Annotated in this window: 54 protein-coding genes; 21 read left to right on the forward strand and 33 right to left on the reverse strand. The window is 33.6% G+C overall.

Annotation, left to right across the window (positions count from 1 at the left end; all coding sequences use genetic code 11):
• Nucleotides 1–29 precede the first annotated feature (29 nt).
• From B3C18_RS13625 to B3C18_RS13660, 8 genes are all read right to left on the reverse strand, one after another.
• Nucleotides 30–1,634, reverse strand: a complete 1,605-nt coding sequence (locus tag B3C18_RS13625; protein ID WP_291147661.1) for a fumarate hydratase — start codon at nt 1,632–1,634, stop codon at nt 30–32.
• Between the two features lie 101 nt (nt 1,635–1,735).
• Nucleotides 1,736–3,175, reverse strand: coding sequence for a nucleoside recognition domain-containing protein (locus B3C18_RS13630; RefSeq protein ID WP_073485906.1), 1,440 nt, complete (start codon nt 3,173–3,175; stop codon nt 1,736–1,738).
• A gap of 110 nt (nt 3,176–3,285) precedes the next feature.
• The gene (locus B3C18_RS13635) at nt 3,286–4,359 is read right to left on the reverse strand and encodes a winged helix DNA-binding domain-containing protein (RefSeq protein ID WP_291147664.1); all 1,074 of its coding nucleotides are present in this window, start codon (nt 4,357–4,359) and stop codon (nt 3,286–3,288) included.
• A gap of 178 nt (nt 4,360–4,537) precedes the next feature.
• On the reverse strand, nt 4,538–5,251 hold the full coding sequence (locus B3C18_RS13640) for a 3'-5' exonuclease (RefSeq protein WP_291147666.1): 714 nt from the start codon (nt 5,249–5,251) through the stop codon (nt 4,538–4,540).
• Between the two features lie 188 nt (nt 5,252–5,439).
• Nucleotides 5,440–5,916, reverse strand: a complete 477-nt coding sequence (locus B3C18_RS13645) for a methylated-DNA--[protein]-cysteine S-methyltransferase (RefSeq protein ID WP_291147668.1) — start codon at nt 5,914–5,916, stop codon at nt 5,440–5,442.
• Between the two features lie 206 nt (nt 5,917–6,122).
• Nucleotides 6,123–6,956, reverse strand: a complete 834-nt coding sequence (locus tag B3C18_RS13650) for an NAD-dependent epimerase/dehydratase family protein (RefSeq protein ID WP_291147670.1) — start codon at nt 6,954–6,956, stop codon at nt 6,123–6,125.
• A 155-nt stretch (nt 6,957–7,111) separates the two neighbouring features.
• On the reverse strand, nt 7,112–7,561 hold the full coding sequence (locus B3C18_RS13655) for a GNAT family N-acetyltransferase (RefSeq protein ID WP_291147672.1): 450 nt from the start codon (nt 7,559–7,561) through the stop codon (nt 7,112–7,114).
• A complete protein-coding gene (locus tag B3C18_RS13660) occupies nt 7,546–8,448 on the reverse strand; it encodes a LysR family transcriptional regulator (RefSeq protein WP_291147674.1) in 903 nt (300 codons plus the stop codon). The genes B3C18_RS13655 and B3C18_RS13660 overlap by 16 nt, the downstream gene beginning before the upstream one ends.
• 146 nt (nt 8,449–8,594) lie before the next feature.
• Here B3C18_RS13660 and B3C18_RS13665 point away from each other — a divergent pair, with 146 nt between their 5' ends.
• Nucleotides 8,595–8,990 carry a rhodanese-like domain-containing protein gene (locus B3C18_RS13665; RefSeq protein ID WP_291147676.1) on the forward strand — a complete coding sequence of 132 codons (396 nt, stop codon included), beginning with the start codon at nt 8,595–8,597 and terminating at the stop codon, nt 8,988–8,990.
• A gap of 52 nt (nt 8,991–9,042) precedes the next feature.
• Here B3C18_RS13665 and B3C18_RS13670 read toward each other — a convergent pair whose 3' ends face one another.
• The 4 genes from B3C18_RS13670 to B3C18_RS13685 form a co-directional block, all read right to left on the reverse strand.
• Complete coding sequence (locus B3C18_RS13670; RefSeq protein ID WP_291147678.1) at nt 9,043–9,462, reverse strand: SRPBCC family protein; 420 nt, start codon at nt 9,460–9,462, stop codon at nt 9,043–9,045.
• A gap of 224 nt (nt 9,463–9,686) precedes the next feature.
• Nucleotides 9,687–12,083 (reverse strand): M28 family peptidase, encoded by a 2,397-nt coding sequence (locus B3C18_RS13675; RefSeq protein ID WP_291147680.1) that lies wholly within the window; start codon nt 12,081–12,083, stop codon nt 9,687–9,689.
• A 9-nt stretch (nt 12,084–12,092) separates the two neighbouring features.
• Complete coding sequence (locus tag B3C18_RS13680) at nt 12,093–12,440, reverse strand: hypothetical protein (protein WP_056199732.1); 348 nt, start codon at nt 12,438–12,440, stop codon at nt 12,093–12,095.
• A 3-nt stretch (nt 12,441–12,443) separates the two neighbouring features.
• Nucleotides 12,444–13,967 carry a carbon-nitrogen hydrolase family protein gene (locus B3C18_RS13685; RefSeq protein ID WP_291147684.1) on the reverse strand — a complete coding sequence of 508 codons (1,524 nt, stop codon included), beginning with the start codon at nt 13,965–13,967 and terminating at the stop codon, nt 12,444–12,446.
• Nucleotides 13,968–14,142: 175 nt separating this feature from the next.
• On the opposite strand from B3C18_RS13685, the gene B3C18_RS13690 reads away from it, so the two are divergent.
• Nucleotides 14,143–14,472, forward strand: coding sequence for a single-stranded DNA-binding protein (locus B3C18_RS13690; protein WP_291147686.1), 330 nt, complete (start codon nt 14,143–14,145; stop codon nt 14,470–14,472).
• A gap of 117 nt (nt 14,473–14,589) precedes the next feature.
• Here B3C18_RS13690 and B3C18_RS13695 read toward each other — a convergent pair whose 3' ends face one another.
• From B3C18_RS13695 to metG, 10 genes are all read right to left on the reverse strand, one after another.
• Nucleotides 14,590–15,282 (reverse strand): DUF2461 domain-containing protein, encoded by a 693-nt coding sequence (locus tag B3C18_RS13695; RefSeq protein WP_291147688.1) that lies wholly within the window; start codon nt 15,280–15,282, stop codon nt 14,590–14,592.
• Nucleotides 15,283–15,372: 90 nt separating this feature from the next.
• Nucleotides 15,373–15,552 (reverse strand): hypothetical protein, encoded by a 180-nt coding sequence (locus B3C18_RS13700; RefSeq protein WP_291147690.1) that lies wholly within the window; start codon nt 15,550–15,552, stop codon nt 15,373–15,375.
• 82 nt (nt 15,553–15,634) lie between these two features.
• On the reverse strand, nt 15,635–16,153 hold the full coding sequence (locus tag B3C18_RS13705; RefSeq protein ID WP_073485886.1) for a ferritin: 519 nt from the start codon (nt 16,151–16,153) through the stop codon (nt 15,635–15,637).
• A 94-nt stretch (nt 16,154–16,247) separates the two neighbouring features.
• A complete protein-coding gene (locus B3C18_RS13710) occupies nt 16,248–17,705 on the reverse strand; it encodes a hypothetical protein (protein ID WP_291147692.1) in 1,458 nt (485 codons plus the stop codon).
• A 156-nt stretch (nt 17,706–17,861) separates the two neighbouring features.
• Entirely contained in the window at nt 17,862–18,992 is a 1,131-nt protein-coding gene (locus tag B3C18_RS13715) for an OmpA family protein (protein WP_291147694.1), read from the reverse strand.
• Between the two features lie 108 nt (nt 18,993–19,100).
• Nucleotides 19,101–19,733, reverse strand: a complete 633-nt coding sequence (locus B3C18_RS13720) for a chloramphenicol acetyltransferase (RefSeq protein ID WP_291147696.1) — start codon at nt 19,731–19,733, stop codon at nt 19,101–19,103.
• Nucleotides 19,730–20,440 carry an HAD family hydrolase gene (locus B3C18_RS13725; protein ID WP_291147698.1) on the reverse strand — a complete coding sequence of 237 codons (711 nt, stop codon included), beginning with the start codon at nt 20,438–20,440 and terminating at the stop codon, nt 19,730–19,732. The genes B3C18_RS13720 and B3C18_RS13725 overlap by 4 nt, the downstream gene beginning before the upstream one ends.
• Nucleotides 20,441–20,604: 164 nt before the next feature.
• On the reverse strand, nt 20,605–21,489 hold the full coding sequence (locus B3C18_RS13730; RefSeq protein ID WP_291147700.1) for a DMT family transporter: 885 nt from the start codon (nt 21,487–21,489) through the stop codon (nt 20,605–20,607).
• 328 nt (nt 21,490–21,817) lie between these two features.
• Nucleotides 21,818–22,096 (reverse strand): hypothetical protein, encoded by a 279-nt coding sequence (locus B3C18_RS13735; RefSeq protein ID WP_291147702.1) that lies wholly within the window; start codon nt 22,094–22,096, stop codon nt 21,818–21,820.
• A gap of 357 nt (nt 22,097–22,453) precedes the next feature.
• On the reverse strand, nt 22,454–24,583 hold the full coding sequence (gene metG, locus B3C18_RS13740) for a methionine--tRNA ligase (RefSeq protein ID WP_291147704.1): 2,130 nt from the start codon (nt 24,581–24,583) through the stop codon (nt 22,454–22,456).
• A gap of 447 nt (nt 24,584–25,030) precedes the next feature.
• Between metG and B3C18_RS13745 the strand changes: the two genes are divergently transcribed.
• Nucleotides 25,031–25,258, forward strand: a complete 228-nt coding sequence (locus B3C18_RS13745) for a CDGSH iron-sulfur domain-containing protein (RefSeq protein WP_035632488.1) — start codon at nt 25,031–25,033, stop codon at nt 25,256–25,258.
• A gap of 57 nt (nt 25,259–25,315) precedes the next feature.
• Here the strand turns inward: B3C18_RS13745 and B3C18_RS13750 are convergent, their stop codons facing one another.
• The 5 genes from B3C18_RS13750 to B3C18_RS13770 form a co-directional block, all read right to left on the reverse strand.
• Nucleotides 25,316–26,071: a DUF2695 domain-containing protein gene (locus tag B3C18_RS13750; RefSeq protein ID WP_291147708.1), complete on the reverse strand. Its 756-nt coding sequence runs from the start codon at nt 26,069–26,071 to the stop codon at nt 25,316–25,318.
• Between the two features lie 32 nt (nt 26,072–26,103).
• Nucleotides 26,104–27,006, reverse strand: coding sequence for a PhzF family phenazine biosynthesis protein (locus B3C18_RS13755; RefSeq protein ID WP_291147710.1), 903 nt, complete (start codon nt 27,004–27,006; stop codon nt 26,104–26,106).
• Nucleotides 27,007–27,168: 162 nt separating this feature from the next.
• Nucleotides 27,169–27,726, reverse strand: coding sequence for a YdeI/OmpD-associated family protein (locus B3C18_RS13760; protein WP_291147712.1), 558 nt, complete (start codon nt 27,724–27,726; stop codon nt 27,169–27,171).
• A gap of 18 nt (nt 27,727–27,744) precedes the next feature.
• Nucleotides 27,745–28,023, reverse strand: coding sequence for a hypothetical protein (locus B3C18_RS13765; protein WP_291147714.1), 279 nt, complete (start codon nt 28,021–28,023; stop codon nt 27,745–27,747).
• Entirely contained in the window at nt 28,020–28,412 is a 393-nt protein-coding gene (locus B3C18_RS13770) for a hypothetical protein (RefSeq protein WP_291147717.1), read from the reverse strand. Before B3C18_RS13770 ends, B3C18_RS13765 begins: the two co-directional genes overlap by 4 nt.
• Before the next feature lie 231 nt (nt 28,413–28,643).
• Here B3C18_RS13770 and B3C18_RS13775 point away from each other — a divergent pair, with 231 nt between their 5' ends.
• The 12 genes from B3C18_RS13775 (at nt 28,644) to proC (ending at nt 42,215) form a co-directional block, all read left to right on the forward strand.
• Nucleotides 28,644–29,072, forward strand: a complete 429-nt coding sequence (locus B3C18_RS13775) for a hypothetical protein (RefSeq protein ID WP_291147720.1) — start codon at nt 28,644–28,646, stop codon at nt 29,070–29,072.
• Between the two features lie 79 nt (nt 29,073–29,151).
• The gene (locus tag B3C18_RS13780; protein WP_291147850.1) at nt 29,152–29,877 is read left to right on the forward strand and encodes a DMP19 family protein; all 726 of its coding nucleotides are present in this window, start codon (nt 29,152–29,154) and stop codon (nt 29,875–29,877) included.
• 272 nt (nt 29,878–30,149) lie between these two features.
• On the forward strand, nt 30,150–31,694 hold the full coding sequence (locus tag B3C18_RS13785; protein WP_291147723.1) for a patatin-like phospholipase family protein: 1,545 nt from the start codon (nt 30,150–30,152) through the stop codon (nt 31,692–31,694).
• Nucleotides 31,695–31,785: 91 nt separating this feature from the next.
• Complete coding sequence (locus B3C18_RS13790; RefSeq protein WP_291147725.1) at nt 31,786–32,679, forward strand: hypothetical protein; 894 nt, start codon at nt 31,786–31,788, stop codon at nt 32,677–32,679.
• A gap of 24 nt (nt 32,680–32,703) precedes the next feature.
• Nucleotides 32,704–34,098 (forward strand): tetratricopeptide repeat protein, encoded by a 1,395-nt coding sequence (locus tag B3C18_RS13795; protein WP_291147727.1) that lies wholly within the window; start codon nt 32,704–32,706, stop codon nt 34,096–34,098.
• Nucleotides 34,099–34,277: 179 nt separating this feature from the next.
• Nucleotides 34,278–35,549 carry a serine--tRNA ligase gene (serS, locus tag B3C18_RS13800; RefSeq protein ID WP_291147729.1) on the forward strand — a complete coding sequence of 424 codons (1,272 nt, stop codon included), beginning with the start codon at nt 34,278–34,280 and terminating at the stop codon, nt 35,547–35,549.
• Between the two features lie 93 nt (nt 35,550–35,642).
• Entirely contained in the window at nt 35,643–36,590 is a 948-nt protein-coding gene (locus tag B3C18_RS13805) for a TonB family protein (RefSeq protein WP_291147731.1), read from the forward strand.
• A 30-nt stretch (nt 36,591–36,620) separates the two neighbouring features.
• On the forward strand, nt 36,621–38,402 hold the full coding sequence (locus B3C18_RS13810) for a tetratricopeptide repeat protein (protein WP_291147733.1): 1,782 nt from the start codon (nt 36,621–36,623) through the stop codon (nt 38,400–38,402).
• Between the two features lie 240 nt (nt 38,403–38,642).
• Nucleotides 38,643–38,954: a DUF4286 family protein gene (locus tag B3C18_RS13815; RefSeq protein ID WP_291147735.1), complete on the forward strand. Its 312-nt coding sequence runs from the start codon at nt 38,643–38,645 to the stop codon at nt 38,952–38,954.
• Between the two features lie 253 nt (nt 38,955–39,207).
• Nucleotides 39,208–39,993: a 16S rRNA (adenine(1518)-N(6)/adenine(1519)-N(6))-dimethyltransferase RsmA gene (gene rsmA / locus B3C18_RS13820; RefSeq protein ID WP_053473064.1), complete on the forward strand. Its 786-nt coding sequence runs from the start codon at nt 39,208–39,210 to the stop codon at nt 39,991–39,993.
• Nucleotides 39,977–41,326 carry a magnesium transporter gene (gene mgtE / locus B3C18_RS13825; protein WP_073485840.1) on the forward strand — a complete coding sequence of 450 codons (1,350 nt, stop codon included), beginning with the start codon at nt 39,977–39,979 and terminating at the stop codon, nt 41,324–41,326. The genes rsmA and mgtE overlap by 17 nt, the downstream gene beginning before the upstream one ends.
• Nucleotides 41,327–41,438: 112 nt before the next feature.
• Nucleotides 41,439–42,215 (forward strand): pyrroline-5-carboxylate reductase, encoded by a 777-nt coding sequence (gene proC / locus B3C18_RS13830; RefSeq protein WP_291147740.1) that lies wholly within the window; start codon nt 41,439–41,441, stop codon nt 42,213–42,215.
• A gap of 206 nt (nt 42,216–42,421) precedes the next feature.
• Here proC and B3C18_RS13835 read toward each other — a convergent pair whose 3' ends face one another.
• From B3C18_RS13835 to B3C18_RS13855, 5 genes are all read right to left on the reverse strand, one after another.
• Nucleotides 42,422–42,721 (reverse strand): antibiotic biosynthesis monooxygenase, encoded by a 300-nt coding sequence (locus B3C18_RS13835; RefSeq protein ID WP_291147742.1) that lies wholly within the window; start codon nt 42,719–42,721, stop codon nt 42,422–42,424.
• Between the two features lie 19 nt (nt 42,722–42,740).
• Complete coding sequence (locus tag B3C18_RS26040) at nt 42,741–43,151, reverse strand: c-type cytochrome (RefSeq protein WP_414655350.1); 411 nt, start codon at nt 43,149–43,151, stop codon at nt 42,741–42,743.
• A gap of 24 nt (nt 43,152–43,175) precedes the next feature.
• Entirely contained in the window at nt 43,176–43,718 is a 543-nt protein-coding gene (locus tag B3C18_RS13845) for a hypothetical protein (protein ID WP_291147744.1), read from the reverse strand.
• 63 nt (nt 43,719–43,781) lie between these two features.
• The gene (nhaA, locus tag B3C18_RS13850; protein ID WP_291147746.1) at nt 43,782–44,927 is read right to left on the reverse strand and encodes a Na+/H+ antiporter NhaA; all 1,146 of its coding nucleotides are present in this window, start codon (nt 44,925–44,927) and stop codon (nt 43,782–43,784) included.
• A gap of 14 nt (nt 44,928–44,941) precedes the next feature.
• On the reverse strand, nt 44,942–45,634 hold the full coding sequence (locus B3C18_RS13855; protein WP_291147748.1) for an aspartate/glutamate racemase family protein: 693 nt from the start codon (nt 45,632–45,634) through the stop codon (nt 44,942–44,944).
• A gap of 105 nt (nt 45,635–45,739) precedes the next feature.
• On the opposite strand from B3C18_RS13855, the gene B3C18_RS13860 reads away from it, so the two are divergent.
• From B3C18_RS13860 to B3C18_RS13885, 6 genes are all read left to right on the forward strand, one after another.
• On the forward strand, nt 45,740–46,687 hold the full coding sequence (locus B3C18_RS13860) for a 2-hydroxyacid dehydrogenase (RefSeq protein ID WP_291147750.1): 948 nt from the start codon (nt 45,740–45,742) through the stop codon (nt 46,685–46,687).
• 210 nt (nt 46,688–46,897) lie between these two features.
• Nucleotides 46,898–47,269, forward strand: a complete 372-nt coding sequence (locus tag B3C18_RS13865; RefSeq protein ID WP_291147752.1) for a DUF805 domain-containing protein — start codon at nt 46,898–46,900, stop codon at nt 47,267–47,269.
• Nucleotides 47,270–47,290: 21 nt separating this feature from the next.
• On the forward strand, nt 47,291–47,569 hold the full coding sequence (locus B3C18_RS13870) for a TM2 domain-containing protein (RefSeq protein WP_291147754.1): 279 nt from the start codon (nt 47,291–47,293) through the stop codon (nt 47,567–47,569).
• A 90-nt stretch (nt 47,570–47,659) separates the two neighbouring features.
• The gene (locus B3C18_RS13875; RefSeq protein ID WP_291147756.1) at nt 47,660–47,923 is read left to right on the forward strand and encodes a TM2 domain-containing protein; all 264 of its coding nucleotides are present in this window, start codon (nt 47,660–47,662) and stop codon (nt 47,921–47,923) included.
• A 189-nt stretch (nt 47,924–48,112) separates the two neighbouring features.
• Nucleotides 48,113–48,517 (forward strand): DUF805 domain-containing protein, encoded by a 405-nt coding sequence (locus tag B3C18_RS13880; RefSeq protein WP_291147757.1) that lies wholly within the window; start codon nt 48,113–48,115, stop codon nt 48,515–48,517.
• Nucleotides 48,518–48,758: 241 nt separating this feature from the next.
• On the forward strand, nt 48,759–49,127 hold the full coding sequence (locus B3C18_RS13885; protein WP_291147759.1) for a DUF805 domain-containing protein: 369 nt from the start codon (nt 48,759–48,761) through the stop codon (nt 49,125–49,127).
• An 85-nt stretch (nt 49,128–49,212) separates the two neighbouring features.
• Here B3C18_RS13885 and B3C18_RS13890 read toward each other — a convergent pair.
• Nucleotides 49,213–50,910: lysophospholipid acyltransferase family protein (locus B3C18_RS13890; protein WP_291147762.1), on the reverse strand; the 1,698-nt coding region annotated here is incomplete at its 5' end.

A 50,910-nucleotide genomic window follows, 5' to 3' on the forward strand; every position in this document is an offset into this window, starting at 1 on the left:
TTGTGTCTTAGCGTCTTTGGGGCAAAAACTTATAAATTTTCAAAGAAATCATTTCCTTTATCATCAGTGATAATAAAAGCAGGGAAATCTTTTACGGTGATTTTACGAACGGCTTCCATTCCTAATTCTTCAAAATCAACAACTTCAACTTTTAAGATATTGTCTTGTGCCAAAATAGCAGCCGGACCTCCAATAGAACCTAAATAGAATCCGCCGTATTTGTTACAGGCATCCGTAACTTGTTTCGTACGGTTTCCTTTGGCAAGCATAATCATACTTCCGCCATGTTTTTGGAATTCATCCACATAAACATCCATACGTCCAGCAGTTGTTGGTCCAAAACTTCCTGACGCCATTCCTTCCGGAGTTTTTGCCGGACCAGCATAATATACCGGATGGTTTTTAAAGTATTCCGGCATTGATTTTCCGGCATCTAGTAATTCTTTAATTTTTGCGTGCGCAATATCACGGGCAACAATTACAGTTCCGTTTAATTTTAAACGTGTTTTGATAGGATATTGAGATAATTTAGCCAAAATATCTGCCATTGGCTGATCTAAGTCAATTTCAACCGGAGCTTCTAAATGCGGAGCTGTTTCTGGTAAAAATTGTTTTGGATTTACTTCCAATTGCTCAACGAAGATTCCGTCTTTCGTAATTTTTCCTTTGATATTTCTATCGGCAGAACAAGAAACCCCTAATCCAACCGGGCATGAAGCAGCGTGACGCGGTAAACGAATTACACGAACGTCATGTGTGAAATATTTTCCTCCAAACTGAGCTCCAATTTCACTTTCCTGACAGATTTTCTGAACTCGTGCTTCCCATTCTAAATCACGGAATGCCTGACCCGCCATATTTCCAGATGTCGGTAAGTGATCATAATATCCTGCAGATGCTTTTTTAACAGCACTTAAGTTTGCTTCCGCAGAAGTTCCGCCAATAACCAAAGCTAAGTGGTAAGGTGGACAAGCTGAAGTTCCTAAATCTTTGATTTTTGCTCTCACAAAAGCGTCCATAGATTTATCGTTTAATAGCGATTTGGTCTGTTGGTACAAGTAAGTCTTATTTGCAGAACCACCGCCTTTTGCCATAAACAGGAATTCGTATGAAGTTCCTTTTTTAGCATATATATCAATTTGTGCCGGAAGATTTGAGCCAGAGTTTTTCTCTTCAAACATCGATATCGGCACAATTTGAGAATAACGCAAATTGCGTTTTTGGTATGTATTGAAAATACCACGGCTTAACCATTCAGCATCATCAACACCCGTAAAGATGCTTTCGCCTTTTTTAGCCATTACGATCGCAGTTCCGGTATCCTGGCAGCTTGGTAACTGACCTTCGGCAGCAACCGAAGCATTTTGAAGTAAATTGTAAGCTACAAAACGATCATTGTCTGTCGCCTCAGGATCGTCAAGAATATTTCTTAGTTTTTGCAAATGTGTCGTTCTAAGCATGAACGAAACATCCGTTAAGGCTTCTTCAGCCAGTAATTCTAAACCTTTTGGATCAACGGTTAAAATTTCACGTTCTCCAAATTGTTCCACTTTTACAAAATCAGAGGTGATTTTGCGGTACTGCGTATCATCCTTTAAAATTGGGTAAGGATCTTGGTATATAAAATCAATCATTTCTTTGTTTTTTTACAAAGTTAGAAATTATTTACCTAAGAAAGAATTTGAATTAGGGGCTTGTATTTATAATTTAAACCCCATTTAATTGAAAATATTTTTTAAAAAAACCAAGTCGCCACAAAAATCGCCGTAATCACACAAATTAAATCTACCAAAAGCATAGTGCCTAAAGCATAACGGGTATTTTTGATATTAACCGAACCAAAATAAACTGCGATTACATAAAAAGTACTTTCGGCGCTGCATTGAAAAATACTGCTCAGTCTCGCCGTTAAAGAATCGGCACCAAAAGTATTCATCGAATCGATTAAGAATCCGCGGGAACCCGCAGAACTAAACGGACGAAGCATGGCAACAGGTAACGCATTCGTGATTTCTTTACTTACTCCCATATTTGAGAAAACAAAAGCAATTCCGTCGCTGATAATTTCAAATAAACCGCTGTTTCTGAATAAAGAAATAGCAACCAGCATTCCCAAAACATAAGGGAAAATAGTTACTCCGGTTTTCACTCCATTATTTGCACCAACAACAAAAGTGTCAAAAACAGTTGTGTTAGCTTCGCTGAATTTCTTTTCGTTTTTGAATGAAAATATCAAAGTAAAAGCAATAATGGCAATTAAAATTAATCCCGAAAGGTTAGAGGTAAAGTAGTTTTTTCCGATTAAGTCCAAATGATTAACATACATCAGCAAACCAACAATGGCGGCGATTAATCCCATTAAGACGATAAGAAGAGAAGCACTCTTGAAATTGATTTTTTGCTTAATCCCCACAATTAAAAACGCAGCAATAGTTCCAATGAAAGAAGTAATGATGCAAGGCAGCATAACATCGGCAGGATTACTTGCATTTGCAGCCGCGCGATATCCAATAATCGAAGTTGCAATTAGAGTTAAACCTGAAGCATGAAGACACATAAACATAATTTGCGCATCACTCGCTTTGTCTTTATCGGGATTTATTTCCTGTAAACTTTCCATCGCTTTTAATCCAAATGGCGTTGCAGCCGAATCTAATCCGAGGAAATTAGCAGCAAAGTTCAAAGTCATGTAGGATATTGAAGGGTGATTTTTAGGAATACTTGGAAACACCTTTACAAATACCGGACTCAATAGTTTTGCCAGATTTCCAGAAGCTCCGGAAACGATTAAAAGTTCCATTAATCCGCAAAAGAAAGCCAAATAAGCAATAAGTGGCAGAATTAAATCAACTAAAGTGCTTTTACAAGTTGGCAGTAAACCATCAGACTTTTGAAGACCGCTGTATATTTTTACAGTTTTGCTTTTGTAAACATAAGTTGTGTCGGCATTAAGCGTATCACGATTGATAATCATAGTTTGATCTGGCGCTTTTTTTATACTGTCTTTAATGAAAGCCGGAAGTTCATGAATGTATTTTTCAGAAACCAAAACAGGATCATCTTTCTTTCCATTTAAAACAGAATCAATCGTATAAGTATTCGCAGTAAATAAACTGACTACAATAAAAACAATCGAAGAAATAAAAATAACTAACCAAAATCTACTTAATACCATAATGCTATTTTTTTGTAAATGTAATTATTTAGGCAGAATATGCACAAAGATTTTATTCCTGAAAAGAGAAGTATTTCTAAGAAAGCTCAGACTTTTAGTGAAATTTCAAATTATTCGATAACAATTTTAGTTTTTAAGTAGTTTTCAAAAGCTTTAATTCCTTCAAATAGGATATGTTTTTTTGAGCTTTCAGTTTCATTAAAAAACTCGGTTTCGATTTTGGCGTGATCTTTTTTAAATGTTCGTTTCCATATTCCAATCACTTTTCCATTTTCAAGAATTATCGGTTTAAAGATGCCATTATTGGTAAAAACTTTATTTTGATGTTCAGATAAAAAAGAAGCTTCTCTGGTTTTATATGAAATCAAAATTTCATCAAAAGCTGGAAGAAAGTGAATGCTTTCCTTGAAGTTAACCTTTTCAATGTTTTGATTTACAAAGTAATATTTTTGATTATCAATTTCGAAAAACTCTAATTGCAACTTTATTGCATCAATGATGTTTTTGCAGACAGTAGGCGGAAAACCAGACCACCATGAAAAATCTAGCAAAGTTGCAGGGCCGTGACTTTCAAAATAGCGTTTAGCTAATTTTGCCAAACCTTCTTCTTTTGTTAATTTGGTTTTCGGTTTTTGAACACGTTCTTCAAGTAAGGCGTAGGTGATTTTTTTGCCTTTCATTCTGCCGTTGCAAACCAAACCATCTTGTTCTGCATGCATCATAATTGCAGCACTTAGAAAATCTTCTTTTGAAGTTCTTTTAATGCCAAGTTCCTGCATAATTTCATCCCGGTTCAAATGATTGTTTCCAGATAATAGTTTTTCGATAGCATTATTAGCCTGGTTTAGTTTTTTATCATCAAAACCAAATTTCTTAGCACCAGAAACAGTCATTCTTTTTACCTGAGGACCGGCAAGATCTAACATCCAGTAAATATCTTCGGCAGCAACAAAATGCCAGGTTGGTCGCAAAATATGAGTTCTGATTATTTGTGCCGAGTTTATAGCTTCTTCGATTTCTTTTTCAGAAGAATCACAACGGGAACCAATCGCCCATTTTGCCATTGCATAATCCTGAGCCTGCATCGCGCCAAAATGATGCACAATTTCTTGAGGAGAACATTTGTCTGTTTTATAAAGCTTCTGCGAAACAAGACGATGATGTGAAATTTCCGAATGTGTCATCTTTCAAATTTTTATTAAACCATATAAGTTATATAAGTTCATTTAATTTTGCGCCTCAAAATCTTTGCTCTTCAAACATAACTTTTTATTAAGTCATATAAGAAATATAAGTTCATTTAATTATAGCTTCAAAATCTTAGAATCTCAGCGCCTTAGTATCTTAGAATCTCAAAAAAAACTATACATGAATTATTTCATCATCAATCAATAAATCTTCAAGGCGTAAACGAAGGAAAATCTGCGCTACGGCGATTGTATCTTTTTCACAATACGTTATAATTCGGTCTATGTCTTTTTCGACATAATAAACGTGTGCGACCTGACTTCCGTCAATATCGCCTTTTGGCGATGGAACTCCGAGAATCTTAGTCAAAAGCTTTAAAGAAGTAAAATGCTTGTAATCGCCAAATTTCCATAATTCTAAAGTATCAAGATGTGCAATTTCCCAAGGTTTTTTGCCGAATAAATTCAGCTTATCCGGAATTGCGATTTGATTGATAATCATTCGACGCGCGATAAATGGAATATCAAATTCTTTTGCATTATGTCCGCATAAAATATGCTGCGGCTGATTGAAATGATTGTTCAGCAGATTATTAAAGTCTTTCAGGATCTTTTTTTCTTCTCCAAAAAAAGAAGTTACCCTAAAATTTCGAACATCACCTTTGATCGTAAAATAGCCAACCGAAATGCAAATTATCTTTCCGAATTCTGCCCAAATTCCGGCGCGATCATAAAATTCTTCAGGCGTAAAATCGTCTTTTCGCTGATACTGAGTTTTTAAATCCCAAAGAGACTTCATTTCTTCATCAAGAGAATTGAAGTTTTCTTCTTCCGGAACGGTTTCTATATCAAGAAAGAGAATGTTATTAAGGTTTATTTTTTCAATCATATTTTTTTGCCACGAATTTCACGAATTTTCACTAATTCTTTGTGGATATAAATGTACAATAATTTGATTTTTTTTCGGGCACGAATTTACGAATTGAATGAATTTTCTTTAAATAAAGAAATTTTTTAAATCATAATTATGAAAGAAAAAAATTAGTGAAAATTAGTGGAATTCGTGGCGAACACTTTTTAGAACAAACTCTGTTGTGCAGAAGGGCTTTCGTGTTCAAGAAGCCATTTTTTGCGGGACAGCCCACCGGCGTAACCGGTCAATGAACCATTTGTTCCAATAACTCTGTGGCAGGGAACGACAATCCAAAGCGGATTTTTACCATTTGCCGAAGCTACAGCACGAATTGCTTTTATATCGCCAAGCTTTTTGGTTTGATCCATGTAACTTACTGTTTTTCCGTATGGAATTTCCAGTAATGCTTTCCATACTTTTTGTTGGAATTCGGTGCCTTTTGGATTTAGTTTTAAATCGAAATCGGTTCTTTTTCCTTCGAAATATTCTTCGAGCTGCGAAACGGCATCTTTTAAAACTTTTGGGATTTTCTTTGAAACTTCATTTGTGCCAACATCAGAAACAGAGATTACTGCAATACCATCTTCATCTCCAACTATCTTGGTGATTCCTAAAGGCGAATTAACATAGACTGTTTCCATAGTTTTAACTGTAAAGTTTTTACCGCAAAGACGCGAAGGTTTCGCAAAGTTCGCAAAGTTTTTTTTAAACCATATAAGTTATGTAAGTAATTTAAGTTTTATTGTTTTAAAGGTTAAAAAGTTTACACTATTGTCACCCTGAGCGAAGTCGAAGGATTATGGAAACAAAAGGGCTTCGACTTCGCTCAGCCTGACATTCGGAGTTTTTAATAATTTTCCAGCTTAAATCGATAATTTAAAATGGTTTCGATTTTTTCGCTTGAAATAATCTTTTTAATGTTTGATTTTTCAGAACTGAATTTTGGTAAAACTAAGTTTTGTTCTTTTGCTTTTTGAGTGTAATATTCTTCTCTACTTGGGTGAAAAGGTGCAGCCGCGTTGAAAACTTCATTCCATTTTGATTGGTTTATGATTTCTTCAATAATTGCAATGCAGTCTTTTTGATGAATTAAATTTATTGGAGCATCGGGATTTTCTAGGTTTTCTTTTCCTGCTAAAAACTTAACTGGATGTCGTTCTTCGCCAATTAATCCGCCGAAACGCAAGATCGTGGTATCGAAATTTTGATTTTTTTGAAGAATTGCTTCTGCTAAAACCAATTGTTTTCCACTTTCTGTTTCCGGGTTTGGTGTTGTTTCTTCTGTAATCAATTCGTTTTCATCTCCATAAACCGAAGTTGAACTTACAAAAAGGACTTTTGAAATACTTGATTTCTCTATAAACGGAATTAGGTTTTCGATTTTCTGAACAAAAATCTTATTAGACTCTGATGAAACAGCTCGCAATTTTGGCGGAATGTCAATAATCAGGATTTCGCTTTCGGCTAAAAAATCAGTAATGTTTTTAGAACTATCTTCATTTTCAAGTATTCCTTCGACTTCGCTCAGGATGACAAGAAATGGATTTATTCCAGCATCTTTTAAAATAGAAAGTTTATTTTCTGAAGTCGTAGACCCTTTTACCGAATTTCCTTTTTCGATTAGTTTTTTCGCCAAAGGCAAACCTAGCCACCCACAGCCTAATATGCTTATTTGTTTCATTTCTTTTTTGAGATTCAAAGACTCAAAGGTACGAAAGATTCAAAGGTTTTTCGTTTCACGCAGATTCAACAGATTTAAAAAATCATTTTAATCCTTTTAATCTGTGGCTATAAATAAAAAACTTTCCGTTTTTTCGAGATTAAATTTTCAGATAATTACAAATCCAGAAAAAAGCAAACTTTGTCTTTTCCTTTTGCGCCAATTCTTTGATAGAATTTAATAGCTCTTTCATTAAATTGTGGCGTTCGCCATTGCATGTTGACGCAGTTTTTTTCTTTTCCGATTTGTTTTAATTTATTAATTAGAACTTCTCCAATTCCAAAATTTCGAGCTTCTTCTTCTAAAAACAAACAATCCATATAAATAAAATCACCTGCGCTCCAGGTTGAGTAAGTAAAATTATAAGAAACATAACCCACAATATCATTATCGGTCGCAACAACTAAACAAAATAATTTAGGGTTTTCACTAAATAAAGCTTCTTTTAAACCTTCTTCTTTTCCTTTTGAATCGTAATCGGCTTTCTCAAATTCAGCATGTTTTTGGCATAGAATCACCAATTTTGGTAAATCGGCTATTTCGCAACTTCTTATTGAATATTCCATTGCAGGTTAATTTCGTTTTGTAGAAAATTAATAAAATGCTGAAAATAATCCGGATACATTTCGTTTGCTCTTGTTGCGATGAAATGTTTACGTTTTAAGCCATTTTTGCCCACTTTTACCGCTTTAATTGGATTATTCTTTAAATGTGGTTGTAATGCCCATTTTGCCATCGACATAACGCCCATATCGGCTTTTACCATTTCAAGAGAAGCTTCTGTTAGCGGAAGCGGTGTTACCTTTTTCGGCGTTACTTTGGCTGGAGCCAAAACAAACTGATGAATGGTAACCGTTTCCATCGGAAGGGAATGAATAATTAAATGTTCGTTGATGAAATCTTCGGCAACGACATATTTTTTATCTGCCCACGGATGATTTTCAGAAACCGCCATTACGACTTCGTCCTGAAAAAGTTCGATATATTTTATATGATTGTCTTTTATCGTATCGCTTACAATGGCAATGTCAATCGTGTTTTCTAAAAGCTTTTGCAGCGGAATATGAGTTGCTTCGGTTACGATTTTCAGTTCAACATTGGGATATAAAAGATGAAATTGTTTTAAAACCGGCGGAAGCCAGTGGTAACTCGAGAAACATTCGGTGCTGATTCTGATTTCGCCATATTCGCCATAAACCATTTGCTTGATCTGTGTTTCTGCCTGTGAAAGTTTATCCAGAATTTCATTGGCCAATTCATAGATTTTTTCGCCAGCCTTTGTGAGAACCAGTTTTTTGTTAGTTCTTAAAAAAATAGCTGTACCTAATTGATATTCCGCTTCTTTAAGCTGATGACTCAAAGCCGATTGTGTCAAATGAAGTTTGTCTATAGCTTTTGTAATGCTTCCTTCTTCAACAATTGCTTTTATCAATTTTAGGTGGCGTATTTCCATTTTTTGAGATTTATATACAAAGGAACAAAATTTTAGACTGGCTTTTGCATGAAAAAAACTAATGCGGTTCATGAATTCTTTTCGTTTTTATGCGAGGAATTCTTGAGTTACTTTTGAAAAAACAAAAACAACAAAACAAAGAAATCATGGAGGAACAAATTAAATTTTACGAACAAAAGTTAGCCTTTGAAATGGATCCGTCGGATTTATTTGATGCTTTAAATAATGATGAAAAAGTAATTGCGCTTGACGCCAGAAAAGCTTTTGGGTTTGAGGCAGAACATATTCCGGGTGCGATTAATATTCCGCATCGTGAAATGTCTGCAGAAACAACAAAACATTTAGATAAAGATATTTTATATGTTACTTATTGTGATGGAATTGGCTGTAATGCTTCGACAAAAGGAGCATTAAATATGACAAAACTAGGCTTTAAGGTAAAAGAACTAATTGGCGGAATCGAGTGGTGGAAGTTTGACGGTTATGCCACCAAAGGAATAAAAGGAATTGAATCTGGGTTACAGATTGAATGTGCTTGTTAAATAGAAAGGCAGACTTTTGGTATGGTCTGCCTTTCAATATTTGAAAATAATTTTAAGATTCAATAATAGCTTTTAAACTCTGAAGAATTGGATTTTCTTCGCCTTGAGGTTTTTCCTGAACTGCTCCCGGACGATTGTCTTCCTGAATTATTTCGAGTTTTATTTTTTGATCTTCTTCAGATAAAACATAACTCATTATGAAATAATTTTCGGGTTTGTCTTCTAGTTCGGGTCTTGGGAAAAACAATGAATATTTTATTTTTTGATTTGGAGAAACTTCTAAAACCGTTCCCCATTGCTCAAAAACCTGACCTTCCCATTCATTTCTAAATCGGATTTCATTTCCCACTTTCCAATCTGTGATTAAATCACTTCCGTATTGCCATTGTTTAACTAGTTCTGGTTTTGTCAATGCATTCCAGACTTTTTCTATTGGCGCACTTAAAAATATTGTAGAAACATTTGTTGCCATAGTACATTTTTATTATTTGTCAGTTGTCTGATTATTTCAACAATTACTATTATAGCACCAATCAACATATAGAAAATATGATGCATTGACTGGTATTGACTAAAATAATCTTTTGTAAAAAATTTTCCGTTTTTAGAACTTAAAGATCTATACATCAAAATACATAATACAAAAAGCAGAAGAAACAATGTTGTTAAATCAAGACCTTCCAAATTATATATTTATTATTCTGGCTTTATAACCGGTTTTATTAAACTATCTTTTGCAATTACGGCACTGTCCTGCACTGGTGCAGGTTGTACTGGCGGATTTACCGGAGCTGTATATCTCTTGATTTTTTGCTGAATCATAACCGCATCATTTAAAACAAATGGCGTTGGCATCATCCAGTCACTTCTTGGATTTACTTTCAATAAAGGATTTGTCATCAAATCGAATGAACTTTCAATTAAATCCATATCAAAAATAGACGATTTATTGATGTAGAATTCCATAAGCAGCGGTTCGTTCCCTACAACATAATAACACAGTACGCGCATTCCGTCTCGTTCTAAACGATTTGTTTTTGCACCAGAAGTTGAAACGCCGTTAGCTTTAAAGTTGTAAAAGGTCATTTTTGGATTGGCGTAGATATCGTAACGGTTTACTTTTCTGTTTGGCGTTATCTGGATTTTGATATATCTGTTATTACCTACAACACTGTCTTTTAAGAAAGAAATAGTAGGTTTTGGAATATCCACAACAGGAGCAATGGCGCTGTATGTAAATGCAGAATTATATTTACTAGCAATAGGAAGACTGTTTAAGCCTACCGCTTTTTGGTTTTTCTGACCTAAATAAGATTTCGTCCAGTCGTCCAAATTTACATCATAAGTTGCCCAAAGTGCTGAGTTTGTATTGGCATTGTAAACGTAAAGTAAGCTGTTTGATTTTGCTTTTCCGTGTTCGTATCCTGAATTATATCCGGCGTAGATAAAAAAGCCAATCGATGCAGCAAAGAAAACCATAATCCATGCCCCTTTTTTAGCAAAAGTATTGAATATTGGCAATAATAATCCGAAGAGAAGAACGGTTAAAACAGCACTTCCAAAAAGTATTTTTAATCCTAAACCAATAGGAAACATGACAATAAACGGCGCAATAATCGCTAAAGCCGGAATGCTGAAAATTAAATTCATTCCCAAACTGTAATGCTGCGTAAAAACAAAAATTCCGAATAAAAGAATTCCGAAATAAACCGGAATAATTAAGAATCCTGCTCCGGTTAAGCTGTTTGCTAAAAATCCGTTTATAAAAATCCAAAGTAACAAAGGCGCTACGAAATGGTTCATCGTAATTTTAGCATCAGAAAAATGATGGTAAAAAGCAAAACAAATCGCAATGCTTAATGTTACAAATGCACCAATGTAAGCGTGGCCGTTATATGTAAATCCGTTTAAGAGATCAGAATACTGCGGATAGATTTCTAAAATAATTTTCCATCCTAAAAAAGTAACTAAACCAGCTATAATTAAAGATCCCAAAAGCGGAACGAATCCTTTGAATATTTCTCTTAGAGTAATCATTCTTTTGGCTTTTCCGATAAACATGAAAAGGACTAATAAACCAAAAGCGATTAAAGTCATTGGCATTACCCAGGAAAACGGATAACTGATGAAAGAAAACGGAGCGCTGAAATAAACATAATCTTCTGTCGAAGCGGTTTGGTTTAAATCAGCATTTGCGAAGTATCTTAATAATGGCATCAAATAAGAACCTTGATGCGCGAGAGTCATTTTATTTAAGTGCTGAACATCGTCCTGCTGTGTGTGATAATTGTAATGTCCGTCGATAAAAGCGAAATTAAACCCCTGAATATTTCCCTGTTGTCTAAAAACGGTTAAGTCGGTATCGTTTGGAAGCATTTTATAAATGCTGTACATCAATGAGTTTGATACCGGATAAGATGCTTTTGCTTTTGTAAATTCCTGTACAAGTGCCTGATTTCCTTTGTTGGTTTCCATCAGCATATAACTTGGTCCCGAAGTTCCTCTTGCCTCGAAGTTTAAAACCAAACCTACATCTTTTGCCCAAGGATGTTTATTTACAAAAAGAGCAGCGCCGTTTAAACCTAATTCTTCAGCATCTGAAAAAAGAATAATGATATCATTTTTTTGAGGTTCTTTAGCATATAAAAAAGCTCTGATTCCTTCCAAAATTGTAGCAACTCCAGATGCATCATCGCTTGCGCCTTTTGAAAAAGAATGCGGTGCACTGTCATAATGAGAAAGTAATAAAAGTGCTTTTGAACTATTTGTTCCTTTGATTCTTGCAAGAATATTTTTAGATTTTACTAAAAGCCCTTTATCATTAAGAGTAAAACCTTCCTGAACACTCGTTTCTAATCCAATTCTGTTTAGCTCCAGTTTAAGATAATTGGCTACTAATTCATGATTTGTCGAACCCACATAATGCGGTTTTTGCGCAATAATTTCAACCTGATTTAAAGCTCGTTCCGTCGAAAAATCAGCAAGAGCTTCATCATTTTTTGAAATGTATTGCGGCATCATTGTGGCATAAATGATACCTAAAATGGCTAGAATTAAGACAACTGCCAGAATCGAGGTGGGGTTTTTTCTCATGATGAATAACTAAATTTCTTTTTTAACAAGCATATAATAATCATTGTCCAAAGACCTATATCCTTGGTCGTACAAGAAATAGTAGGTATTCCCTGTTTTGGTTTGCAAGATATTAGTAAAGAAATCAAAATCAAAACCTTTATTAATCATTTTCTCCCTAGTTGCTTTTGATTTTCCGTCAACATTTAGCTCTGACAAAATACGGTAATTTTTTCGTAATTTGTTGTTTACATTTCGCATGAAATTGTTGCTGTCTTTATTAATTTTATTGTTGTAGGCATTTCGACAATTGTCTGAGCAGAACTTTTTATCTTCACGACCTACAAGTTTTTCTGCACATTCAAGGCAAGTTCTCATCGATTACGTTTTTTTAATTTGATATAAATCGGTTCTTCTATCCTTTAAAATTCGTACACTTCCGTGTTCATGAAGGTTTTTCAGCAAGTCTAAATCGACATCAACAATCAGCGTCATTTCGGTATTTGGAGTTGCTTCTGCTTTGATTCCGTTACTTGGAAAAGCAAAATCAGAAGGCGTAAAAACCGAAGCCTGTGCATATTGAATGTCCATATTATTTACTTTCGGAAGGTTTCCAACGCAGCCTGCAATGGCAACATAACATTCGTTTTCGATAGCACGTGCCTGCGAACAATGTTTAACTCGAGTATACGCATTTTGTGTATCGGTTAAAAACGGAACAAAAAGAATATTCATTCCTTCATCTGCCAATAATCTTGATAGCTCCGGGAATTCAACATCGTAGCAAATCAAAATTCCAATTTTACCACAATCGGTATCATAAGTTTTGAATTCAGATCCGCCTTTCATTCCCCAATGATGCACTTCATTTGGAGTTATGTGTATTTTGTAATACATCTCAGAAGTTCCGTCTCTTTTGCATAAAAAACCAACGTTATACAAAACACCATTTTCAAGGTGCGGCATACTTCCGGTTATGATGTTGATATTGTACGAAATGGCAAATTCCTGAAAACGCTTTCTAATTGGATCGGAGTGTCTGGCTAATTCCCGAATTGCTTCGGCTTCTGATAAATGATTGAAATCGGCCATTAAAGGCGCCGTGAAAAGTTCTGGGAATAATGCAAAATCACTTCCGTAACCAGAAACAACATCGATGAAAAATTCGGCTTGTTCAAAAAGTGCTTCAACATTATTGAGCTGACGCATCTGCCATTGAATTAATCCCAATCGAATAATACTTTTTCCAGAATTAATCAATTTCGGACTTTCATCATAATAAACATTGTTCCATTCCAGCAAAACCGCAAATTCTTTCGATTCTTCATCACCTTCCAAATAATTTTTGATGATGCGCAGAACGTGAAAATCATTGCTTAACTGAAAAGAAAGCACAGGATCATGAAGTTCTTTATCTTTTACTTTTTCAATATAAGTTCTTGGTGTTAACTTGCCAGAATGTTGATTGTAATTTGGAATTCTGCCTGCAAAAACAATCGCTTTTAAGTTTAATTGTTCGCAAAGTTCTTTTCGGGCATCATAAAGACGTCGGCCCAAACGAAGGCCGCGATAGTTGGGATGAATGAAAACATCAATTCCGTATAAAATTTCACCGTCGGGATTATGAGTCGAGAAAGTATAGTCGCCAACAATTTGTCTGTAATTGTGTCTTTTGTCGACTAACTTTTCATCGACAATAAGCGATAATGCCGAGCCAACAACAACGCCGTCGACTAACATTACCAATTGTCCTTCGGGAAATATTTTGAGTAATTTTTTGATATCGTTTGATCTCCAATAATTATTGGCCATTTCAGGATACGATTCAACCATTGAATTTTTCAATTGTTTATAATCTTCAAACGCAAGGTTTCGTAACTCTACTTTTTTAATTTCTGTCTGCATATATGTACGATTTATCTCAAATATAGCAAAAATAATTTCCATTTACAAACGCTTACAAATAATTACAACCGAAAGTAAATAGTTTGCAACCGAATATTTTGAGAGAACGACCGCACCTTTGCCTCGTTGAAATTAATCAGCGAATTTTTATAGGAACATTTAAATAGTATACGCCATGAATGCAATGAAAAACAGAGTACAACTTATTGGTAACGTAGGACAAGATCCTGAAATTAGAACATTAGACAACGGAAGAAAACTGGCTCATTTGAGTATCGCCACAAACGAAACTTACAAAAATGATAAAGGTGAAAAGGTAGAACAAACCGAATGGCATCGAGTTACAGCCTGGGGGAAAACAGCCGAAATCATTGAGAGATTTGTAGTGAAAGGAAAAGAAGTTGCTGTTGACGGAAAGCTAACGCACAGAAGTTACGATGACAAAAATGGAGAAAAGAGATATGTTACCGAAGTTGTTGTAAACGAGATTTTGCTTCTTAAATAAATAATCTCTCATTAAGCGCCACGAAACCCGACAGGTTTATTACTAACTCGTCTGTACAGCAAACCCGACAGGTTTTTAAAACCTGTCGGGTTTAACTTTTGCGATAAAAAATACAGTCTATAAAACCGAAGCTCCATTTATATCAGTCGAAAGCACTTCGCTCATATAATCGAAAAAAGGCCTCATATTTTGGAAAGTTTCTAAAGCTTGTTCTAAAAATTTTGGACTCAAAACTTCCTCATCTGTAAATCGCTTGATGATTAAATATTGTTTGAAACGAAGTAAATCGATAGCTTCATGATCTTTATCAAAACCTTTTGGTGCTGTTTTAAGCTGTTCGCCTTGCAGAACTCCAAAAGTATTTTTAAAAGATTTTGAGTTTAATATTTTTTTGAATGTTTCAGGATCGTGAGCAAACTCGCTTCTTATGCGTTTTAGATCAGCAGCATTTGGACCCCAAAAGCCACCGATTAGGGAAGTGTTTCCTTTTTCAATATGAAAATAATATCCGCCTCTGCGTGCGCTTGTGGCTCGTTTATAACTTCCGCCCCAATAAGCTTTAAATGGAGTTTTGTCTTTAGAAAATCGAATATCACGATAAATTCTATAAACGCTTCTTTTTCCAGATTGAGTTTCTAAAACATCTGTTTTAGAAAGTTCCTGTAGAAGTGCTCCCGCAAAAGTTTCAATGTGATTTAATTCGACTAAATACTTTGGTTTGTTCTCTTCAAACCAAGGTTTGTTATTGTTTTGTTTGAGCTGAGATAAAAAATCAAGACTTGATTTTGGTATAGTGATTTGGTTTTTCATAATGGAATAGAAGACTCTTTTAAAATCAAAAGACGAATATAATTAAAATTAAAAACCCACCAGATTTCTTGGTGGGTTTTCTATATTTTGTTAAGCAGTTTTTTTGAATAAATCAAACATAGGACAGCGTGAGCAGCGTTTCTTTTCACTTTTCTTATATTTCTCACAACAAGAAGATTTACAGTTTTCAATCTTCTTAATTTTATCAAGGATATCAGCGTTCTTTTTTTTCTTTTTATCCTTTTTCTTGTCTTTGTCTTTCTTGCCCACTTTTCCTCTGTATTAGTAAAAACAGAGGCAAATATAAACGAAAAAAGTTATTTTTAAATATTCTAAATAAACTTTAACTTTTTTATTTTGGATTAATAGCAATCGAACTTGTAACTGTTAACTGCTGAATATCACGGTCGAACAAGTAAAGTCCGCCTTTATCGTCTCCAATCAAGTTGATTTTGTCTAAGATAGATTTAGCTGTAGCTTCTTCTTCGATTTGTTCAGAAACATACCATTGTAAGAAATTATGTGTTGCATAATCTTTTTCTTCAAAAGTTATGTGTACCAATTCGTTGATAGATTGCGAAACAAAAAGTTCATGATTATAAAGTTCCTCAAACATTTCCTTAAATGTAGAATAAGATGTTTTTGGCGCTTTTAGATCTGTAATATGAGCGTGTCCTCCGCGTTCGTTCACATATTTTATTAGTTTAAGCATATGTGCGCGCTCTTCATCTGATTGTGTGTACATAAATTGAGCGATTCCCTCTAATCCGTGTACTTCAGCCCAACAAGCCATAGAAAGATAAGTTTGCGAAGATTCTGCTTCTATGCGGATCTGCTTATTTAAAGCTGTTTCAATATTTTTTGATAGCATAATGATGTCTTTTTTGTAAAATTAACAAAAATATTCCAAACCATTTTTTCAAACCTTGAAAACATTGAGGCATTTGGATTAATTATCAATAAATTTAATGGGTTTTAATTTGCCCAAAAGATGCCGGTTTCGAAAATACAGACTTATTCATAATTGGGTTTCCATTGTCTTCTCTAAGAGGACCATCTGTGAATTTACGAATTATAAATTGCTTTTGAGTATCATCATAATAGCTCAAAATAGAGTAGTCTTTTAGTTTTATAATGTTTTGAAGTAATACATTTTTGTTGATTCCTAAATAATAGAAAATATTATCAATTGCCAAAGGCTCTGATTTTACTGAAGTTGAAAAATCATTATTCTCGTTCATTACAGCATCAAAGAAAACCATTTTGTTTTGTGAATAATAGGAGTTTCCAGCATCATAAAAATCATTTTGCCCGTATTGGAAATTAGAAACAATGTATTCTACATAACCTCCAAATGTTAGGTAGCTGTTTTTTTTGTTTTCTAAAACAGAAACTCCAACGCTTAAATCTGTTAATTGTTTTAGGAATTTAGCCGTAGTTTTTAATTCCTGAGGTTTGTTATTATTTGTTTGAAGAAATAAAGGAGAATTTTTAAAACGGATGGTATCGTTTTTTGATACCGAAATGTTTTTAATCATTTTTCCTGACTCGAAATCTTTTATATCAAACAAAAATTCCTCGCTGTTAGCCTTGATTTGGTAGAGTTTATTTTGATTATAAAATGAATTAGAAGTTTTAGAGGTTTTAAGAGAAGCAGGCTGATTAAAATTTCTCTCAGTAACTTCAAGTGTTTTTATGTTAAGATCAAAAACTTGTGTTTTTTGAAAACTATAGTCAAATGTCAACATAATATGATCGTCAAGAACATACATTTTGTTTATGCTTGAAGCTTTATCAAGAGGATTAAAATCATTTAACTCCATTTTTTCAATGGGATAGTATCGAATAAGGGAGCTAAAAGTTAAGTTTTGCCCTTTTTCGGTTTGAAATTTAAAATCTGAAAAATCGAACATTTTTATTTCACAGTTTCCGTTTTTAAATTCATAAAGCAGAAGATGCTGCTGGCTTTTTTCTTTGGCCAGAACATAAAAATTATTGTTCTTTTGAAAACTCGTTATAATATATTCATTGCCTTCGGGAAAATCAAAATTTAAAGATCTTGAAGTTTTTGTCTCCAAAAAATATTTAACGATCCTGATATTTCTTGAATTCTGAGAGCTCCAGTAAAGCAGCGGATTACCATCTTCGTTAATACTGCAGCCAATTAACGATCTCTTTTCTACACTTTTTATAGAATCTGTAAATTGATTGGTGAGAAATAGTGATTTGTTATATTTTAAAATGTTGACCTTTTTGTCATCGGCCGCAAAAACATAAATATCATGCGTTTTTACATCTTCAACATTTAAAATTTGACCATCTTCCAGAGGATTGTTTAGGTTTAATGGAAATGAATTCAATACTGTCTGGCTTAACAATACTGATTTAGAAAGTAAAAGCAAAAAAAGTACAAGTTTTTTCATGGGTTTTTACGGGCAAATATTATTCCAAATTTAATGAAATTATTGTGATTATAATTTAAGCATAGAAAGTGGAATAGATATTTTGAAACATTAAAACACAAAAAAGCCCGAAAGAATTAACTTTCGGGCTTTTGAATTAATTACTTTTTAAAAGAATTATTTTACTTTAAAAGTAACTCTTCTAGCTAATCTTCTAGCTTCATCAGAATCTTTTTGGATTGATGTATCTGCTCCAGCAGGAATAACATTTAATCTTGAAGAAGCAATTCCAGCTTGAGTTAGAATCTTTTTAACATTTTCTGCTCTTGCATTTGATAATTTCTCATTGTAATCTGCTTTTCCAACTTGGTCAGCATATCCAATAATATCAAGAGATGCAGAAGGATTTTTTCTTAAATAAGATAATACAACATCAATTGCAGCAGTTGAATTTTCGATAGGAGTTGCTTTGTTGAAATCAAAGTATACGCTGTAATACTTGTCATTAATCAAATCTTTAACAACATCTCTGTCGTTTACCATATTGTTTGTAACTGGTTTTTCTACGATAACTTGCTTTTCTGGCATGTTTTTGATTCTGTTTTCAAGATCAGCAATTTTGTTGTCATACGCTGAAAGATCAACATTTTCAGAAACTACAGTCCAGTCAGCATGTTTAGTGTTTTTACCTAAATAAACATTTAACCCCACTGTACCGTTGAAAATTAATCCAGAGAAACCTCTGTTTCCAGGAAGTGCAGCTCCGTCAAAAGATCTGTCTTGAGATGCATTAAAAATTGAAGAGAAATCTCCAGTTAAAGCAAGTCTGTTTGATAATTTTATTTGACCAGTTACACCAGCAATAAAGTTACCCATTTCGTCTGCTCCTCTAAAGCTATCACTTCTTAATTGAGAGTAACCAAAACCAGCATGTCCTAACAATCCAATAGTATTAGTCCATGTTTCAAAATTCATGATACACCCTAAGTTCGCAACAGCTTGTAAATCTACTCTGTAGTATTTTGAATCAAAATCTAAAGAGTTGCTTTTACCTTTAAAACTGTTGTAACCAACATCAGCTTTTAAACCGAATTTGTTATTGAACATGTAACGTACTCCGAAATCACCAACCCATGGACTTGGCGTACTTGTAAAGTAACCGTCAGAAAATGGTTTTTGAGGCTTGTTTACACCACCAGCAAATTCTATAGACCACTTATTGTAATTGTTCGAAGAATTTGTTTCTGTTTGTGCATTTACGCCTGTTAAGCCTAAAGCAAATGCAAGAATAATTACAGATTTTTTCATTGTAATTTGAGTTTTAAAATTTTCCCCAAACCAACGAATTTAATACAGCTTGACTATTCCAGTAAAAGGTATTATAGTATTAAAATAAGACAAAAAGTAAGATAAGGATTATTTTTTATTCATCTGATCCTGAAGCAAATCTACAAATTGACCTACGTGTAAACCGTCCATTAAGCCATGATGTACGTGAACAGACATTGCAATGGTACGTTTTCCTGTCTCAGATGTTATCATTTTACCAAAAGAAACTTTAGGACAGCTGTCTGGAAATGTATAGCTTCTGGCATGCGAAAGCGAAGTAAAATTCAACCACGGAATTGCCGAAAAATGAATCACATTATCGTCATCAAAAGATCTCGTGAAAAGTCCGGTTGTGTTTTGAATGCGTTCGATTTCTGCAAGGGCATTTTTTTCGAAGATTTTAAAATCAGGGTTATATTCAATTAATGAAAACCCGAAAGTGCCGTCTTCACGACCAATTGTTGCCGAAACGTCTATGCGGTCATTAATGTATATTTTGCCATCGGCAATTCTGTACCTGAAATTTTCGATTGCGTTTACAGCAACCAGTGTTTTATGTAGATAGAAAAGGAAAAAAGAAACCTTAAGTTCTTTGGAAATTTCATAAGCTTTTGTGCAGTCAATTTCGACAGTTGCACCAAAAAAAGGTTCTTCCATTCTGCAGAAATGTGCGAAATGCTCTTTTCTGTTCCAGTTTTCTAAGTCTAAAAGTGTTTTCATTTTATTAAATTATGGACTACTTCTGTAATCTTTTCGAATGAACTAAAATGTTCGTGTTCAACTTTATGGTTTATTTTTTCATGTTCCCAAGTGGTGTGAAACGGAATGTGAACGGCATAACCGCCAATTTCTAAAACTGGCAGAATATCTGATTTTAATGAATTTCCAATCATTAAAAATTCATGTGCCTGAATATCTAAACGGCCAAGCAGTTTCTCATAATCAATTTCTTGTTTGTCTGACATTACTTCGATATGATGAAAATAATGACCTAAACCAGAACGATGCAATTTGCTGTGCTGATCTTTTAAGTCGCCTTTTGTGGCAACGACCAATTTATATTTTCCGTGTAAAGCCTGCAGCGTTTCTTCGATTCCGTCGAGCAATTCGATTGGCTTTTCGAGTAGCTCTTTTCCATACTGAATTATCTTTTCGATCACTTCAACCGGAATTGTATTGTTTGAAATGTTCATCGCCGCTTCAATCATCGAAAGAATATATCCTTTAATTCCGTAACCGTACAAAGGCAGATTTGCAATTTCGATTTTAAATAATTCCTGCGAAATACCTTGATGCGAAAGATAATCTTCCATCAAAGCGCAAAACTTGTGTTCTGTTTCCTGAAAATAAGGTTCGTTTACAAATAAAGTATCATCGGCATCAAATGCGATTACTTTTAAGTTTGGTATTTTGTTTTTATGTAACATAAGTTTTTTGTTTCAGGTTTTTTTTTGTTTCAAGTTTCAGGTTTTTTAGCCACGAATTGCACTAATTTCCACTAATTTTTTGCCACAGATTAAAATGATTTTAAGGATTTTTTAAAAAATAAATCCGCGTAAACCTGTTTAATCCGTAAAATCCGCGGGCCAACTTATTTAGAAAACATTCTTTTTAAAGAAATTGTTTTATCATAAAAAGTAATTCGGATTCCGAAAAGTAAAACGATTCCACCGAAAACCATTTGTAAAGTTATTTTTTCTTCTAAAAATAACCAAGCTAAAATAGAGGTAATTACAGCCTGACTCAATAAACTCAATGAAACTCTGGTCGCGCGCATGTGCTGCGTCGCATAACTAATCGAAAGCCAGGCGCACAATTGGCAAATTACGGCTTGAAGAATGAGAACAAACCAACCCGTATTTGAAAATCCTTTAAAAGACTCGTTTAAAGAATAACAAAGAATTCCCAGATAAAGACTCGAAGCCAATAAACTAATGGTCATAAACGATAAAACATCGACTTGGGAAAGTACATTTTTGCTGACCAAAAGATAAATCGAATATAAGATTCCGGATAAAACAGCAAATAGAAAAGCTTGATTAAAGTTCAAATCAATAAAAAACTCAAATCCAACTAAAGTCACCATTCCGAATAAAGAAACAATTGTTCCAATCCAAAAGTTTGTTGCTGGTTTTGATTTCAGAAATAAAAAGGAACCAATTCCAACCCAAACCGGAGATAAATTTGTGAGTAAAGAAGCCTGAGTTGCACTAGAATCCTGAATGGCGATATTCCAAACTGCAACATCCGAAGAAAACAAAACACCGCAAAGCATTGCCAAAAGAGTAAATTTCAAACTCGGAAGTTTAAAGTTTTTACTTAAAACAACATAAGGCAAAAGTAAAACGACTGCAAAAAACATTCGGTAAAAAGCCGAAATTAATCCCGGCGTTAAACGTAATTTAACCAATATAGGAAAAATCGAAATGCAGAGTATACCGCAGATTAAGGCTAATCTTGGTTTGGTGATTTTCATTATTATATTTTTTGCTAAGTTCTTGTTTTTAATAATGTGAATCAAGGAAAAATGTGCCGTTGACCACAAAACATCGATAGTGCGTTAGTTATTTTTAATAAAAGTAAATCAAGTATGAAAATGTGCCGTTAGGCACAAAATATCGGTAGAAAAAATAAATTGGAATAAATCCAGCGTGCCGTAGGTACGCAATGGTTATTGTTGTTGCGTACCTACGGCACGCCAACGAATATCGAACCCAATTGTCTACCGATATTTTGTGCCTAACGGCACATTTTTACCTTTGATTCTATTGTAATAAGAGGATTAAATTTGTTTTTGTGTGGTATTATGCATTCATGATTTTCCGGCAGGCATTGTTAATTTCCTTATCAGAAAATTGCCCGAGCGTTTCTGCCAGCATTTTGCTGGTTCTAATGGAGTTTATCATTCTGATTCTCAGATCTTGATCATCGCCCATTTCGGTTAACAGAATTGTCTCGAAAATTTCAGTCAAATATTCGGGATGATCTCTAAAATCATCTACAAACCAAAGGTCTGAAAGGAATTTTGCCATTGCTGTCATTACAGCTGTTTCTGTTGTTTTTTCATTTTCTCTTTTTTGCATAAACCTGAAAATATTAAACGCACGAATCCCTCGTTTTAGATGTGCAAAAAATACCCCATAGGGATAGGTTTTCCCATTGTTTCCTCAGGGACATCATGACGAGGGATTCGCTTATGTTAACTTTTATTAGAAGTTCCTAAATAAATCCTATAGTGTATTTTTTGCAGAACAAACTTACAAATATAAATTTGAAAGAAATAATAAAATGTAGGAATTTTATTTGTGTTTTGATTCTGTCAGTGCTGTCATTTCGAGGAACGAGAAATCGCACTAGAAACTCAACAACAGTGCGTGAATCTCGCGTGCGATTTCTCGTTCCTCGAAATGACAAACGATATGCTTAATGTCTAAATCAGTTTAATTTACAGTCGCTCCATTTGGCGCATCAGCATCAGGATTTACAAAAACCAATTTACCTTCGGCATTTGTTGTCATCAAAATCATTCCCTGGCTTTCAACTCCACGTAAAGCTCTTGGCGCTAAATTGGCTAAAACAGAAACACGTTTTCCGATGATTTCTTCTGGAGAAAAACTCTCAGCAATTCCCGAAACAATTGTACGAACGTCAATTCCTGTATCAACTTTAAGAACCAAAAGTTTGTTTGCTTTTGGCATTTTTTCTGCCTCAAGAATAGTTCCAATACGAATATCCATTTTGGCAAAATCATCAAACTGAATTAAATCTTTTTGTGGTTCAGCTTGTTTGTTTTCGGCAAGGTTAGCGGTTTTTGTAGCTTCCAATTTATCTATTTGTTTTTGTATTTCTTCGTCTTCTATTTTTGCGAAAAGCAATTCTGCTTCACCAATTTGATGGCCTTCTGGAATTAAATCTGAATTTTGAGACACATCTTCCCACTTAATTAGTACAGGAGTTGGAAGATTGTGCTTTCTCATTTCACGTTCTTCAACTACTGTGTATTTTTCCTCATTTTTTACAACATTCACATTAAGTATTCTTTCTAGTTTTTTTGTTGTAAAAGGTAAAAATGGTTCGCATAAAACGCTCAACGCAGCAGCAATTTGAAGTGCAACATACATTTGGGTTTTTACACGCTCCGGATCGTCTTTCATTACTTTCCAAGGCTCTTCATCGGCAAGATATTTATTTCCTAAACGGGCAACATTCATCAATTCACCTAAAGCTTCACGGAATCTGTAACGCTCAATTGAACTTGCAATTACAGCTGGATACGCTTTTAATTCTGCTAAAGTTGCTTCGTCAACTTCTGTAAATTCATTTGGAGCTGGAATAACACCTTCGTAATATTTGTTGGTTAAAACCACAACACGATTAATGAAATTTCCGAAAATAGCAACTAATTCATTGTTATTTCTCGCTTGAAAACTTTTCCATGTAAAATCGTTGTCTTGTGTTTCCGGAGCATTTGATGTTAAGGCGTAACGCAATACATCTTGTTTCCCAGGAAAATCTTCTAAATATTCGTGTAACCAAACTGCCCAGTTTTTTGAAGTCGAAAGCTTATTTCCTTCTAAATTTAAAAACTCATTTGCGGGAACGTTGTCTGGTAAAATATAACTTCCTTCGGCTTTAAGCATTGCAGGGAAAATGATACAGTGAAAAACAATATTGTCTTTCCCAATAAAGTGAACCAGTTTCGTTTCTTCATCTTTCCAGTATGGTTCCCAGTCTTTTCCTTGGCGCGCTGCCCATTCTTTCGTAGAAGAAATGTATCCAATAGGCGCATCAAACCAAACATATAATTTTTTTCCTTCGGCACCTTCAACAGGAACATCAATTCCCCAGTCAAGGTCACGCGTTACAGCACGAGGCTCAAGTCCGCCATCGATCCAAGATTTAACTTGTCCGTAAACGTTAGGTTTCCAGTCCTTTTTATGACCTTTTATGATCCATTCTGTCAAAAAATCAGAATAACGGTCTAAAGGCAAAAACCAGTGTTTTGTTTCTTTTAAAATTGGAGTTTCTCCGGTAATGGTTGATTTTGGATTAATTAAGTCCGTCGCATTCAAAGTCGATCCGCAATTTTCACATTGATCTCCGTAAGCTCCATCATTACCACATCTTGGGCAAGTTCCTACCACAAAACGATCTGCTAGAAACTGATTTGCTTTTGCATCGTACAACTGCTCTGTAACTTCTTCAATAAAATCGCCTTTATCGTACAAAGTTCTAAAGAATTCTGAAGCTGTATCGTGATGAACTTTAGCCGAAGTTCTGGAATAATTATCAAAAGAAATATCGAAATCAGAAAATGATTTGCGAATGATTTCGTGATATTTATCTATAACTTCTTGTGGCGTAACTCCTTCTTTTTTTGCTTTCATCGAAATTGCAACACCGTGTTCATCGCTTCCGCAGATAAAAGCAACATCTTTATTTTGCAAACGCAAATATCTCGAATATATATCTGCAGGCACGTAAACCCCCGCCAAATGGCCAATGTGGATTGGTCCGTTTGTATAAGGTAATGCTGCCGTAATAGTATATCTCTTTGGATTTTGTATCATAACTCAATTTTATTGAGTGCAAAAATAAGCAATAGAATTGAGATTTTGTTATTACACGGAGATTCGCTGAGGTTTTCGTTGTGTTTTTAATCTCGCAAAGTCGCAGAGACGCAAAGTTTTTTAATCTAAGTTGTTCAATTGCCTCCAGCTTTAGCTGGAGGTTACATGAAGATAATTTGTGTGGCTTTAGCCAAAACGCATATTTTGGCTAAAGCCGATTTTGAAGGCAATCATAATTTCATCCAGCTAAAGCTAGACGCAATTAAATAAAATACTTTGCGTCTCTGCGACTTTGCGAGATTATTTCGCCGCAACAACAAAAATCTTTGTGAATCTCTGCGATAAAAACCCATAAAATAGAACCAGTTTAAACTAGCATTACAAGTAAAATCTTCGAGATTTATTTCGCAATCTTTGCTTTCCGAAAAAAAACAAAAAAACAAGTTTATGAGCAAGACAAAATTAATCATCAATAAAAACGGATCGATCAAAATAGAAGGTGATTTTGAAATCATGGATCCGGAAGGAGTACTTTACGGTTTACAAGGAAGATCTGCACTTGGACTTTGCCGTTGCGGATTATCTAACAACAAACCATTTTGCGATGGTGGACACAGAAACAATTTCGAACATGATTCTGTTGCGTTTGATTTACCGCCAATGAAAACGAACTAAGAATTCGAATTATCGAATTGATATAAAAAAAGCGACATTAAATGTCGCTTTTTTTATTTAAAGAATGTTATTCAGTAGTTTTTCAAATTCTTTAATGTCGCCTTTATGCCTGCTTAATTCAGTATTCATTTTTAATAACCATTGTGGATTATCTTTATTTGTACACCAAATTTTTACAGGAGTCCAATTTTTGTTTTTTGCAACAATTGCAGAATAATTACCCAATTGAATACGTTCGATAGTCAAATCTTCAAGATTATAATTTAGTTCGGTTTCATTTATCCAGAGATTTATCCATTGTTCGTCGTTATCATATTGAAATGAAGACAAATGACTTTGTAAACTAACGGTGCAATTATTGTTTTTTCCTATTTGAAATTGGTATTCTTTGCTATTTGTTGATGTTATTTCTATTAGATTCCAAGGCGAAGGAACTTTTTCAATATGGAAACAAAAATCAGTCTTTAAACTATTGATTTTTTGTTTATGAATATCTTTTTTAACAATAGAATTAATTTTAGGCGGATTAAGATAATCAAACAAATCTTCAACATTGGCTAAAATTTCACAATCGCAATAGCCACCATTTTCGGATAACCATTCAATAACTTCATCTATATTTGAAACTCCATTTTTTTGCAAAAATGTTTTTGTAATTACTGAACTATGATCACATCCATGTTCTAATTCGTCATCTAAAAAATCAAATAACTTTGGGAATATATTTTCATTAATAGGAAGGCTTTGCCTGAACTCAACTAGTTCTTCTTTCTCACGTTGCTTTGATAGTTCTTTTCGTTTTTTCTTATCCATAATATTGAAGCTATACCGTCAAATGTGATAGTTTAAATATACAATTCCCCCTTCATAGTAATTATCGAAGAACCGCCAACTAAAATATCTTCTTCACGATTCATAACTTCAATCATTGAGGCTTGTTTTAATTTTACGCCCTGAAGAATTTTATATTCCTTTTCAGATTTAGTGAATTTCTTTTGCGTTAAAAAGCCAATTAAAGGGCCTGCAGCCGTTCCTGTCGCCGGATCTTCAAATATGCCGATTATTGGGTTAAAAAATCTCGTTTCGACAATATGTTCCTGGCCTTCATCGGCAATGGTGAAACAATAAAATCCTTCAAAATTATATTCTTTTGAGATTTCGATTAAAAGTTGGTTGTCTGGAACGCAGCTATTGAGTAATTGACTATTTTTTATGGGAACCATCGTGTGTGCAACTTCTGTTTTCACTATTGTTGGAACAAAAGCATTTACATCTAAATCTTCAATTTTTAAACCGAGAGCTATTGCAATTCTATAAGTTGGAATTTCTTGTTTGATAACGGCCGATTTTTGATGCATTTGAACAACAGGATAAAAAGTAACGGGATCAAAACTTACCGTTAACGGAATTGGAGAACGTTTCATAATTACAAAAAGTTCGCTTTCGTTTTGCTCATCAAAAATGGGCATTCCTTTTAGCAGAGCACCGCAGACTGCGCCTAATAAATTATGTCCTGCACCGTCGATTTCAATTCCGGTTGGAGTAAACGAACGAACATTTAGTGCTTTCTTTTCTTTAGAATAGTAAACGAATGAAGTTTCAGAATAGCCAAATTCTTTAGAAATATCCTGATAAGTTTCTAGTTTTAGATTTCCATCGGTAAAAACTACCGAAAGCGGATTTCCTTTATAGCTTTCATTTGAAAACACATCTAAAACATAATATTCTAATGCTGTTCTTCCTTCCATTCCTTATTTCTTTTATTTTTTTGAGGCAATAAAATTACGGTTTATTATTGTAAATAACCTACAGGAAAAACACCCATTTTTGTAGTTATTTTGTTAAAAGAAGTTCGCTTTCAGAATCAAGAAATTCAGGTTGAACTGTTGGTAGAATATCCTTTTATTACTTTACAACATTCGTTTTCCTTCAGCACTAAATTTTATTGCTTTCTCTAATCTTGCAAGTCTGGTTTTTTCTTGTTTGGCACTCATAATTACGTGAATTATTACTTTTTTGTAAGATGGCGCCTGATTGTTGAAATATTCCCAAGCTGTTTCATTGGCTTTAAATAGCTTTTCAAACTCAGGATCGAGAACATACGCTTCGTTTTCGTGCGAATAAATTTTAGATCTTTCTTCAGATCTGTGTTCGAAAGCTTTTATTCCGGCTTCTTTCATCAATCCGGCTTTTGTGAGCACTTCAACTTTTTTAATGTTTATAACACTCCAAATACTCGATTTTTTTCTCGGTGTAAATCTAATCGTATAACTTTCCTCGTCAATAGTTCTTCGAATGCCGTCAATCCAGCCAAAACAAAGTGCCTGATCTACAGATTCTGACCAGGTCATAGATGGTTTTTTGGTGCTTACTCTATAGAAACCAACTATAAGTTCGGTTTCTTTTTGATAATGCTTTTCTAACCATTCTCTAAATTTTTCTTGGGTTGGGAAGAAGGTTGGGGTCATGTGGATTATTTAAGATAGTTACAAATTAGAAATAAATCTAAAAATCCATAAAAGTATAATAAATAACAGAAAAGAAAATTGAACTTTATTGACTTTTTGATTTCCAAACTTTCTAACCAATAATCGATCAATCAATATAACTAGAGAAACAGGAATCAAGCCAAATAAAATATAAATTCCCAATAAACCATCTTGCGCCGAATTTCCTGTTATAAGGATAATGGCATAAATTATTCCTGCTAAAATGGAGAGAATTCCTAAAAGGAAAAATAAGGTTAGTTTTTTTGGGAAGTTCATATAGTGGTCTTGATTATTCTTCTTGCACGAAAGAAAATTACAATTGAAATAATAAAATTAGTAAAAAGTTCGGTTAAAGCTTCGTGACTAATTATTTCAAAACAACCTGTTATGAAAACCAATATTGAAAAGAAAATGTTAAACCAACCAAATAGTAAAAGAAAAAAAACTTTGGCTTGATTTGATTTCCAAATCTTTAAAAATGAAAGTAAAATAATCAATATACCTAGTCCTGAACTAATCCAGCAGCTCCATAATAAAAAACCAAGTGTTTCAAATCCGTGAAACCATCCTGGATCTTCGAAGAAATAAATAAAAAATGCAATAACAGACCAGATATTGGTGATCAAAAGAGAAAGTAGTAAACTTTTGTAAATAATGTTTTTCATGGTTTGGTGGTTTTTTAGTTAAATATTGAAACTTACACTATTACATTTATCATGCCGAAGGTTTTGCCAATTCAATTTTAGTTTTATCGAATTCTATAAAGCCATTATTATGAAATCAAATTAGTTTTTGTAAAAAAAACTTTATGTTTGCGTTTCATATTTAATAAAAGCCAAATCAAATGAAAAAATTAAAAAAAATCATGTTTTTTACTATTGCCGTATTCGCTAGTTTTGTCGTCATGCAGTAGCGACGATTCTCCAAATGACCCGGAGGAAGATCAAACAACAACGAATTTCATTAAATTTAATTACAAAGGTAAAACGTATTCTTACGAACCAACTCTTTCGACTTCATTGTCAATGAACATTTACGGAAGTGAAGGAATTGATGACACATATAAAAAAGTTTCTCTATGGATGCCTTTAAAGCCTACATTAGGAAGTCACCCAATTGTTTTTGATTTATCTCATCTTGAGACAACGTATCAGGCAAGATTTACCTTCATGCCAGATTTTAATAATACGGATGGAACAACGGGAACTCTTAATATTACAGTTCTTACGGATAAAAAAATCGAAGGAACATTTAATTTTTCGGGCACAAAAAACAATGCGACTTTTGAAGTTACAGAAGGCAGTTTTAGCGTTGAAAGATTCTAGAAAAATAATATAGTCTTTAAGAAAAGCAGTAAATTTGTATCTACTGCTTTTTTATTTGGAAAAATTAAATATCTAAATCATGGCAAAGGGACCCGAAAAAAACACCAAAAATAAGGCCTTGCACACTAAGTTGCTAAAAAGAAAAAAGGCAAAGCTTCGAGAAGAAAAGGAAGCCCAGTCCAAAAGATTAAAGGCTTTAACAGCTCAAATGAATGAAAAAAATAACGGCGAAGATCTTGATCTTAGCAAAAACAAAACTCAAATGGAGGAATTCGGTAGAATAATAGTTTCTGAAACAGCAATGAAAAGTGAAAATCCGCAAGATGTTATTCACTCTAATATTTCGGTAATCAACTTAATGCGAGAAGAAGGTGTAGACGACGAATTTATTCACGAAGACGCATTGACGAGTTATTATCTCGATTATTACTATTCACAATATACCGAAGGAAATTTTTCGCAGTTTGTCTACAATTCAGGTTGGAACAAAGAACTAAACGAACTTATCGAAGAAGGTTTGGCTTTAATTGGTGCCGAAAAACACTTAGAATTGTTTCTGGCACAAAGCAAAAAAGTTAGATTAATGAGTAATATCAAGCTCGGAAAATTCCTGAAAGCAAAATTAGAAGGCGTAAACCCAGTTCGCGATTCATTAAACAACGACACTTTTTTTGAATTAGAAGAAAATCTGGCCGAACTAAATGCCAATTTCTTAAAAAACCATCCCGATTTTGAAGTCCTTTCTGTAGACGAAATGTTTGCAGATTTGGAGGAATATGTTGGGCATGAGATTAAGAGAGCGTAGTTTTTTAGGTTCAAAGGTTATTTTTGTCATTTCGACTGAAAGGAGAAATCGCACAAGAAACTCTACAAAGATTGGCGATTTTGCATGTCGAATTACTAGTGCGATTTCTCCTTTCAGTCGAAATGACAAGATTGTGTTTAAAACTTTGCGACTTCGCGACTTTGCGAGATTAAAACATAAAACTTTGCTAATCTTTTGAAGTCTTCGTATAACATTGTGCAATATCTTTATTAATTTCGCTTTGAGTGATTTATCTATTTAAAAAATTCGAAATGAGATATAAATATTGTCACATTCTGCTCATTCTTTTTACTCAAGCAGCAATTTCTCAAAATAAAATCAACCTTTTTTCAGAGATCAATTACAGTTCGATTCCTGCCGTTTCCTTATCAGATTATAAATCGGTTCAGGAAAGAGATCAAAAATTTCAAAATCCGCATATTGCACTCGGAATTGGGATTTCTGGCGGAGGCTCACGCGCACAGTTTTTTAGCATGGGCGTTCTTCTCGGACTTGAAGAAATTAGTGAAAACTATCTGGATCGCAATTTTTTAAATGAAATCGATTATTACTCAACAGTTTCTGGCGGTTGCTTTTCGGCGGGATATTATTTAACCGTTTTAAAAAACAAACTGCATCATGATAATTGTTCTTTCAACGAATTTTACTTTTCAAAAGCCGATGCCTTCAAAGATTATGTAGATAAATCGGCCAATATTTTATCGCTTTTAAACAACAGCCGAAACGAAAAAGGAGATAAAATATCGATGTCACAACGCATTGATGCCGATATTTTACAATATGATGTGACAAATCCTGACAACAAAGATAAATTCGAGACCCAAATGCTTTTATCTGATTTTTTTGTTCCAAAGGAAAGCAAATCAGAACCTTCACTGCCTATGTTTGTTGCCAACGGAACCGCTTTTAATAACGGCGAACGCATTCCGTTTATGCCGCATATCATCAAAGGATTAGCTATAGATGAATCACTTGCGCCCAATAAAGCTGATCTTGTTTTGAATCAAAACAAAATAAACGACGGCTACAATTTTCCGGTTACTTACGGAATTACAGCAAGTTCTGCTTTTCCGGGCGTTCTCCCAAAGGTGAAATTCGGAATTAAAAATCAGGATAAAATTTTATGTATTATTGATGGCGGCGCTTCAGATAATACAGGTTATAAAACTTTGGTTGAACTTCTTCATGCTGATACAACTGTTGATGATAAAAACAAAAAAGCGCTTTTTATTGATTGTCTCGGACAAGGAAAAAAAACACCATATATCAACGATACAAAAATTGGATTGCTTTCCCTTTTTGAAACCGCTTCACTTTACACCGTTCAAACCCGATATATAACTTTTGACAGAGACGTAGAAAACACTTTTGAACGCTATAAAATTCCAGCAAAAAATTATCAGGTTATTGGTTTTACTACCATTCGAAATCATTTGCAAAAAATGGAAAAAGATGAAAAGTATGAAGAATTGGTAACAGAATTAAAAACCACAAATGACGATGCTGCCGGCTGGTTTAAATTATTTACTGAATTTAAAACAGATATCGTAAACAAATTCGGCGAAAGCGCATTCAGAAAAAATAAAGACGGCGAGATCATTGCGGCAACTCTTCAAAAAGATAAATTTTCAGAATTTACAGCCGGAGAAATTCTGTTAATGTATGAATACACATCGCACATTGAAACAAAACTCCGAATTAGACCCGAAGAAAGAGATATGCTGCTTTTGGCAGGACGATTTGCAGTGTTTTTAAAAAACAATGAATTAAGAGAATTATTAGTAGAATATAAATAATTTACCAATTTTATTAAATTTTTGATTTTATTTAAAAAGCTAACTAAGAATATTTTATATTTGATAGCCCCTAATTTTAAAATCAACACCAATGAAAATTAAAACCTACTTAATTCTCAGTGGCATTTTTCTATTTCTATATTCTTGTGGAAAAAACGAAAAACAGATCATTGACGAAAACGCCCCATCGTTAGCCGTTCAGTCTGAAAACCCAAAACCAGCAGAACAGCTTCTTTTTAGAAAAAGTGAAGACATTGTTCCTTCCGAAGAACTCAATTTGAGCCTGCTCAAAAAAACCGCCGAAAATCTAAACATCAAATATTCAAATATTAAAATTGAAGATGTAAGTTCGATTCGTTACAACAACGAAACAACCTTTTTTGTGATTTGCGTTATTAAGAAAAACAAAACAAAGTCGGGCGAAGAAGATTTAGGCAATTATTACGAAAGAAAATTCGTTTTTGTTAATAATGAAAATGGAAAAATTCTGGCAGAAGAAACAGATAAAAACCTCGGCTATTACGAAAATGAAGGTTTAAGAGTTGCCAAAACCTATATTTTAAATCATGTATTACAACTTAATGACAAAACTCCTGCGATCGCTTTCAGCACAGAAGTATATTCAAACAGCAGAGTTGTAATGTTTTCTGAAGAAAAATTTACCATCGTCACTTTTGATGGAAACAGAATCAGAAAGGTTTTATACGAATATCCAATTCGATCTGCAAACGGAGATTCAAACGGAGGCGGAACGTATCAAATAGAAACTTTAGAAACTGGAATAAGCCTTTCAGATTCACAAACAAAAGGTTTTTATGATGTATTGGTTTCCAAAATCTATACTTATGAAGACGCAGCCGAAGAAGATTTAGAAAACGATGTGCAGCAAAAAAGCGATTTAAAAGTCAAAAAAGAATTTCAAAAACTGAAATTTGACGGAAAAACTTATTCATTTAAAAAAGACGATAGGAATCGGTTTTTGTAAATTCGCATTCAATTGAAACTAAACATGTCAAAAAAAATCTTTTTTGTTGTACTCATTTGGCCTTTTTTCTTGCTGGCTCAGGAAAAACAAAAAGAGGTCGCGGATAATGTCACGCGCTATTATTATGATGATAAAGTAGTTTCGGTCGAAATTTGGTTCGGTGCAGATAAAAAGCAAGACAGTTCTAAAACCTATTATCCGAGTGGAAAAGTAAACGAGGTTTTCTATTTTGATAAAGACGGATTAAAAGACGGAGATTGTTTTCAGTATAATTATCAAGGTGAAAAACTCGTAACCTGGAATTTTGCCCACGGAAAAATGATGGGCAGAACAGATCATAAACTTCCGTTTAATAAGGACCGTGAAGAATCAGTCAAAAAAGCCCTAAAAATGCTGACGGATATTAATGCAAGAACGAATTTTAATCCAACGAGTATTAACGATTTGTATAATCGAGGCGTTTTAGGAGTAAGTCTTGGCAATAATACTTTGGCAATTGAAGATTTAAAAAAGGTTGAATTTGCAATTGACAAAGATCCAAAAAACAAAAAAGTAGTAGAGTCAGATTCCGCTCAAAAGAAAACGGCAGTCTTTCGAAGTAAGCTTTATGATCGAATGGGAAGTGTATACGCCACGCTCGAAATGGAAGGTTTTGCGTATAACTATTATTTTAAAGCAATCAAGAACGCTCCTACGGATTATCGCATTTTATACAACTTTGCAACATTGTTGCAAAAACGAAAATCGAATGATTTGGCGCGCTATTATTTAGAGAAAATTATAAAAGAAAAACCAGATCATGCCTACGCATACTGGGCACTCGCCAGGTTATTGAGTGACGAAGGAGAGAATGAAAAAGCATTTGAAAATATTGAAAAAGCCTTTCAATATGACAAAGGAAATATAAAGGGCGGAAGAGATTTAAGAACAACCCGAGGTTTACTTTATCATAAAATGGGAGAATCTAAAAAAGGAATTGCCGATTTAGAAGTTGCATTAGAAATGGATAAAAACAATTCGTATGCAATGAAAAACCTCGGAATAATTTATCTCGACAAGAAAAAATACGACGCAGCCTGCCCATTATTCCAAAAAGCAAAAGAACTTCATTACAGTTTGGTTTACGATGAAAATGATCTGGATTCGCTTTTAGAAAGTGCCTGTAATAAACAGCCGTTAGAAAAATCAGTTAAAAAGAAACCTTTTGTTTCGCCAAATCCGGCGCAGACAACCATTTATATAGAAAACTTCGATGCCAAAAACTTTGATTTTGAGTTTTTTAATTTCGAATCAAAATCAGTTTTAAAAGGAAAAACCAGCGACGGAACTATAAATATTATTGGTCTGGATTCCGGATTTTATATTTTAAAAACTACTGTAGGAGATTCTGTAGAAACTTTTAAAGTGATCAAAGAATAAATTTATTCTAAAAACTTCATTTAAAAACAAAAATGCTCCGTGTATCTTTGCACTAACTTCGTGTATCTCTGCGAAATCCCCGAAATAACTTTAGACTAAACTTTGTACGTAATCTTAGCAAACATTTCCTTAAATTTGCTTCCGTTATTAAAAAATACAATAGTTATAAAAATCAAGCTATGTTACAAATCGCATTTATTAGAGAAAATCAGGAGAAAGTAATCAAGGCTTTAGCAAAACGAAATATCGATGCTAAAAGCGTTGTTGAAGAGGTGGTGCAATTAGACGAAAACCGTCGTGCAACTCAAGTGGAATTAGATAATACTTTAGCTGAATCTAATAAATTGTCCAAAGATATAGGCGAATTAATGAAAGCGGGAGATAAAGCTAAAGCAGCAATCTTAAAAGAAAAAACAGTTTCATTAAAAGAAAAAAGCAAAGAACTTGGTGAAAAAGCAGAAGCTTTAGCAATTGAGTTAACCAATAAATTATACACATTGCCAAATCTTCCGGCAGATATTGTTCCAGAAGGAAAAACTCCAGACGATAACTTGAATGTTTTTCAGGAAGGCGATATTCCGGTTTTACACGAAGGCGCACAGCCACACTGGGAATTGGTAAAAAAATACGATATCATCGATTTTGAATTAGGTGTAAAAATTACCGGAGCAGGATTTCCTGTTTACAAAGGAAAAGGAGCTCGTTTGCAGCGTGCGTTAATCAACTATTTTTTAGATAAAAATACAGCAGCAGGATATGATGAAGTTCAGGTTCCACATTTGGTAAACGAAGCTTCAGGATACGGAACAGGACAATTGCCAGATAAAGAAGGGCAAATGTACCATTCAACAATTGACGATTTATATTTGATTCCAACAGCTGAGGTTCCGGTTACGAATTTATTCCGCGATGTTATTTTAAACGAAAGCGAATTACCGGTTTTACATACCGCTTATACGCCATGTTTCCGTCGTGAAGCAGGTTCTTACGGAGCACATGTTCGCGGATTAAACCGTTTACATCAGTTTGATAAAGTAGAAATCGTTCGTGTAGAGCACCCTGATAATTCATACGCAGCTCTTGACGGAATGGTAGAACATGTAAAAGATATTCTGAAAGAATTAAAATTACCATACAGAGTTTTACGTCTTTGTGGAGGCGATATGGGTTTCACATCGGCTTTGACTTATGATTTTGAAGTGTTTTCTACAGCGCAGGATCGCTGGTTAGAAATTAGTTCTGTTTCTAACTTCGAAACTTTTCAGGCAAACCGTCTGAAATTACGTTTCAAAGATAAAGACGGAAAAAACCAATTGGCTCATACTTTAAACGGAAGTTCATTAGCATTGCCTAGGGTTTTGGCCGGAATTTTAGAAAATTACCAAACGCCGGAAGGAATCGTAATTCCAGAAGTTTTACGTCCTTACTGTGGATTTGATATTATAAACTAAATTTTTGTAATTTAGAGTTAGAGTTAAACCTGACGGGTTTTTAAACCCCGTCAGGTTTCTTAATTGTTTAAAATACCATATTAAAATTAAAATATGACAAGAAAATATTTGTTTGTTTTTCTGTTATTAATGCCAAATATTTTCTTTGCTCAAATAGCGGCATCGGCAAATGATAAGATTATTTATTTGGATTCGTTGTGGAATCCGGTAACAAATGGTGATTTTAAATATTATAGAATTGTAAAAGATTATCATTTAGATAAAGAAGAATACCGTTTTGAAGATCATTTTGCTACAGGCAAAATTCAAATGGAAGGGAATTCTATTACCAAAGATAATTTATCTCCAATAGGTGATTTTGTTTATTATTTTGAAAATGGAAATAAAAAGTTCACTTATTTTTATAGAAAAGGCCAGCCAATGGGTAAAGCTGTTGAATGGTATGAAAATGGAAATAAAAAAGCTGAACGAGAATATACACAGGATGATGAAGAACATACCTCTGAGTATAAAACACTTCAATTTTGGAATGAAAAAAATGTTCAAACTGTTGTAGATGGTAACGGTGAATTAGGAGATTCTGATGAACACTCTTCGGAATCTGGAAAAATTAAAGATGGAGAAAAAGACGGAGTTTGGAATGGCAAAAGCACTCGTTTTAAGTCTAGCTATACAGAATTTTATGAAAGCGGAAAATTAAAGAGCGGAACGAGTATAGATTCACTTTCAAAAGAACACAAGTACAATAAAGTTTTTGTTCAGCCAAGACCAAAAAATGGATTAAATGATTTTTATGGATATATAGCCAGAAAATTCAGGATTCCTGCATCGGCAAGAGGTATAAGCGGGAGAATATATCTTCAATTTATTATCAAAGAAGATGGAAGCATCGAGAAAGTAAAAGTACTTAGAAGTGCAGGTTATGGTTTAGATGAAGAAGCTATAAGATTAATAAGTGAATATCCGGATTGGAGTTCAGGAGAAATTAGAGGAATTAAAGCCAAAGTGTTATACTCAATTCCAATTACTATAAAAGCGTGATGATTTATAAAGTTTGAAAACAAATTAAAAATGAAACAGCTATTTCTATATATAACCTTATCATTCTCGCTGTTTGCATTTTCGCAAAACGAACAGTTAGCGAACAATTACTACGACAAAGGTGATTTTGAAAAAGCAAAAATCATTTACGAAGATCTTTTAAGAAGTTCTCCTTCTAATACTCAATATTTTTTACGAACAATAGATTGTTATCAGCAATTGCAGCAATTTGATCTTGCCGAAAAAACAATTTTAAGTCGTTACAATGCTTATAAACAAGGTGTTTTTTTAGTTGAATTAGGATACAATTATCAATTACAAAAAAACGAATCCAAAGCCAAAAATTACTACGAACAGGCAATCGATAAAATCAAAACCAACCCAAATGATGTTTACGGAGTTGGAAATGCTTTTGAAAAAAAGGTTTTATTAGAATATGCCTTAAAAGCGTATCAAACCGCCATGCAGGTTCAGCCGAATTATAATTTCAATTTTCAGATTGGAATGTTGTACGGTCAACTAGGAAAAACTGATTTGATGATCGATCTTTTGCTGACAGAATCTTATAATAATCAGCAGAATTCCAATTTAATCCAAACACAGTTATCCCGTTTTATGAATGGAGAAACTGATAATACGGCTTTTAAAGATGCCATGCGAAAAGCATTGATTTTAAGAACCCAAAAAGATCAGGATGTTTTTTGGAATCATTATTTAAGCTGGTTTTATGTACAACAGAAAGAATTCGGAAAAGCCTTTATTCAGGAAAAAGCCATTTACAAACGTGAACCGGAATCTTTAATCAGTATTGTGAATTTAAGTCAGTTTGCCTTAAATGAAGATGATACAGATACTGCTTCTGAAATTCTGAATTTTATTCTTCAAAACACAAAAGATACCGATTTACTGATTCAGACCAATGCCAATTTAATGCAGATTAAAATTGACAAAGCACAGGAAAAAGATTATCCGGCCATTACAGCAGAATTGCAGCAATTACTGGTTACTTATGAAATAAATCCTTTTACCTTATCTTTGCAATTAATTCAGGCGCATTTCTTGGCTTTTAATTTAAAAAAGACAGAAGAAGCTAAAACAGTTGTAAAAAGAGCTTTAGAGTTAAATTTAAACGCTTATCAACAGGCTGATGCAAAGATGGAGCTGGCAGATATTTTGCTTTTAGAAGAAAAGTTCAATCAGGCATTAATTTATTATTCGCAGATTCAATTGGATTTAAAGAATGATGTTATGTCGCATGAAGCCAGTTTGAAAGCGGCAAAAACAAGTTATTTTAAAACCGATTTTGAATGGGCTTTAAAACAATTTAAAGAATTAAAATCGGCAAACACGCAATTAATTGCCAACGACGCTCTTGAATATTTTTTACTGATAAATGACAACACGGTTGCCGATTCGACTCAAACAGCTTTAAAGCAATTTGCAAAAGGCGATTTTTTACTTTATCAGAATAAAAAAACAGAAGCAATTGCACATTTTCAAAACATTCTAAAAACCTTTAAAGGGCAGGAAATCGAAGCTGTAACATTGTTGCGTTTAGGTAAAATATATGAAAGTCAGAAGGATTACACTTTGGCTTTAAGCCAATACCAACAAATCATCGACAACCACAGCGACGGAATTTATGTAGATGAAGCGCTGTTTTTCTCAGCAGAAATTTACAACGACGAATTGAAAGATGTAGAAAAGGCGAAGCCTTTGTATGAAAAGGTAATTTTTAACCATCAGGATAGTATTTACTTTGTTGATGCCAGGAAAAAATACCGCGAGTTAAGAGGGGATAAGAATTTATAAATTTCAATATTTTAAATTCCAAATTCCAATAAAAAAAGAATTTGTAAAATATGAGATATTTAGAGAATAAATTTATTAGAGTAATTGCATGTTTGTTTTTGGGAGGCGCAGTATCTGAATTGATTCACATTTCAACGGGAGATCCAAATAGACCGGAAACTTCAAATTTTACATTACTATATGCAATTATGTTTTATATAGTTTTTTCTATTTATTTAAAAAGAAAAAAAATCTAGAAACATGATAATCTTTAACGTTACCACCAATATACACGAAAGCGCACACGATCAATGGTTAAAATGGATGCAGGAAAAGCACATACCAGAAATCTTGGCAACACAAAAATTTTCATCAGCAAGAATTGTAAAAGTTTTGGTTGAAGAAGAAATGGGCGGAATCACGTATTCTGTTCAATACATAACAGACAGTAAAGATACTTTAGAGAAGTATTATTTAGAAGACCAGCCTAGATTTGACAGAGAAGCTTTGGAATTATTTGCAGATAAAATGCTTTCTTTCAGAACAGAACTGGAGGTTATTTCAGAACATTAATTTTAGGTTTTCTAAAAAGAAATAGCCCGCAGATTTGGCTGATTAAACGGATTTACACAGATTATTAGATTTAAAATTTGTGATAATTTGTGTAATTCGTGGCAAAGAAATATAAAGCTTTGACAATTTATGGCAGAATAAAAGTAAAAGCCTTTGTGTCTTAGTGCCTTTGTGGCAAAAAAAGTGAAATAAGCTTTGACCCTTCGCCGCAAAAAGAATACTTTTGCGCCCTTGTGGCAAAACAAGAAAGAAAATGGAAAAAGTAAAAGCCAAAAAACATTTAGGACAACATTTCCTTAAAGACGAAAGTATTGCAAAAGCAATTGCCGATACTTTGAGTTTAAAAGGATACGAGGAGGTTTTAGAAATAGGACCAGGGATGGGTGTGTTGACTAAGTATTTGCTTGAAAAGCCCATAAATACACACGTTATTGAAATCGACACAGAATCTGTAGCGTATTTGGGCGAAAATTATCCAAAATTAAAAGATCAGATTATCTCTCAGGATTTTCTGAAATATAATATTAATGAAGTTTACAAGGATAAGCAATTTGCTATAATTGGAAATTTCCCTTATAATATCTCGACTCAAATTGTTTTTAGAACATTAGAGTTTAGAGATCAGATTCCGGAGTTCTCCGGAATGTTTCAAAAAGAAGTTGCAGAGCGCATCTGCGAAAAAAAAGGATCAAAAGCTTACGGAATCTTATCCGTTTTAGCTCAGGCCTTCTATGATACTGAGTATTTATTTACTGTAAGCGAAAATGTTTTTATTCCTCCGCCCAAGGTCAAGTCGGGTGTGATGAAAATGACCCGAAAGGAAGATTATAGCCTTCCTTGTGGTGAAAAGTTATTTTTTACGGTTGTAAAAACGGCTTTTCAGCAAAGACGAAAAACATTACGTAACAGTTTGAAAACATTAAATTTATCAGATAAACTAAGAGAAGACATTATCTTTGATAAACGTCCGGAACAACTTAGCGTTGACGAATTTATCGTTTTGACTCAAAAAATAGAAGCCGATGGAGTTCAAAGTTAGCAAAGAATTTATTCATCAATTAGAAGATTTAATCGTTAAGAAAAATGACAATGAACTTGAAGTTTTACTTAATGACCTTCACCATGCTGATATCGCCGAAATCCTTGAAGAATTAGATTTCGACGAAGCAACTTACATTTTCAAAGTTTTAGATAGTGATAAAACCGCTGAGATTCTTCTTGAACTAGAAGAAGACCTGCGTGAAAATATCTTAAGCCGACTTTCACCGAAAGAGATTGCAGAAGAGCTTGATGAGCTGGAAACAAATGATGCGGCCGATATTATCGCTGAACTTTCGCAGGAAATTAAGGCAGAAGTTATTTCTGAGTTACTTGACGTAGAACACGCAAAAGACATTGTCGAATTATTACGCTACGATGAAAACTCGGCGGGTGGTTTGATGGGTAAAGAGCTGGTAAAAGTTAATGAAAACTGGAATGTTTTGACCTGCGTAAAAGAAATGCGAATTCAGGCAGAAAATGTTTCAAGAGTCCATTCTATTTATGTTGTTGATGATGAAAACCGTTTAAAAGGCCGTTTATCACTTAAAGATTTATTGACTACTTCGACCAAAACTCAAATTGGAGATATTTATATTCGAAAATTAAATTTCGTAAACGTAGATACCGAAGATGTTGAGGTAGCCCGTATCATGCAAAAATACGACTTAGAGGCAATTCCGGTTGTAGATGAACTTGGTCGTTTAGTTGGAAGAATTACAATTGATGATATCGTAGATGTAATCAAGGAAGAAGCCGATAAAGATTACCAATTAGCTGCGGGTATTACACAAGATATTGAAACAAATGACAGTGTTCTTGAATTAACAAAAGCGCGTTTACCTTGGCTTTTAATCGGGATGGTAATTGAGATTGTGGCTTCTTTTGTTTTGAAAGATAATGAAAGTGCTTTTCAAAAATATTCAACTTTAATTATTTTCGTGCCTCTGCTTTCGGCTACAGCCGGAAATATTGGAGTTCAGGCATCGGCAATCGTTGTACAGGGTTTAGCTAATGGAACTTTGAAAGAATTCAGTAAAAGTTATTTTAGCAAAGAGGTTACTGTTTCGATGATTTCCGGAAGTATAATTTCCCTGCTTTTACTGGGATATCACTCTTTGATGTACGGACAATATTTAGTGGGAATTGCTATTTCGATCTCTATGATCGTGGTGATTATGTTTGCTGCAATTTTAGGAACTTTAGTGCCGCTTTTTCTTCATAAAAATAAAATTGACCCCGCAATTGCAACCGGGCCATTTATTACTACAACTAATGATGTTTTTGGAATTATGCTCTATTTTGGAGTAGCCAAATTGATTCTTGGGTTTTAAATTTTTGCCACAAATTAATAGATTACAGTGATTTAAAATCCTTAAAATCTGCGTAATTTACAGCCGAAAAATAGGCTGTTAGCCAGTCTAAAATAAATTAAAACCAAGCAGGATGAAAGTACACATTATAGGGGGAGGAAACCTTGGAGTTTCTATTGCCTTGGGAATTGCAAAATTTTCTAAAAACAATCAGGTTACCGTAACAAGAAGAAATATCGCCAGTATTCAATATTTAGCCGAATACGGAATTACGGTTTCTAGCGATAATAAACATAATATTCAGGAAGCCGATGTGGTGATTTTAACCATAAAACCGTATCAGGTTGATACTGTTTTGGCCGAAATTCTTCCGGTAATTCAAAATAAAACAATTGCTTCTGCTGTAAGCGGATTGTCTTTGGATGTTCTTCAAACAAAAACAAATAACGCCTATCCGGTTGTGCGCATTATGCCAAATATTGCGGCACAGTTTGGGGAATCGGCAACCTGTATTTCTTTCCCTGAAAAAGATAGAGAAAAAGCACTGCCAATTGTTGACTTGTTTCAGGATTTAGGAACTGCTCCTGTAATCGATGAAAAATTAATGGATGCAGCGACAGTTTTAGGCGCATGCGGAACTGCATATGCTTTAAGATATATTCGTGCTTCTATGCAGGCCGGAATCGAAATTGGATTCGATTCAAACACTGCTTTAGCAATTGCCGCACAAACCGTAAAAGGAGCCGCAAAAATGCTTTTAGAAGAGAAAGTCCACCCAGAACAGTTAATTGACCGCGTAACAACACCACAAGGCTGTACAATCGTTGGTTTAAATGAAATGGAACACAACGGTTTCAGTTCATCTTTAATAAAAGGAATTAAGACTTCTTTGAAACAAATCAAAGGTTAGTTTTAAAGAAATTCCAATATTTTAAAATTCCAAATTCCAATTTTTGTTGGGGTTTGGAATTTTTTGTTTTAGATGAGATAAGTATTAATACCGCTTTGTCATTTCGAGGAACGAGAAATCGCACTAGAAATTCGACAAAGATTAGCGATTCTCTTTGTAGATTCACGAGTGCGATTTCTCGTTCCTCGAAATGACAAACGTTACGTTTAAGCAAAAACCTCAAAATGCTCGACTTTCTCTTCAAATTCTAATAAAAAGTCATCATCTTCAGGATAATATTTTGCTTTTTCGAAATCGTCTCCGGCAAAATTTTTAATTATTTCGAGGTTTTCCCAATATGTAATTAGTGTAAAATGCGCCTCGTTGTTTTTAATATTTCTCAAAAAAGACAATTTTACAAAACCAGCTGTTTTTGAGTAATCAGGAATTGCAGTGTCATTTATGAATTGGGTATAAGCTTCATAATCTTCAACTTTTGTTTTTCCGTGCCATATTCGTGCTATCATAATGCTAAGTTTTAAAGATTTAATAACGTATTCCTGAACAGTAATCTATTAGTAAAGGAAGATTTTCTTCATTTAAATAATCTTTAAACTTCGTTCTGTGAAAATCGAGTCCTAATTTTTCAATTTTAGTGGTGTCAATTTTGTGATTTTTATCGATCATCCATTTTACAAAGACTAATGAATCTAAGTTGCGAAGTGCTGGCCCAGTGCTTTTGGCGTCTAGTTTGTGGCAAGCGGCACAATTAGCGTTAAAGATTTCCTTTCCTCCATATTGGTTTTCTGTTAATTTAGGACTTTCTGTTCCACAAATGGGAACAGGAATTTGACAATTTGTTGGAGGTTCATATGTTTTTATTTCATAGAAGATTACTCCAACAAGCAGAATTATAAGAGTAATTGAAAACAAAAGGATATTACGTATTCTCTTCATTTGCGAAGTTTGGAATTTGGAATTTTACTTTTGAGATTTAATCAATCGAATATATTTCCTCCCACATTCTGAAAGCTTAGTATAGGAATTCATCGAGTTGCCGTAATTTTGAATTGTCAGTGTGTCTTTTACATAAGAAGCTTCGATTCCAACTGGGATTTCTAATTCTTTTGAAGATGTTTCAGAATCCGAGATAGAATCATTTTCTTCTTCATGACTTATATCGCCTTCATATTCATCCCATTTTATACCTTCCAAAACCAAATATTTTTCACCAGTTTCTTCTGTAGTGAAATTTGCAATTCCTCGTAGTTGTCGTGTTTTTGTTTTGAGGAAATAAGAATAGACATCTTTTGTTTTGCTTATTTCTAATGAAATTTTGCAATCGCCAGAATCATTTTCTTCAAGTTGAGTTTGATAAATTCCTTCGATTGAACTTTCATTTTTGTTTGTTTGAAGAGCAATTGTGTCTTTAGGAATATTTGCTTCTGTAGCCGCTGCAGGCTTTTTATCGCTACAAGACGATAATAAAATAAGGGTTACAAACAAACAATAATACTTTTTCATTTCTTAATTGAGATTATTAAAATTAAATCAGTTTATATCTGTGAAAATCCGTGTGCCAAAAAACTAAACGCTTTTATCTTTGGAAAGAACAAACTTTAAATAAGCAAATCCCAAAACGCCAGAAAGCACAGAAGCTATAATAATGGATATTTTAGAATAGAGAATTGTTTCGGGATCTTTAAAAGCCAGAAGTGTAATGAAAATAGACATCGTGAAACCAATTCCGCCCAACATTCCGGCGCCTAAAATATGCGCCCATTTTAAGTTTTTCGGCAAAGCACATAAACCGGCACTTACGCCAATGGAAGAAAAAAGAGCAATTCCTAATGGTTTTCCAATTACGAGACCAAGAATAATCCCAAATGTGTTAGGGTGGTTTAATCCGGCATGCCAATCAGAATTTATGGCAATGCAAGTATTAGCAATTGCAAACAAAGGCAGGATAAAAAATGCGGCTGGTTTATGTAAAAAATGCTGTAATTTATGAGAAGATGATTTTTCACTGCCGTCTCCAAACGGAATCACAAAGGCCAAAATAACACCCGTAATTGTGGCATGAACTCCAGAGTTTAGCATAAAATACCACATTATAACACCTCCAATTAAATACGGAATTAGATTGTAGACTTTCATTCGGTTTAAAACAAACAATAAAACCCAGATTCCTAATGCAATGCCTAAATTTAAAAACGCAATTGATTTAGTGTAAAAAATAGCAATTACAATTATGGCACCCAAATCGTCTATAACGGCAAGTGCAGTTAAAAAGACTTTTAAAGATGCAGGAACTTTGTTGCCTAAAAGAGATAAGATTCCAATTGCAAAAGCAATATCTGTTGCCATAGGAATTCCGGCGCCGTTTTGCGTTGCCGTTTTAAAATTTAAAGCCAAAAATATGGCCGCCGGAACCAGCATTCCGCCAAAAGCTGCCATAATAGGTAATGATGCATTTTTTATATTGGATAATTCACCATGATAAATTTCGCGTTCTAATTCTAAACCAATTAATAAAAAGAAAATGGTCATTAATCCGTCGTTAATCCAATGTGTGATCGAATGTCCGCCCAGATCTTTTTCCCAAAAAGATATATATTCCGTCGCATAAGATGAATTTGCGGCATACAAAGAAATAATCGTGACAAATAATAGAAGCAATCCTCCCGATTTTTCGTTTTCAAAAAAGGCTTTAAAAGTTTTTGTTAATTTCATTTTGACTTTGATATTTATTCCAGCGAAAATTCAATTGCTTTTTTAGCATGAATTTCTGCCGTCTTAAACAATTTTGCTTCGGTATATTCATTCGTAACTAATAATTCAATTTCTGTACAGCCTAAAATAATTCCCTCGGCTCCTTTATCAATTAAATCAGATATAATTTCTAAAAAGATATTTCGCGAATCATTGCTGATTATTCCTTTTACTAATTCGTTATATATAATTTGATGAATATCAGATCTTTGTTTTTCATTAGGAATTATGGTTTGTATATAATGCTTGTTAAGCAAACGGTCTTTAAAAAAACCTTGTTCCATCGTAAACGATGTTCCCAGTAAACCTATTTTTTTAATATTGTGCTTTACAATTTCTTCAGCAGCTGTATCAACAATATGAAGCAATGGGATTGAAACATTTTTTTCTATTTCATCAGATAATTTATGCATTGTGTTGGTACATAGAACAATAAAATCTGCTCCGCTTTTTTCGAGTTTTTGAGCAGTTTCAATCATTAATTCTCCAAGTTCACCCCATTTTTCTTCTTTTTGCAAAATTGCAATTTCATTAAAATCAACAGAATATAATAAGGATTTAGCAGAATGGACGCCGCCTAGTTTTTCCTGAATGCCACGGTTTATTATTTGATAATATAAGGCAGAACTTTCCCAAGACATTCCGCCAATCAAGCCAATTGTTTTCATAAAACCCTTTTATGCGAATTTACGCATTTCTTGCTGAATTGATTTTGTTAAAATAATAAACGGCTATTTTTTTGTTACTTTGTTTTTCTAATTAAAGTTTAACTTATGAGTATAAAAATCCTTCATATAGACAGCAATCACCCTATTCTTTGGCAGCAACTGGAAGAAGCTGGTTTCGAAAATCACGCCGATTTTAAATCTTCTAAAGAAGAAATTGAAGCTAAAATTCAGGATTATAATGGAATCGTAATTCGCAGTCGATTTAAAATTGATAAAACATTTTTAGACAAAGCGACCAATTTGCAGTTTATTGCCCGAGTTGGAGCAGGTTTAGAAAGTATTGACTGCGATTACGCTTTATCTAAAGATATTGAACTAATTGCCGCTCCTGAAGGAAATCGTAATGCTGTTGCAGAACATACTTTAGGAATGATTCTTTCTCTTTTTAATAAATTGAATATCGCCGATTATGAAATTCGTTCGGGACAATGGAATAGAGAAAGCAACCGCGGTCACGAACTTGATGGAAAAACGGTAGGGATTATTGGTTATGGAAATATGGGTAAAGCATTTGCAAAAAAGCTGAGAGGGTTTGATGTGGAGGTTTTATGTTATGATATTCAGGATAATGTGGGAGATGAAAATGCCAGACAAGTTTCATTAAAGGAACTTCATGAAAAGACAGATGTACTGAGTCTGCATATTCCGTGGACTCCAGAAACGGATAGAATGGTAGATGCTGCATTTATTAACGAATTCAAAAAACCAATATGGATCGTCAATACTTCCAGAGGTAAAAATATTGTTACTGCCGATTTGGTAGAGACAATGAAAACAGGGAAAGTACTTGGTGCAGGTCTGGATGTTTTAGAATATGAAAAGCTGTCTTTTGAAACTCTTTTTCAGGATAAAAATACGCCCGAAGCTTTTCAATATTTATTAGATGGACGAAAAGTAATTTTAACGCCTCACATTGCCGGATGGACTTTTGAAAGTCATGAACGTTTAGCTCAGGTTATTGTGGATAAAATAAAAAAAGTGTATTCAAAGTAAATTATTGAAATCAGAATTTAATGACTTCTTGATTTAAAGAAAATCAATTTAGATTTTAATAACAAGGCATTTCTGTAAAAGTAATATACATAATTAGTTTTTAAAATTATTTTTGTTTAATATTGTTTCCAATTTTTTTAACAAAATTTTAGAAAAGGAGAAACTGAAAATCCTAAAAAGAGTAGGTATTAACAAACTAATTTATTAATTATGATTGAATGGTACAAAAAAGTGGTTTTTGAAAACTATGCAAATTTTAATGGAAGAGCAAGAAGAAAAGAATATTGGATGTTTTTCTTGGCAAATTTTATTGTAAGTTTTGGTTTAGGTTTTATTATGGGATTACTTGCGCCTAGTTTAGCATTGATTGCAAATGTTTATAGTTTGGCAGTTCTAGTTCCTTCGATTGCAGTTGGTGTTAGAAGATTGCATGATACAGGTAAAAGCGGATGGTTTTTACTTATTCCAATTTACAACATTATCTTACTTGCTACTGAAGGAGATAAAGGAGTAAATGAATATGGACCAGATCCTAAAAATGAATTTGACGAAGTCAATGAAATTGGAAAAGCAGAACTTTAATTAAAATTAAACTATATTAAAATGGAGACTACAAAACCAGAATCTTGGAATACACCATCTGAACCAAAACCAGAAAATAAAAAAGTTGTTGCCGGAATCCTTGGAATCTTATTAGGAGGATTTGGAATTCACAAATTCATCTTAGGATATACACAAGAGGGAATCATTCAATTAGTAATTACTCTTGTTACTTGCGGAGTTGGAAGTATAATTGGTTTCGTTGAAGGAATCATTTACCTGACAAAATCAGACGAAGAATTTTACCAAACTTACCAAGTAGGTAAGAAAGGCTGGTTCTAAAACATATTGAATCCCATTTGTGTAATAGCAAATGGGATTTTTTTTGCCCAATTATTTTTTAATTTAAATACTAATTTTAAGAGTAAAACTATGGAAAACACACAATCAGAATTTGGAGGTCCAAAACCAGAAAACAAAAAAGTTGTTGCTGGAATTTTAGCCATTTTAATTGGAGTATTTGGAATTCATAAATTCTATTTAGGATATACAAAAGAAGGAATTATTCAACTTATTTTAGGTCTTTTATGCGGAGTTGGAGGTATAATTGGCTTAATTGAAGGAATTATCTACCTGACAAAATCAGATGAAGATTTTTATCAAACTTATCAAGTTGGCAGAAAAGGCTGGTTTTAAATCCGAATATTTTCTTACTTTATTGATTTACAAATAACAAAGAACTATTTTAAACTTTTTTATTTAAAGATGCCTTTTTCTATCATGTTTTAGAATAAATTGTTTTATTTTTAAACCTTAATTTTGTGTTAAAATTACCTACACATATTAACGGAAACCTTAGTAATAACAAATTAATAACTAGAATAAATGATTGAATGGTACAAAAAAGTAGTTTTTGAAAACTATGCAAATTTTAAAGGTAGAGCAATGAGAAGTGAATATTGGTACTATACTTTAGCGTCAATAATTATTGCAATATTATTGTTCACTATTGATACTTTTGCAGGCTTAACTTATGGAGCTGGACAGGCAGGAGTATTACGTTCACTATATAGTTTGCTTGTTCTTATACCTGGATTTGCAGTTTTAGTTCGACGATTACATGATGTAGGTAAAAGCGGTTGGTTTTTTTTAATTGTTTTTATCCCATTAGCAGGTGTAATTTGGTTATTAATAGTATTGTGCACCGAAGGAGAGGATAGAACTAACAAGTATGGTCCAGATCCAAAGGATATATTTTTTAATGAATTAGATGAAATTGGAAAAGAATAACCCTAGTTCTAAATAAAAATTGTAAATAAAGAATTCCATTTGTAATAGCAAATGGGATTTTTTTATTTCTATAATTGAACACAGTTTTTATATTAAATATTGGTTGATAAAATGTCTTTTTCTGATATTATAAAAACTTTTAATTCTTTAAATCTATTTAAAAAAATGTACTTTGTGTGTGTTAAAGGAAACGGAGTAACTGAAAAGCCTTAAGAGTAGGGGGGACTTAAATAAATTTATTATGATTGAAATGTTTAAAAAAGTAGTTTTTGAAAACTATGCAAATTTTAACGGAAGAGCAAGAAGAAAGGAATACTGGATGTTTGTTTTAGCATATTATATAATAATATTTGCATTGATTTTTATATCATCTTTATTGCCAGAAACGGTTGGAGGGTTATTAGTTGTTGTTTTTTTAATTGCAATTATAATTCCTACTATTGCGGTAACAGTTAGAAGAATGCATGACGTTGGTAAAAGTGGCTGGTATAGTCTTATTCCATATTATAATTTATACTTATGCTGTGTTGCGGGTGAAAAAGGACCAAATCAATATGGTGCTGATCCTAAAAACCTATTAGAAGAAATAAATGAAATTGGAAAAGAATAAATCTCAAGCTAGTTTTAAATAAAAATTGTAAATAAAAAATCCCATTGTGTAAACAATGGGATTTTTTATTTTGGAGTAAATCTGATTAATCTTCTTTCTCAGATAATTTACGCTCTAATTCTATTTGAAATTCTTCAATAACAGGTTTCATTGTGCTTTCTGGAATATCTGCGATTCTAATGTACATTAAACCATCGACAGCGTTATTAAACAAAGGATCGACGTTAAAAGCAACTACACGTGCATTTTGCTTGATGTACTTTTTAATTAAAACAGGCAAACGTAAATTTCCTGGTTCTAATTCGTCAATAATTTTATCGAATTTATTTAAGTCAGATTCAGCTTCGTCGAAAATAAAGTCTTTATCAGCGTCTTTCAGTTTTACTTTGTATGCTTTTTTCGGGTGAATGTATTGTGCAATATACGGATCATAATAATTCGATTTCATGAACTCAATCATCAGCGATTTAGAGAAATCTGAAAACTGATTACTGATACTCACGCCGCCTAATAAATACTTATGTTCAGGATAACGCAATGTAGTGTGAATAATTCCCTTCCATAACAAGAATAAAGGCATTGGTTTTTGCTGATATTCACGAATGATAAAAGCACGTCCCATTTCGATCGATTTATGCATCATATCATGCAATTCCGGTTCAAAACGGAATAAGTCGGTAAGATAGAAACCTTCGATGCCGTATTTCGGATAAATCTCAGCTCCTAATCCCATACGGTAAGCGCCTGCGATTTTTTTAGTTTCATCATCCCATAAAAACATATGGTGATAATATTGATCGTATTCGTCGATGTCGATAGATTCGTTAGTTCCTTCACCAACTTCTCTAAAAGTAATTTCACGAAGACGTCCGATTTCATGTAAAATATTCGGAATTGATTTTGCACGTGCAAAAAACACTTCGTAGTTTTTACTCTGTAATAACCTGCAGTCACTGTTTCTTAACGCCTGAACTTCATCAATCATTTTTGATTCATTCGCCGGAGTAACGATTTTTTTAGGCGCTTTTGGTATTTTTAAACTTGCTGTGTCAATCAATTTGGTGTCTTTTTCAAAAGGATTGGCAAGCATATAGGTTTTCTTTCTTAAGAATTCTGAGTATTCTTCAAAAGATTCTATTTCATTTTGTTCGCTTACAGAAATTGGTTTTCCAATACGAACTTTAATAACACGGTCTTTTTGTGTAAGCAATTCTGACGGAAGTTTTGCTGTACGCAGCGTATCATCAATTTTAGAAAGCCAGTAAAATAATTTACTGTTTTTAGCGTGAAAGTAAATCGGTACAACTGGAACTTTGGCTTTTCTTATTAATTTTAGAGCGCCTTCTTCCCAAGGTTTATCTACAACTAATTTTCCGTCTTTATAAGTCGAAACTTCCCCGGCAGGGAAAATTCCTAAAGGCTTTCCGTCACTTAAATGACGCAAGGTTTCTTTAATTCCAACAACGCTCGATTTGGCATCCTTATGATTTTCAAAAGGATTAACCGGCATGATGTATTTTTTTAGCGGAACAATTCGATGTAATAAGAAATTAGCGATAATCTTGAAATTTGGTTCTCTTTCAAGCATTAATTTCAAAAGTAAAATACCATCAATTCCTCCAAGCGGATGATTTGAAATGGTTATATAAGCGCCATCTTTAGGTAAACGTTTTAAATCTTCTTCAGGGATTTCGAATTTGATTTCCATCTCATCCAAAATTCCGTTTAAAAATGCAACATCCTCTAAATGTTTATTATGATCGTAAATTTTATTAAGGGTAGA

It is taken from the genome of Flavobacterium sp. UBA7680, assembly GCF_002482975.1.
Taxonomy (GTDB): domain Bacteria; phylum Bacteroidota; class Bacteroidia; order Flavobacteriales; family Flavobacteriaceae; genus Flavobacterium.

What these genes read in the sequence shown, in the direction of transcription:
- B3C18_RS13880 (WP_291147757.1), top strand. Translation starts at nt 48,113, where the DNA reads ATGATTGAATGGTACAAAAAAGTAGTTTTTGAAAACTATGCAAATTTT.
- B3C18_RS13635 (WP_291147664.1), bottom strand. Translation starts at nt 4,359, where the DNA reads ATGACACATTCGGAAATTTCACATCATCGTCTTGTTTCGCAGAAGCTT.
- B3C18_RS13860 (WP_291147750.1), top strand. Translation starts at nt 45,740, where the DNA reads ATGAGTATAAAAATCCTTCATATAGACAGCAATCACCCTATTCTTTGG.
- B3C18_RS13670 (WP_291147678.1), bottom strand. Translation starts at nt 9,462, where the DNA reads ATGGCAACAAATGTTTCTACAATATTTTTAAGTGCGCCAATAGAAAAA.
- B3C18_RS13790 (WP_291147725.1), top strand. Translation starts at nt 31,786, where the DNA reads ATGAAAATTAAAACCTACTTAATTCTCAGTGGCATTTTTCTATTTCTA.
- B3C18_RS13870 (WP_291147754.1), top strand. Translation starts at nt 47,291, where the DNA reads ATGGAGACTACAAAACCAGAATCTTGGAATACACCATCTGAACCAAAA.
- B3C18_RS13645 (WP_291147668.1), bottom strand. Translation starts at nt 5,916, where the DNA reads ATGGAAACAGTCTATGTTAATTCGCCTTTAGGAATCACCAAGATAGTT.
- B3C18_RS13675 (WP_291147680.1), bottom strand. Translation starts at nt 12,083, where the DNA reads ATGAGAAAAAACCCCACCTCGATTCTGGCAGTTGTCTTAATTCTAGCC.
- B3C18_RS13655 (WP_291147672.1), bottom strand. Translation starts at nt 7,561, where the DNA reads ATGGAATATTCAATAAGAAGTTGCGAAATAGCCGATTTACCAAAATTG.
- B3C18_RS13680 (WP_056199732.1), bottom strand. Translation starts at nt 12,440, where the DNA reads ATGAGAACTTGCCTTGAATGTGCAGAAAAACTTGTAGGTCGTGAAGAT.
- B3C18_RS13815 (WP_291147735.1), top strand. Translation starts at nt 38,643, where the DNA reads ATGATAATCTTTAACGTTACCACCAATATACACGAAAGCGCACACGAT.
- B3C18_RS13715 (WP_291147694.1), bottom strand. Translation starts at nt 18,992, where the DNA reads ATGAAAAAATCTGTAATTATTCTTGCATTTGCTTTAGGCTTAACAGGC.
- B3C18_RS26040 (WP_414655350.1), bottom strand. Translation starts at nt 43,151, where the DNA reads ATGAAGAGAATACGTAATATCCTTTTGTTTTCAATTACTCTTATAATT.
- B3C18_RS13650 (WP_291147670.1), bottom strand. Translation starts at nt 6,956, where the DNA reads ATGAAACAAATAAGCATATTAGGCTGTGGGTGGCTAGGTTTGCCTTTG.
- B3C18_RS13770 (WP_291147717.1), bottom strand. Translation starts at nt 28,412, where the DNA reads ATGAAAAACATTATTTACAAAAGTTTACTACTTTCTCTTTTGATCACC.
- B3C18_RS13765 (WP_291147714.1), bottom strand. Translation starts at nt 28,023, where the DNA reads ATGAACTTCCCAAAAAAACTAACCTTATTTTTCCTTTTAGGAATTCTC.
- serS (WP_291147729.1), top strand. Translation starts at nt 34,278, where the DNA reads ATGTTACAAATCGCATTTATTAGAGAAAATCAGGAGAAAGTAATCAAG.
- B3C18_RS13710 (WP_291147692.1), bottom strand. Translation starts at nt 17,705, where the DNA reads ATGAAAAAACTTGTACTTTTTTTGCTTTTACTTTCTAAATCAGTATTG.
- B3C18_RS13640 (WP_291147666.1), bottom strand. Translation starts at nt 5,251, where the DNA reads ATGATTGAAAAAATAAACCTTAATAACATTCTCTTTCTTGATATAGAA.
- B3C18_RS13885 (WP_291147759.1), top strand. Translation starts at nt 48,759, where the DNA reads ATGATTGAAATGTTTAAAAAAGTAGTTTTTGAAAACTATGCAAATTTT.
- B3C18_RS13695 (WP_291147688.1), bottom strand. Translation starts at nt 15,282, where the DNA reads ATGAAAAACCAAATCACTATACCAAAATCAAGTCTTGATTTTTTATCT.
- B3C18_RS13665 (WP_291147676.1), top strand. Translation starts at nt 8,595, where the DNA reads ATGGAGGAACAAATTAAATTTTACGAACAAAAGTTAGCCTTTGAAATG.
- B3C18_RS13720 (WP_291147696.1), bottom strand. Translation starts at nt 19,733, where the DNA reads ATGAAAACACTTTTAGACTTAGAAAACTGGAACAGAAAAGAGCATTTC.
- B3C18_RS13660 (WP_291147674.1), bottom strand. Translation starts at nt 8,448, where the DNA reads ATGGAAATACGCCACCTAAAATTGATAAAAGCAATTGTTGAAGAAGGA.
- mgtE (WP_073485840.1), top strand. Translation starts at nt 39,977, where the DNA reads ATGGAGTTCAAAGTTAGCAAAGAATTTATTCATCAATTAGAAGATTTA.
- B3C18_RS13685 (WP_291147684.1), bottom strand. Translation starts at nt 13,967, where the DNA reads ATGCAGACAGAAATTAAAAAAGTAGAGTTACGAAACCTTGCGTTTGAA.
- B3C18_RS13805 (WP_291147731.1), top strand. Translation starts at nt 35,643, where the DNA reads ATGACAAGAAAATATTTGTTTGTTTTTCTGTTATTAATGCCAAATATT.
- rsmA (WP_053473064.1), top strand. Translation starts at nt 39,208, where the DNA reads ATGGAAAAAGTAAAAGCCAAAAAACATTTAGGACAACATTTCCTTAAA.
- B3C18_RS13865 (WP_291147752.1), top strand. Translation starts at nt 46,898, where the DNA reads ATGATTGAATGGTACAAAAAAGTGGTTTTTGAAAACTATGCAAATTTT.
- B3C18_RS13725 (WP_291147698.1), bottom strand. Translation starts at nt 20,440, where the DNA reads ATGTTACATAAAAACAAAATACCAAACTTAAAAGTAATCGCATTTGAT.
- B3C18_RS13745 (WP_035632488.1), top strand. Translation starts at nt 25,031, where the DNA reads ATGAGCAAGACAAAATTAATCATCAATAAAAACGGATCGATCAAAATA.
- B3C18_RS13810 (WP_291147733.1), top strand. Translation starts at nt 36,621, where the DNA reads ATGAAACAGCTATTTCTATATATAACCTTATCATTCTCGCTGTTTGCA.
- nhaA (WP_291147746.1), bottom strand. Translation starts at nt 44,927, where the DNA reads ATGAAATTAACAAAAACTTTTAAAGCCTTTTTTGAAAACGAAAAATCG.
- B3C18_RS13750 (WP_291147708.1), bottom strand. Translation starts at nt 26,071, where the DNA reads ATGGATAAGAAAAAACGAAAAGAACTATCAAAGCAACGTGAGAAAGAA.
- B3C18_RS13690 (WP_291147686.1), top strand. Translation starts at nt 14,143, where the DNA reads ATGAATGCAATGAAAAACAGAGTACAACTTATTGGTAACGTAGGACAA.
- B3C18_RS13785 (WP_291147723.1), top strand. Translation starts at nt 30,150, where the DNA reads ATGAGATATAAATATTGTCACATTCTGCTCATTCTTTTTACTCAAGCA.
- B3C18_RS13835 (WP_291147742.1), bottom strand. Translation starts at nt 42,721, where the DNA reads ATGATAGCACGAATATGGCACGGAAAAACAAAAGTTGAAGATTATGAA.
- B3C18_RS13855 (WP_291147748.1), bottom strand. Translation starts at nt 45,634, where the DNA reads ATGAAAACAATTGGCTTGATTGGCGGAATGTCTTGGGAAAGTTCTGCC.
- B3C18_RS13625 (WP_291147661.1), bottom strand. Translation starts at nt 1,634, where the DNA reads ATGATTGATTTTATATACCAAGATCCTTACCCAATTTTAAAGGATGAT.
- B3C18_RS13705 (WP_073485886.1), bottom strand. Translation starts at nt 16,153, where the DNA reads ATGCTATCAAAAAATATTGAAACAGCTTTAAATAAGCAGATCCGCATA.
- B3C18_RS13735 (WP_291147702.1), bottom strand. Translation starts at nt 22,096, where the DNA reads ATGCAAAAAAGAGAAAATGAAAAAACAACAGAAACAGCTGTAATGACA.
- B3C18_RS13875 (WP_291147756.1), top strand. Translation starts at nt 47,660, where the DNA reads ATGGAAAACACACAATCAGAATTTGGAGGTCCAAAACCAGAAAACAAA.
- B3C18_RS13755 (WP_291147710.1), bottom strand. Translation starts at nt 27,006, where the DNA reads ATGGAAGGAAGAACAGCATTAGAATATTATGTTTTAGATGTGTTTTCA.
- B3C18_RS13780 (WP_291147850.1), top strand. Translation starts at nt 29,152, where the DNA reads ATGGCAAAGGGACCCGAAAAAAACACCAAAAATAAGGCCTTGCACACT.
- B3C18_RS13630 (WP_073485906.1), bottom strand. Translation starts at nt 3,175, where the DNA reads ATGGTATTAAGTAGATTTTGGTTAGTTATTTTTATTTCTTCGATTGTT.
- metG (WP_291147704.1), bottom strand. Translation starts at nt 24,583, where the DNA reads ATGATACAAAATCCAAAGAGATATACTATTACGGCAGCATTACCTTAT.
- proC (WP_291147740.1), top strand. Translation starts at nt 41,439, where the DNA reads ATGAAAGTACACATTATAGGGGGAGGAAACCTTGGAGTTTCTATTGCC.
- B3C18_RS13845 (WP_291147744.1), bottom strand. Translation starts at nt 43,718, where the DNA reads ATGAAAAAGTATTATTGTTTGTTTGTAACCCTTATTTTATTATCGTCT.
- B3C18_RS13795 (WP_291147727.1), top strand. Translation starts at nt 32,704, where the DNA reads ATGTCAAAAAAAATCTTTTTTGTTGTACTCATTTGGCCTTTTTTCTTG.
- B3C18_RS13730 (WP_291147700.1), bottom strand. Translation starts at nt 21,489, where the DNA reads ATGAAAATCACCAAACCAAGATTAGCCTTAATCTGCGGTATACTCTGC.
- B3C18_RS13760 (WP_291147712.1), bottom strand. Translation starts at nt 27,726, where the DNA reads ATGACCCCAACCTTCTTCCCAACCCAAGAAAAATTTAGAGAATGGTTA.